A 55,122-nucleotide genomic window follows, 5' to 3' on the forward strand; every position below is an offset into this window, starting at 1 on the left:
TCCGCCGACGTGCGGCACCGGCTGGAGATCTACGGCGGCACCGGTCGCTGGAAGGTCGAGGTGCACGAGGGGGTCGTGCGGATCGTCGACCGCTACGACGACAAGACCGATCGCCACGTCGCGAGCCTGCTTGCCCTGGCTGTGCCAGGCGTCGTCGGTGCCGAGACGGTTTCGTCGAGAGAGGACCCGTGGTCATGACAACGCACAACAGCAACACCGTGGTGATCGGCGTCGACGGTTCGGCAGGCGCGGACGAGGCGGTCCGCTGGGCCGCGCGGCTCGCGTCCGGACGGGGGCTCGAGCTGGAACTGGTGAACTGCTTGCAGGGCGCCGCGCTCTACTACGGTGGCGGCCTGGCCGGAAGTGACGAGCTGTTCGAGCAATTTCGGCGGGAAGGTGATCGCCTCGTCACCGCGGCTCGCGAGCTGGCTCTGTCCGTGGACGCGTCGCTCACCGTGCGAACCGGCGTGGTCTTCGACGCTTCAACCAACGCCCTCCTCGACCTGTCGAGGCGCGTTCGGCTGATCGTGGTCGGCCGGACCGGCACCGGTGGCTTCGCCGGGATGCTGGTCGGCTCCACGGCCGCCACCGTGGCCAGCCACGCCGAGTGCCCCGTCGCGGTGGTCCGTGGGCGACACGGCGATGGCCCGGTTCCGCTCGACGGGCCGGTCGTGGTCGGCGTGGACTGCACTCCGAACAGCGAGGCCGCCATCGCGGCGGCCTTCGAGGAAGCGGGTTTCCGCGGTGTGCCGCTCGTGGCCGTGCACGCGTGGAACGACGTCACGTACGACTCCACGGACAGCACGGCCCGCCTGATGCCCCAGCCGGAATCGCTCGAGCCGACGGAGGAGCGATTGCTGGCTCAGCGGCTGGCGGGCTGGCAGGAGAAGTTCCCCGAAGTGGCGGTCCGCCGGGCTCTGGTCCAGGACCGGCCGCGGCACGCGCTGCTCGCCGAGTCCGACGGGGCACAGCTGGTGGTGGTCGGCAGCCACGGCCGCGGCGGCTTCACAGGCATGCTTCTCGGCTCGACCGCCCAGGCGCTGATCCACCACTCGTCCTGCCCCGTGCTCGTGGTGCGGCCGGAGCCGAAGCGGTGACGGCTCTCGAGGCCACTGCCTCGACTCTTTCGCCGGTCGAGCCGGCCCAGGTCGACGCACAGTGGCGAGCGGCGAACTACCTGGCCGTGGGCCAGATCTACCTCGTGAGCAACACACTGCTGCGTGAGCCGCTCGTGCCCGGGCAGGTCAAGCCGCGCCTACTCGGGCACTGGGGACCTCGCCGGGGCTGAGCTTCGTCCACGCCCACCACGACCGTGCGATCCTCACCCACGACCTGGCCGCGATGTTCGTGACCGGTTCGGCCGCTCTCGACGGAAAGCAGGTCGAAGGCACCTGGCGTGCCCACCAGGTGCCGGTCGCGCATGTGCGCGAGGATCCCGAGCACCTCAGTGTGCTGGAGACATGGTTGCGGTCGTACCGGCCCGAAGAGCTGTTCGACGAACGATGCTGCCCTACGGGTGCTCGTGGTGGCCGACGACGGAGCGGGCTTGCCGGTGGACATCGCGGCGAGCGGGCTGCGTAACCTTCGCGACCGCGCGGAGTCGGCCGGCGGCACGTTCACGCTCGATTCGCACCCTGGCCGCGGCGTGCGGATTCAGTGGACTGCGCCGTTGTCTTGAGTCTGGAACGTCTCAGCGGCCAGGGGGACGCGGCCGGGACCAGGCGGCGCGCGGCCCCGGGTGTGACGACCACGACCGGGCAGCGCGAGTAGCGCACGAAGTCGCACGAAACGCTGCGGAGCAGCAGTTCCCGCGTGCGGCCGGCGCCGTGTGCGCCGACGACGAGGAGATCGGCGTCGGTGGACGCGGCGATCAGCTCCGTGGCCGGATCGCCCCGCGGCGTCGAGATCGTGACGTCCGCGGCGGACGGGAACTCCGCGCGGATGCGCGCGATGTCGTCGTGCGGGGCATACACACCGGCGGGATGCCGACCGCGCCGCTGCAGCGCGAAAGACGTTTCCGACAACAGGCTTTCCGTCGGCCGCACCAGCACGGCGTGCATGGAGTCATCGGGCTGAGCGGCAACGCCGAGTACCCAGCGCAGCGCCGCATCGCTCTGAGGGGAGCCGTAGAAGCCGACGATGATGAAGCGGCCGGAAGCCGGGTTCGCGGAATTCATCGCACACGCCTCTCCTCGGGTTACGGGTCGAGCGTCGTGGAGGAGATCGTGCGGGGGCCAGGGCATGAGGTCGCCGGTGCGGGCGAGGACGTCTGCCGTGGGCGCGGTGACTTTGGGCCGCATCGGCGGGATCGCACGACGGCGAGCATGGGGTTTGCCGGAGTGACCGTCTCCGGGTACGGGAGTGGAATATGCGGACCTCGGCACAGGCGGAGGCGCTCGCTGCTTCCGAGATCGTGGTGCTCGCCCGGGCGATGAGTCGGGCTCCGTCGGTGCACAACACGCAACCCTGGCGCATGCGCGTCCGGAGCAGCGACATCGACCTGATCGAGCTAGCCTCCGTGGCGTTGCCGAACCACGATCCGGAGGGCCGCGACCGCATGGTGTCCTGCGGCGCGGCGCTCGCGCACCTGCAGGTGGCCGCGCGGGTGCTGTGCCGGGCGGCCACCACGTCGTACCCCGCCGATGGTGCGGTCGTGGCCACCATCCACGCCGAGCCGGGCTTGAGCCCCGACCACGCCGAGCTCGCGCGCTACCACGCCATCGGGCGCCGGCGCACCCACCGCCGCTGGTTCTCGGCCGAGCCTGTGTCCGAAGTGGACCAGGCGGCGGTGTCCGCGGCGGGCGGCGAGGCGTGCGTGCGCGCGGTGGTGCCACGTCATCTCGGCGAACTGGGGGCGATGCTCGGTTTCGCCACCCGGGTCTTCCGGGCGGACCCGGCCTACCAGCGTGAGCTGCGCGCGTGGACCGCGAGCACGAGCGGTGCCCACGCGTCGGGCGCCGAGGACGGCGTGCCCGAGGCGGCGCTCGGCCGCGAATCGCTGCCTGCCGCGGGGCTGGTGCGCCGCGAAACGCCGGTGCCGGACGACGCCAGGCTCACCGCGCGGCTAGAAGCAGAGCACCTCCTGGTCTTCTGCACCGAGGGGGACAGCCGGCGCGAGCACCTCGCCGCCGGCGCCGTGTGCGCCCGGACGTGGCTGGAAGCGACCGCGCGCGGTCTCGCCGGGTCGGTCCTCACCCAGCCGCTGCACCTGTGCGGCTTCCGCGAGCTGCTCGCCGAGCGGCTGGAACTGCCCGGACTGCCGCAGGTGATCTTCCGCTACGGGCACCCGGTGGATCCCGTGCCACCTTCGCCTCGCCGCCTCCTCGCCGATCTGCTTCCGGACTGAACCGGGCCGGCTCGACCAGGAGACCGTGATGACCGCAGCGCTTTCCCCGTTCGTCGAGCAGGCCCTGTCGGCCGCGGTCCTGACAGTTGCCGACCCGGACCCCCCGCGAGGCGCGGCTCTCGTGCGGGGCGGCGGTGTGACCGCGCTTGTCCGCCGGGCGGAGGCCGAACAGTCGCCCGACGCCGCGTTTCGCGCTGAAGCTGCCCAGTGGACGGGCCGTGATCCGGATATCCCGGACGGGGTGCCGACGATCGCCTTCGGCCCACCACCGGACATCCCGGACTCACCGAGCGCGGCGTCCGGTGGCGGAGGTGACGACCGTGCGCGCCCCTGACGTGCCTGCTCGCTGACCACCTGGTGCGGACTCGGTGTCCTATGAGGACCGCTCCTCGGCGGGCAGGACGCGCAGGAGGTCCTGATACGTCACGATGCCCACCAGCAATCCGTTGTCGTCGACCACGGGCAGCGCGCGCACACCTGATTCGGTCATGCGGTGCGCGAGCGCGGTGGCGTCGAGCTCTGGGGTCGCGGTCGGGGCCGGGGTGCGCATGACCGCGGACACGGTGCGGTGGCGGCCGAGCAGGACGCCCGTGTCAGGGTCCCCGGTGGCCGAGTCGCCGGGGAATCCGGCCTGGACGAGGTCCCGTTCGCTGATCAGGCCCACGAGCTTGGCCGAACGGGTGACCACGGGCAGGGTAGTGAAGCCCTGTCGCGTCATCAGGTGAGCGGCCTCGGCGAGCGAAGCGTCGAAAGTCACGCTGATCACGGGGGTCGTCATGATGTCACGCGTTCGCATGGCGTTCTCCGTTCCGGCCGGGTGTGGGCGCCTCGTCCGACCTTGATGCCGGCGGCCCGGGCGGGCCAAGGGTCTTTGGTCCCTGGCCGGCCGCCGGGCGGGGCGCGCGCTGGGGACCGGTGACCCGGCGAATCGGGCAGAAGGCCTCTTCGGACCAGCCGGCGCGCGGCCCATGCTTATGAGCGGACCGGTCCGTCGAAACGAAAGGCGCGAGACATGGTTCCGTCGGCGAACCGCTTGCCGCGGTGGTGGCACCTGCTCGTTCCCACTCGCGGCTCCGTCGCGCGGACTTCGGACCGGCTGCAGGCCGGTCTGGTGCTCGTGGTGATCCTCGTGGCCCTCGCCGCGGTCCCGTTCTCGGCGGCCGTCGGCTCGTCGGTCTACGCTTCGCAGAAGGCGGTCTCGGTGCGGGAACTCGCCGAGCGCGCGCCGGTGACGGCGACGCTCCTCGCCGATGGCCCGCCGATTTCCGTGAGTGGCCGCAGCGGCGCCGTCGGCAGCCCGATGCCGACCGACGCGACGTGGGACTCCGCCGGCGGCGTCCGTTACTTCGGGAAAGTGGGTGCGAACGGAGGCTCCCACCGTGGCGATACCGTGCAGATCTGGGTGGATCACACCGGCGTCGTGGTCGAACCGCCGCTGAGCGCCGTCGCCGCCGTCGTGAACGCGGCCGCGGCCGCGGCCGGGCTGTTGTTCGCGGTGTGCCTCGGACTGGCGCTGGTCTACGGGATCGCTGTCTTCGCACTGAATCGCTACCGCAGGGGGAAGTGGCAGCAGGAGTGGTTCGCCTTCGTGAGCAAGAAAGCGCGCTCGTGAGCTCGGGGCGACCGATCGACGACCGCGTGCCGACGAGGGTTCGAGGATCGTGGCCGAACCGTCGGCGGAACAGGAGGTAGTCATGCACACCAGGCAATGGCACGTCGAAGTGTTCCTCAGCGAGAACGAAGGGCGGACGAACGCCACGGCCCGGCTGGACACCGGGTCAGGTGCGACGCTCGACGCGGCAGGCACCGCGAGGCTCAACCCGGTTGACCGCGACGTCCCGGAGATCGGGGACGAGCTCGCCGCCGCCCGGGCCCTGAGCGCGCTCGCGCACCGGCTGCTGGACGTCGCCGCCGAGGACATCGAAGGCATCACCCACGAGCCTGCTCGGCTCGACAGGTGAGGAGGTGGCCGGGATGCACGCGATCGTCGTGTACGAGTCCATGTTCGGCGACACCGAAGAGGTCGCCCGAGCGGTGGCGGACGGGCTGGATTCGGCGGAGGTCGTCCCCGTCGACCTCGCGCCACGCAATCTGATGGGGTGCGACCTGCTCGTGGTCGGCGCACCGACGCACGTCCACGGCCTGAGCCGGCCGTCGACGCGCAAGGCGGCGGTGGAGCAGGCTCCGGACGGGACTCGCACGCACGAGCCGGGGATGCGCGAGTGGCTGGGCGGCTTTCACGTCCTGCCTCCGGGAACGACCACGGCCGCGTTCGACACCAGGCTCCGCAAACCTGTCTGGCTCACCGGCTCCGCCGCGAGGGCGGCCGGCAAGTTCTTGCGCCGCCTCGGCCATCCGCCGGTGGTCCCGGCGACGAGCTTCTTCGTCGAGGTGGTGGACGGCGAAACACGGCTGGTGGACGGAGAACGAGCACGAGCTCGGGAGTGGGGCGAGTCCCTCGCCCGGACGCAGCGGACCGGGTCCGGCCGCGGCTGAGGGTCGGGCGTCCCTGGGTGCCCAGCCACCGGTCCGCAGGCGCACAGATGGGCGCTTCGGCCGGGCTGTGGAAGCACACTACGGCGATCACGCCGGCGAAACCGGCCGGAACCGCAAGGCGCCGCGCCTACGCGTACGCCGCCGAGCGGGAGCGGCGCGTGGGTCATCGCCCGAGTGTGCGGCTGTGCGCTTTGCCCGGAGCAGGGCAACACCGCACCGGAGGGAGGGACCAAAGACTCCAGGCCCGCCGACGTCCGGCCGCAGCGCCGCGATCACGGCCGCCTCTGACCTCGGGGGAAGGTCTCTGGCAGCGGGAAGGAGGAGCATCGTGGACGAGAAGGAACAGGCATTGACCGAGGAAGACGCGCGGCGCGAGGTCGCCGCGCGTGGCCGGCGCACTACTACGATCCGCCGGTACCTGCTGGTGGGTGAACGGCGCGCGATCGAGGAGAACGAGAAGGACGTGGTGCCCGAATCGGCACCCGAGTCCGGATGCTGACGGGCGAGCCTGAGCCGGTTCCCGGAGTCGCGGCGGGACCCGGCTCGAGCGGCCGTTCATTCCGGTCGGCTGTAGGCGGCCAGAGCCCGGTCCCGTGCCTCTTGGGAGATCGTCCGCACCAGCGTGGTGTGGGCCGCCCGGGCGAAGGGGCGGGCGATTCGCCAGTACCGGCGGAACTTCAGCCAGCTCTGCGGGTCCGTCATCTGCACTCGGGAGTCGACGGTCAGCAGGCTGTGATGGAGTCCGTAAGGCCGCACGCCGAACGTGATCACCAGCTTTCCGTATCCGGGTTCGGAAAAAGCCGCGAAGTCGTCCGGGTCGACCCGGCGCCAGGTGATGACCGGGCGCCAGAACTTCCCTGCGACGCCGACGGCGAATTCGGTGCCCGGGTGCTCGCCGAGGAGCGCCCAGTCGGAACCGCTGTCGAGGTCGTCGACGGTCAGGCGGGTGGGCTGCCGCGGCGGCCCATGCCGCCGGTCGCGCCAGCGAGCGGGCAGCTCGCGAAGCCGCTCCGCGATCGTCAGAAGACCACTGTGGATATCCGTCAGGTCGAGGTCGCGTGCCGCCGCGTACGTCTCTTTGACCGGTGCGTCGACGATCTCGTGGCGCACCAATGAGAAATGGGGGTGCGGGGCGAACCGGTCGACGAGCAGATCGGGTGCCTGCGGGTGGGAATCCGTCATGGTGCCTCCTCTTCGGGCGGGTGTGGAGTTTCCAGGCTGGGCGCGCCCGCGTACGTGCGCTAGGAGCGGACGGTATGTGCGTGGCTGATTTCGTCATCGCCGGAAGTGACTTCGTGCCCTGCCGCGGGCTGTGGTGGAACGCGACGGTGAGGAGTGTCGATCGAAAGGCGGCTTGCCATGAGGATTCTCGTCGTGGTGGCGACCAGACACGGGGCCACGAGAGAAATCGCCGAGCAGATCGCCGCGACGGCCGCGGCTTCGCTCGAGGAAACCGGTGTCGCGGCGGAGACCGAGGTGCGCGATGCCGAGCACGTCACGTCGTTCGTGGGGTACGACGCGGTGGTGCTCGGCAGCGCGGTCTACTTCGGGCATTGGCTCGACAGCGCACGTCGTCTCGTGCACGAGCACCAGGGGGAACTGCGCCACGTCCCCGTGTGGCTGTTTTCCAGCGGGCCGGCGGGGGAGCAGGCGCACCCGGGCGAGGATCCGGTAGACGTCTCCGACGTGCTGGCCGCTTCGGGTGCCCGCGAGCACCGGCTTTTCGGTGGCCGGATCGAGCGCGCGAAGCTGCGCTTCCCCGAGCGGGCCGTGGTCGCCGCGTTACGAGTACCGGACGGCGACAACCGTGAGTGGCCGATGATCCGGGCCTGGGCGCGGACCATCGCCGGCGAACTGGCCACGGCGCCCGTGGAGCGACAGGGCCGGCGATGACAGGGCGAGTCCCGAAGAGCCGCGGTCATGCCCGTTCGGGTTCGTGAAGCGACGTCTCGGCCCTGTCGCACCCGATCTTCGCCGCCTGTGTCGCTTGTGGAGGCAGTCCGTTCGCCGGGCGCGCCGCGTGGACGACGTCACGGCATCGGTTACCGGACGACGTTGCCGAACATCGCCCGAGCGGCGGCCGCGCCCGCCATCACGTTTTCGGAGGAGAATCATGACCGCGAACCCGTCCGTGAGGGCGCTGCTGCCCGACGGCGAGGTCGGCCTGATCCGCACGCTCGCTCCGGCCGAAGCCGCGCAGCTGCTCGAAGGCGAGGTGCTGGCCGCGCCGATGACGAACCCGGACTGGGTGCCCGCCATTCGCCGGTCGGCCGCGCTCGTGACCGACGGAGGCGGGATGACTTGCCACGCGGCGGTGGTCGCGCGCGAGCTGCGCGTGTCCTGCGTGGTCGGGACCGGTGACGCCACCCGCGTGCTCGCGGACCGGGCTCTGGTGACGGTCGATGGCACGAGGGGCGAGGTGCGCGCCGGCGCCGTCGTTTCCCGTCGGGAGAGGAGAACACCGTGACCACGGCAGACCAGGACGACATCGTCGTCGGCGTCGACGGCTCGGCGGGCAGCGCCGCGGCACTGCGCTGGGCCATGGCCGAGGCGAGGGCGAGCGGCCGCCGCGTCGTGGCGGTCAGAGCGTGGAGCTTCGACCCGACCGCCGATCTGGAGTCGGCGGCGACGCAGTCGCTGCCGGGCATGGAAATCCGGTATCGGCAGCAGCTGGAGCGGTCCGTCGCCGACGCACTCGCCGGCGCCGACCCGGTGCCGGTCCGCGCGGAACCGGTCGATGGTGCCCCCGGCCCGGTTCTCGTACGAGTCTCGCAGAACGCGGCGATGCTCGTCGTCGGGAGCCACGGCCACGGCCGCTTGCTGCGACTGCTCGTCGGGTCCGTGTCCGCGTACTGCCTCAAGGAGTCCCGCTGCCCTGTTGTCGTCGTGCCGGTGCGCACGGCGGAGGAACGGGGACCGGTTCCGGAGGCGGACACGGTCGCGACCTACCAGCCCGGCCCGCTGTTGTGAGGAGCCGACGATGACCGGACAGCGCAAGGTGAGTGCCGTCATGACGACGGACGTCGTGAGCGTCCCGCTCGGTGCCCCGTTCAAGACGGTGGCCGGGCTGCTGGAGGAGCGCGGCGTCGGCGGTGCGCCGGTCGTGGACGGGCACGGTCGTGTCGCGGGTGTCGTGTCCCGCGGCGATCTGCTCGAACGAGAAGTCGGGCACCGGAGTTTCGGCCCGCGGGCGAGGCGCGTGCGACGCAAGGCCGAAGGGGTGCTCGCCGCCGACCTGATGAGCAGCCCGGCCGTGACGATCGGACCCGACGAGGACGTCGTCCGCGCCGCACGGCTGAGGGAGTCCCACCGCGTGCACCGGCTGCCGGTCGTCGACGCCGAAGGCGCTCTCGCCGGCGTCGTGTCGCGAGCAGACTTGCTGCGCGTGTTCCTGCGCCCGGACGAGGACATCCGCGAGGAGGTCTGCGACGAGGTGCTCGCGAAGGAGATGTACGTGGATCCTCGGTCGCTGTACGTCGCGGTGCAGGACGGGATCGTGTCGCTCAGCGGTACGGTCGAGCGGTACGGCATGATTTCGCTCGTCGAGGCGCTCGTCCGCCGCGTCGACGGGGTCGTCGAAGTGCGCGGGCATCTCAAGGTCGAGCTCGACGATCGCGACATCCACCCGGACGAGCCAGTGGCGGCGGCTGGTTCGGCAGGCGGTCGCCGTACCGCCCCTGACCCCCGCTGCTGACGACCATCGCCGCTGACGGCCATCGTCCTGATCGGACGGTGGCCGTCGTGCTTCGCGTGGTGATGCCATGCGAAAGCGGGGCTCAATTCAAGAACAGCGCCGGCGTGAGAGCTTCGGTTTTCACGGCCGGGGACCTCGTCGCCAGCGCCCTTGTCGCGGTGGGCGGGTCAGCGCAGCCAGGCACGGTCGCCGGTGAAGGTGGCCCAGCGGTGGCCGAACCCCCAGGTGTTGCCGGCGAGCGTCGTGGCGAGTGCGACGAGGACGAGTGCGTAGACGATGTGGTAGTCGAGGAACGGGTGGGTCGAGTGTGTCGCCTGACCGGCGACGGTGAACCGCGCCGGAGGCCATTCGGCGGCCCACATCAGCAGAAGCATGACCGTGCCCGCGACGGCGGTGATCCGCAGCGTAACCCCGGCCAGCAACGCGAGGCCGATGCCGAGCAGGCCGGCCATGAAGAGCCAGTCGGCCCACCACGTGCCGGCCCAGGCGTGGAACGTCGAGGCGAGCGGACCCACGTCGACGGAGCCCAGGAAGCCGCGGGTGGGGGAGCCGCCGCGGATCCAGGCACCCGCGGCGGCGGTGGAGTAGCCGAGGCCGAACAGCTTGTCGGCGAACGCCCACAGGAAGACGACGCCCATGGCGATCCGCAGCAGGGCCAGAGCACGGCCGCCGTCGGCCCGGCGGTGGCGGGGCGGCGCGGGCCGCCGAGGCTCGTGAGGCGCGGGAACCTTTGTGTCGGAAGGCTTTTCATGCTCGGGTTTGATGGACATGATCTCTCCGTTCGTCGGTCACTCCGAGTGTCGTGCGCGACGGTGGATGACTCTGGAGCCGAAGGTCCTCTCCGCGGAGGTCCTTGGCAGCCGGCCCCATCCGAAGTACGCGAGCGGCCCGGCGAAGTTGACGGCGATCACCGCCGCCCACAACGCTTTCGGCCCGCGAACCTGATCTGCCGGCCGGTGCGCGAGGTCCCACCACGCCGTCGCGGCCAGCGTGGCCTGGACCACGGCCGCGCCGGCGACGACCTGGCGTTCGGTGGCGGAGAGATCGGCCCACTTGCGGCCGCGGGCGCGATCAGCGCGGGGTGAGTTCACGGCCCACCAGCTCGGCGAGCTCGACGGTGCGGCACGCGTAGGCCCATTCGTTGTCGTACCAGCCGAACACCTTGGCGGTGCGGATCACGTGGTGCGCTTCCGGACCGTAGGTGCTTTCGTCGACGTCGAGCACGATCGTCGCGTCCACGCCCTTGTCCGGCGCGGAGACGATCACTTTGCGGGCGCCGGCGGCGAGGTGCTCTGCGACGGTCATGGGAACTTCCTTCACGACGGTGACCTGTTCCGCCCCGGGCGTCAGGGCCCGAGCGCCGTGCGGCGGCGCTCGTATTCCTCCTGATCGATTTCCCCACGCGCGAATCGCTCGCGCAGGATGCTCATGGCGCGGTCTTCGACCGATGTGGTCTTCGGAGTGCGCCGGATCAGCAGCGCGGCAACGATCGCGGCGGCGGCCAGCACCACGAGCAGCCCGATGATGACCAGCGCCGGAACGACCCAGCCGGCTGTCGTTCCGTAATGCCAGTACGGCATGTTGTCCACCTCGCTCAGATCAGTGCTCCTGGTGGTCGCCGCCGAAGGGCGCTTCGGCCGTGTCGAGAGGAATCAGTACGTCCTGCAGGTCGCGGCGTGGGGTCGCAGGCAGTGGATCCGCGTTCACGGGCGCCCAGCCGAGGCGCACGACCATCTGCGGGAACGTGCCGGACGAGACCTTGTTCTCTACCGTGCGCCGGACGTCGGGCAGTTCGAGCGGCTCCGTCAGCGGGCAGGTGGCGAGCCCGAGTCGGGTCGCCGTCAGCAGGGCCGCACTGGTCGCTTCCCCCGCGCGCAGGCGGGACATCCGGTCGTCGGACGCCGTGCTCAGCACCAGGAGCACGGTCTCGTCGTCTTCGCCGGTGGCGCCGACCGGTTCGGAGAGCTCGGGGTCGGCGAAGCGCCGGGTAGGCAACGTCCCCGGCGTGACGTCAGGAGCCGGCGTGCTTTTCGACGGGACGCCGTCGGGGGCTGCCCGCCGGCCGCTCCAGGCGGCGAGTTCGACCTGGTATGCGGGATCGGCTTGGTGGCGTCGGTTCGCTTCGCTGATCGCGGCGACCAGGTAGTGGCGCTCGGCGTTCTCGGCGACGCGCAGGACGACGCCCTCGTCGGCCACGGCCTCGGCGATCGACTCGAGGTACCCGCGCGGGACTTCCCACGAGCTGTGGCGGCGGCGGTCGGTACGGCGCCGCGGGATGGCCGCGGCGAGCGCGATCTCCGATGCGCTGGGCTCGCTCCGCCGGAACTCGACGGCGGCGAGGTGGTCGGGTTCGGCAGGATTGGGCAGCCGGTGCACGTCGGCCTGCCAGCCGAGCGCGGCGAAGCCGATTCGCAGGTGGTGCAAGGCGGCACCGCAGCCGATGAGAAGGTCGCGTCCGTCCGGGTCGGTTTGCGCGAGCTGCCGGGACGGATCGGCATACAGGTGCAGCGACCGGGCGCCCACTGCCCACCGCCAAGGCTGGGAGTTGTGCACCGACGGTGCGCGGATGGCCATCGCCACCGCGGCTTTGACGGTGAAGTCGTCGGGAAGTCCACGTTCCATGGCGGGCCCTGCCTAGCCGAGTCGTGAAGTCGTCGGCTTGACCCTGCCACTCGCGTGCCGCCCCGCTGGAGAGTCCGAGTTCCCCGGGTGGAGGGACTTTCGCCGGTCCTCGGCGAGCACGGCGAGCGCCCGCGCTCGGGACCGCTCGGCGGTGCCGCTCGTGTCGATGCCGAGCGCGTCCGGCCACTCGTCGGTTTCTGCGGCCATCCGCAGCGCGACACGCCGGACTGCTGGTCACCGAAGACGGGCAGTGTTGATCACTTCGAGAATCCGCTGCCGATCGTTGGGCCCGAGGTACAGGTAGTGCCCGGCTTCGGGTAGGACGTCGACCTCGGCGTGGGGGAGGAGTCTCCGGAGGTTCGTCGCGGCGGCGGTCGGATCGTGGACGACGCTGCGACCGCCGAACAGCGCCAGGACGGGTACCTGGATCGCTCGCAGGTCTTCCTCCCTCGGGCAGGTCTGGAACGGGACCCGGGCGCGGTAGGTGCGGATCCCGGCGACGATGACTTGTGCGGCGGGCTGGTCGAAGATGTCCTGTCCCGCCGACCAGATCAGGAAGCGTCGCCAGGCGCTGTCGCGGTTCAATACCGCCGAGGTGAGGCCGCGCCACTGGACGGCAGGCGAGAATTTGGCGCCGACGGTGGTGGGGTCGAGGAGGGAGATCGCGGCGAGCCGGGCCGGGGCGTGGATGGCTTGGTTGACCGCGTGCCAGCCACCGGTCGATCCTCCGACGAGGTGGACATTTCGCAGTCCGAGCGCGGTCAGGACGTCGTCGAGGCCCCGGGCGCGATCGCCGATGCTCGTGAACGGCGCGGTCTGCACGCTGCGCCCGGCTTCGCCGAGCGTGTCGAGGGCGTAGACCGGGCCGTGTTGCGCGAGTCCGGGGATCAGCGGTGCGTAGCAGGCGGAGGTGCCCATGAGGCTCGGCAGGAGCACGATCGGGTGCTCGCCGGCGCCGAAGCGGTAGACGCGGGTGGTGCCGTGGCGGCACGGGACGTCGTACACCTCGTCCGGTGGCGGAGTTTGCCCCATCGCGCGCTCGTAGACGTCGAAGTAACGCCGCTGTGCTTCGGGATTCTTGAACCTGCCGATGCCCTTCATGACGGGGACGCTATTTCGCGAGGCCCCGACGGTCTTGGACGAAAGTAAGATGGCGGCATGACGGAGTGGTCGCTCGTCGTGCCACGCGGGGAGGTCACGAGAGCGCAGGGGCGGCACGTCTTCGGGGCTTCGCGTGTCCCGGGAGTCTTGACGTACGCGGCTCACGACGTCCCCGACGCGGACGCGATGCCGTGGCGGGTGACGCCGTTGGGCGCGATCACGGTGGTCCTCGACCTCGAGGCGCCAGTGCGGACGCTGCCGCCGTCGCTGGTCCTCGGGCTGCGCGACCGCCCCCTGCTCGTGTCGCAACGCGGACGGGCGCGAGGGATCACGATCGCTTTGTCACCGCCGGCCGCGCACGCGTTGTTCGGGATGCCGCTGCGCCGCCGGCCAACACGAGCGTCGGCGCGACCGACCCGCTCGGCCGGGACGTGGGCCTGCTGACCGAACGGCTCGCCGCCACCTCCGGCTGGTCCGCGCGGTTCAACCTGCTCGACGACTTCCTCCGGCCCCGGGTGCTGGCCGGCCCGGCCCTGCCCCGGTCGGTGCAGGCGGCGTGGCAGCGGCTGACGTCCGGCCCGGTCCGGGTCGACGCGGTGGCGGCCGAGATCGGCTGGACGCGGCAGCACCTGACGGCCCGGTTCCGCGAAGACATCGGCCTCTCGCCCAAGACTGTCGGGCGGATCGCCCGCCTGCACCGCGCGGTGTCCCTCCTCCCCTCGGCACGTTCATGGGCGGACCTCGCGATCCGCTGCGGTTACGCGGACCAGTCCCACCTCAGCCGCGATTTCCGTAGCCTCACCGGCTGCACTCCCACCGAATACTTGACCGACAACGCGTAGCTCAACGCGATCGTCCATCCGGTGCTGCATTCGGCCCCCGAAAGCAAGATCCACAGCACGTCGGCTGCTACGCGAAGACGTCCGCGCTTGCCGAACACGAGAGCGTTCACCGGGTCGGCATTCCTCCGTGCGGGCTGTTGATCACCAAGGGTAGGGATCCGTCAGCCAGGTAGGGGTGCCCGGGAAAGTAGTCGACGTGAAGATGGCCGCCGTCATCGGCAGTGGCCATGGCATGCACATTTTCGGCCAGGACGGCCCTGGAATCGGCATTGCCGCTGATCACGAGAACCTGCGTCGGGGCATCGACGCGGATGCAGACGGCGGAGTCGGTTGTCGCCTTGACTTCGATCCCCGTCAGGGTGTGGCCGTTGGGTGAAGAAGCGGACGCGGCGCTGATGAACCCGGTCCCTTCGGCGATCGCGCTCGCCAAGCACGCCAGTTCTCTCGCGGTCGCGGTGATATCCACTTCTCCGAAAACGGGATCTGACATGAGTTCCACGGTTGACGCTCCTTCCTTGACACGATATTCCTCTGGGCGAACACGCCGGCCTCGCGGCCCTCCGCCTGTCCTCGGTGCTCAGCGGACGTCGAGTGACGAGGTGGTGAGCCTTGACCGCCTCCGCGCAATCATCATCGGCCTGGTGTCCACCACGCCTACGGGAACTACCTCGCGTATAGCCGGCACGAGAACCGGCTCCCGCCACTCAGCCAGTCCGAGACCAGATCGATCAAGGCCGTTCGAGGCATGCCTATGCTGTGCGCCATGACGACCGACCTGGGGTTCGACTGTTCCTGCTGCGGCCGGCACCACGACGAGCTCCCCTTGGGCTATGGCACATTCGCACCTGCCTACTGGCACGACGGCTTGGCCGGCAAATCTGACAGCATCCTCGGTGACGAGCAATGCATGATCGATGGAGAGCATTTCTTCATCAGGGCTCGCCTGATCCTGCCGACCCTGGATGCCGGCGATGACTTCGAATGGGGCGTGTGGGTGTCGCTCAGCGAGCCCAACTTTGCCCGCGTCACCGAACTGTGGGACAAGCCTGAACGAGTGCAGGAGGCACCCTATTTCGGATGGCTCGCCACCGAACTCCCCACCTACGAGCCGACAACCCTGAACCTGAAAACCAACCTGCACAGCCAGCCGGTCGGCGTCCGGCCAACCGTGGAACTCGAGCCCACCGACCACCCACTGGCGGTTGAACAGCGCACAGGTATCACCCGTGCCCGCGTGCGAACGATCGCCGAACTGCTCCTGCACCCCACCCAGTGATGACTCCGTGACGCGGGATCTCGGCCGCGCACCCGGATGCAGGTCAAGCACCGCGCGCGGATAGCCGCCGACCACAACACGATGCGCCAGCGGAAACGCGACCGCTTCTGACCGCCAGAAGCCAAGTCGCTCACGCACGCCGACAGCAGCGAACGTCACCAGTGCTGCCAACGTGCGGTCTCGACGGTCGGCGCCGGCGTCAGCGCAACGTCCAGCCGGCCGGGTCATCCTCTGTCCACAGCTCATGACGTTCCAGCGCGAACCGATCAGCGAAGCTGATGCGCTCATCCACCGCCAGCACTGTCTCTGCGCCGCCTGCCGCGTTGCGGCCAGGACCGATGCGATAGCCGGTGTCTATTTCCTCGTGCCAGGGCTGCTCGTCCACCACGACCCGGCACTTCGCGTCGTGGTCGATTCGGGCGTATCGCCGACCTGAGATGACCAGTCGCTGCGCCCGGGTCGACCATTGGAACAGCACCTGCTCCGAACTGAGGGCGTTGCTCCACACGGACCAGCCCTGGCCGTTGGCCAGGAAGACCAGATCGGTCGCTTCCATGCTGCCCGGGTAGATGCGGGCGTCGCTCCACTTGCCGACCAAGTCCGCGTCGTTCATCCCGCGATCATCGCACCCCCACCTGCACGCAGTCGGCCACGACAGCACAGCCAGTTCCAGCCGCTGCTCAACCCATTGCGAACTTGCCGCGGGATCGAGGCACCACCCGCGCCGGCGCGGCCGTCACCACTGGCCAGCCGCCAGAGTGCTTGCCAAGTGAGCACCTCCGGTCACGCCGGCAGTGCCCTCCAGTTCGGGAAAGCGGGTCAACCAGCTGTGCTCGGACAGCTGACGTCGCGATCTGGTCGCGGTACTGCCAAACGGATGTGAGTAGCAGAGCGTCTAAGTCGTGGCGTGGCGGGCCGCGAGGTAGCCGAAGATCAGGCCCGCGCTCACTTGGCATCCGGCGCCGGGGTATTCGGAAGCCATGGGAGAGTCCGCGTCGTTGCCGCAGGCGTACAAGCCCGGGATCGGGGTCCCCTGCTCGTCGAGGACTCTCGCGTCGGGATCGGTCCGCAGGCCCAGTGAGGTGGCCAGCGGGGTGGGAACGACGGCGATTGCGTGGAACGGGGCCGTTCGAACAGGGCCGAGGTTGGCGTTGGGTGTGTGGCGGGGGTCGCCACTCCGCTGCCCGAAGGGGCTTCGTCCTTTTCCGAACTCGTCGTCGACGCCGGTCCGCGCGTGCCGGTCGGCGGCCGCGACTGTGCGCTCGAGGCCGTCCGGATCGACGCCGATCATGGTGGCGAGCTCCCGTACCGTCGGTGCGGTGTGGAGGTAGCCGGCCGCGGTGTGCCGCCGGAGCACGGTCTTGGGCGCGTGCGGGCGGATCATGCCGAGCCCGTACCGGGAGAGAGTCCGGGAGTCGAGCACGAGCCACGCGGGGATGGTCGGCATGGACTGGTGCGAGTTGTACATCGCGCGGGTGAAGCGGTGGTAGGAAACGGATTCGTCGACGAACCGGCGTCCGGCGGCGTTGACGGCGATGATGCCGGGCTTGGCGCGGTCCCAGATGTGCGGGAACACCGCGGTCGACCCGTCTCGGCGACGGCCGATCGAGCTGGGAAACCACCATGCGTTGTCGTCGCGAGGTTCGCCGAGCGCGCCGCCGACAGCTTGGGCGAGGGCGATCGTGTCGCCGGTTGCGCCCTCGGCTGCCGGTGTGAACTGTGGCGTCGGCCGGGGCAGGTGCCGAGCTCGCAGCTCCGGGTCGGCGGGGAAGCCACCGCCGGCGAGGACGACTCCGCGACGTGCGGCAATCCGGACCGTCCGGCCGCGATGCTGGGCGGCCGCTCCGACGACGCGGCCTGCGCCGTCGGTGACGAGGTCGGTGGTGTGTGCGGTGAACCAAACCTCGCCCGAACGCAGAAGCAGCTGGTGATACAGGCTCGCGACGAGGGCGTTGCCCATGACCAGCCGGGTGCCGCGTGGGTAACGGAGCCGGTCGATCGCCCAGCGCAGGCCGAGGCGCAGCGCGACGGCCACGCCCCGCACCGAACCATCGAAGATGGTGAGGAGCTGGTCGACCTCGAGGCGGCGGACCATCAGGGTGCCACCGAAGAGCGCGAGTTCCGGGATCGGCGGGCGGATCCGGGCGAAGGCGCGCTTGCCCAGCCGCCGGCCGTCGAAGACGTGCGGCTCGAGTGCTCGGCCCACGCCGGATCCGGCGAGTTCGGGATGGTAGTCGACGACGGTCGCGGAATGCCGGAACCGCACTCCGATGCGGTCCAGGTAGTCGATCGCAGTGGGGCCGTGCGAGAGATATGTTTCCCGGAGTTCACGGGCTGCGCGGGCACCGACCAGCGCGTCGAGATAGGACGCCGCGGCCTCGGTATCGGCGACGGGGTCGTCCTGGAACTGGTGCCCCGGAATCCAGCAGGTCCCGGCGGAGCGGGCGGTGGTCCCGCCCAGCCACTCGGTTTTCTCCAGCACCAGGGCGGACAGCCCCTCGTGCGCGCCGACCGTTGCCGCGCACAGCCCCGCCGCGCCGGAGCCGAGTACCAGCAGGTCGACCTCGTGGTCCCATCGCTCGTCGGGCACGCTGTGGTCCCTTCTGATGAGGCTCCGCCGCGGTCTCCCTGAGTGGCGCCGGGAGGCCGCGGCGGAGCGGTCAGATCACGACGATCTTGCCGGTGTTCTGCGGGTAGATCGGGTCGTTGTAGAAGTACTCGCCCTTCTTCGCGAAGGTGTGCTTGAAGGATTGCCCCGGCATGAGGGTCCCGCTGTCGAACTCGTACTCGAAGAACGAGACCGCGCCGTGTGCGGTGGCGTTGCCGACCGGGTTGACGAAGGTGATCTCGGTGCCGACCGGGACGGTCAGGTTCTGCGGTGACATCGCGTTCTGCGTCACCGTGTTCTCCTGTGCGCCCGGCGTGCCCGCGCCGGCGTCCCAGATCCGGCCGAGCGTGACGGTGTAGCCGGCCGCCGCGGCGGTCACCGCCGCCGTGCGGATCTGGTTGCGCTTCGACGGGGGAGTGGGCGCGGTGGCGGGGGCGACCCGGCCGCCGAGCTTGAACGCCCACAGGTGGTCGCCCTTCGGGATGTCGGGGTAAGGCAGGCCGTTGCCGCCGGCGAACACGGCGAGGTACTGCTGCCCGTCGATCTCGTAGGTGACCGGGCTGGTGTGCACGCCCGCTCCACATTGGAATCGCCACAGTTCTTTGGCGTCGGTGTCGTCCATGCCGAGTAGGACGCCGTCGGGGCCGCCCTGGAACATCACGCCGCCCGCGGTGGTGAGGATGCCGTTGCCGTGCGCCAGCGACCATTCGCTGTCCTTGCTCCACACCAGCTTGTTCGTGCGGGGGTCGATCGCCGCGAGGCCGCCCGCGAAGTACTCGCCGTAGGGGCGGGCGGTGTTGACCCGGCCTCCGGTGGTGTTGGAGTACGCGGAGTTGACGAGGCCGTAGCCGACGTAAACGTAGCCGGTCTCGGGGTTGAACGAGACGTGCGCCCAGTCGGCGCCGCCGCCCGCGCCCGGGAAGATGATGGTGGCGCGGTCCCAGTGCGTGGCGAAGAGCCCGCCGTTGGGGTAAAACGGCACCGGCCGGGTGGAGTTGTCCAGGCGGGGTTCCTGGGGGACGAACGGGTCGCCCTTCGGGAACGGCTGGGTCGGCGAGGTCTTGTGTCGCGGGTCCTGCGGCACGGGGCGCTCTTCGACACCCTGCACGGGCTTTCCGTTGGTGCGGTCGAGGATGTAGTACATGCCGACTTTGGAGCCGTACGCGACGACCTTGCGCAGCTTCCCGTCGATGCGCAGGTCGATCAGCACCGGCGCCATCACGTTGTCGTAGTCCCAGATGTCGTGGTGTACCGACTGGAAGTGCCAGCGCCGCTTGCCCGTCTTGGCGTCGATGGCCACGAGCGAGTTGGCGAAGAGGTTGTCGCCGCCGCGGGTGGATCCGTTGGTGCGCGGGTAGGGGTTGCCGAACGTCCAGTAGACGAGCCCGAGGTCGGGGTCGACCGCGGGGTGGATCCACGGCACGGCCCCACCGGTCTTCCAGCTTTCGCCTTCCCAGGTGTCGTTGCCGAACTCGCCGGGGCCCGGCACGGACCAGAACGTCCAGGCGATCTTCCCGGTTGCCGCATCGAGGGCATACGCACGCCCGCGCGCGCCGGCGGTGCTGCCCTGCATTCCGACGTAGATGAGCCCGTCCCAGTAGACGATGGCGCCCGCGAGCGTCCCGGTCGCGCCGCCGCACTGCCCGTTGGCCGGGTCGCACTCCTCCGGCGTGCCCTGGGTCGGGTCTTCGGTCAGCAGCTGGCGCTTCCACAACACCGCGCCCGTTTTCTGGTTCAGCGCATACACGATGTTCGCGCCCGACGTCGAGAAGACCTTGCCCTGGCCGAGTGCGACGCCGCGCATGTTGGTGGTTTCGGAACCGACGTTCGACTTCCACCGGATGGCGCCGGTCTTCCCGTCGACGGCGAACACGTTCTGCTGGGTGGTCTGGACGTAGAGCACGCCGTCCTGCGCGACGATCGTGCTCTGCTGCGCGCGGGAGGTGTCGCCGCCCTCGAGGTTCACGTGCCAGGCGCCGCCGAGCCGGTCGAGGGTGCGGCGGTTGATCTGCTTGAGCGGTGAGTGGTTCTGGTTGGCGAGGTTTCCGCCGACCTTCGGGAAATCCGCACCGGTGGCACCGAAGGCATCGGGTTGCTTCGGCGTGTCCGGGGCCCCTGCCGACGCCGGCGCCGTGCCGAGCACTGTGCCCACCACCGCCGCGCTCGCCGTGGTGGCCGCACCGGACAGAAATCTGCGTCGATCCATCGATTGCCCTCTCTTCATTGAGGAAAAGCGCTGCGAGGAGTGACTCAACCCGAAGGACGTGGTCCACCTGGTGGTCCATCAAGTCCGTTGGTCGGTTGAGCTTAAAGGCTTCCGGAGTGGTCCACAAGACTGCGCGGCGGCCAAGTCGCCTCTTGTTCGACCTTGGGTCCAGGAGGTACTGTCCGGAGCGCCAGGTGGGCCAATCGGTCCGCTACATGGACCTGTTGGTTTCTCTGTCCCACTGTTGTGAAGAGGAGCGAAGCCATGTCCGCTGTACCGGAAACGCCCAGCACCAAGCTCGTCGAGTCCGTCCTGCCCACGTGGACCGACCCGGTGCTGGAGGGATACGAAACGCGGCCGGAGGTGACGGCCTACGCGCTTGAGAGCGGGCCGTGGAACGCCCGCTGACCAGGGCGGAGTTCACCGACGCCCTGCTCGGTCTGTCCAAACGCTACTGGGCGCACCACCCGTTCCACCTTCGCCTGCACGACGGGGGCTGCGAGCCGGCGGACCTGCGCCGCTGGGTGGCGAACCGCTGGTACTACCAGAAGTGCCTGTCGCGCAAGAACGCGGCGATCGTCGCGAACTGCCCGCTGCCCGAGGTTCGCCGCGCGTGGGTGGGCCGCATCGTGTTCCACGACGGGGAGCACGAGCACGAAGGTGGCATGCACGAGTGGCTGCGGCTGGCGGAAGCGGTGGGGCTGAGCAGGGCGGAGGTGCTCGACGAACGGCACGTGCTGCCCGGGGTGCGGTTCGCGGTCGACGGTTACCTCGACTTCTGCCGCACCCGGCCGTGGAAGGAAAGCGTGGCGGCCGCGCTGACGGAGCTGTTCTCCCCGGACCACATGAGCGACCGCATGGACGCGTGGCGCCGCCACTACGGCTGGATCGAGCCGGACGGGTTCGCGTACTTCGACCGGCGCATTCCGGCCGCTCGCGACGACAGCGCGTTCACCCTCGAGCTGGTGCTGACGCACTGCCGCACCCGTGCGGAACAGGAAGCCGCGATCCGGGCGCTGTCGTTCAAGTGCGACGTCCTCTGGAGCGTGCTCGACGCAGTGGACTATGCGAGGTGCTCATGACGCTGGACACCGGCAGCAGGCCCGGGGTGCGCCCGGGCGTGCGCCTGGAGCTCGACCCGGTGCGGCAGAGCCGGGTTCTCCTGTTCCCCGAAGGGGTTCTGGTGCTCAACGACACCGCGGCCGCCGTGGTCGAGCTCTGCGACACCCGGCGCACCGTGGCGGAGATCGTGGCCTGTCTGGGCGAGCGGTACTCCGGCGTCACGAATAGTTCGGTGCTGCGGGCGCTGGCCGACCTGGAGACCCGCGGGCTGGTGGGCACCGGGCCGGACGTGCGCGCGGCGCGTCCGGTACCCGCCGGAAAGCCGGTGACGGCGGCCGCGCCACGATCACCGGCGCCCCTCGGGCTGCTCGCGGAGCTGACCTACCGGTGCCCGCTGCAGTGCACCTATTGCGCCAACCCGCTGAACCTCGGCGACTACCGCGACGAGCTCGACACTGCCGGCTGGCAGGACGTTTTCGCGCAGGCGAGGGCTCTCGGTGTGCTGCAGCTGCACCTCTCGGGAGGGGAACCCGGTCTCCGGAAGGACCTGGTCGAGCTGGTGGCGACGGGGCACGACCTCGGGTTCTACCTCAACCTGGTCACCAGCGGCGTCTCGCTGAACGCCGCGCGGATCGGACAGCTCGCCGAGGCGGGACTGGACCACTTCCAGCTGTCCTTGCAGGATGCGGAAGCCGCACCGGCGAATGCGATCGCGGGGCGTCGGGCACACGAGCGCAAGCTCGCCGTCGCCGAGGCCGTGCGCGAAGCCGGACTCCCGTTGACGATCAACGTGGTGCTGCACAGGGGGAACGTCGGGCGGATCCCGGCCATCGCCGCGCTCGCGGTGGACCTCGGCGCGGATCGGCTGGAGCTGGCGCACACCCAGTTCTACGGCTGGGCCCTGCGCAATCGCGGCGCCCTGCTGCCGAGCCGGGAGCAGGTGGAGCGTGCTGCCGCCGATGTCGCCGAAGTGCGGGCCCGGTTCGGGGCCGGGCTCGAGGTCGTGCACGTCGCGGCCGACTACTACAGTCCCCGGCCCAAACCCTGCAACTACGGCTGGGGCTCGCGCCAGCTCGTGGTGAATCCCGTCGGCGGGGTGCTGCCGTGCCTGGCGGCGGAGACCTTGCCGGACCTTCAGGTGCCCTCGGTCCGCACCGAAGCGCTGGCCTCGATCTGGTACGACTCGCCGGCGTTCCGCCGGTTCCGCGGCACCGACTGGATGCCGGATCCCTGCCGGAGCTGCGTGCTCAAGGAAGTCGACTTCGGTGGCTGTCGCTGCCAGGCGTACCAGGTCACTGGCGACGCCGCGGCGACCGATCCGGTCTGCGACCTCTCGGAGTACCACCAGGTGGTTCTCGACCAGGTCGAGGACCCCGGTCCTGCGCCGGCCGTGCCCCGGCGGATGCGATGAAGGTCCGCTTCCTCGGCACCGCGGCGGGAGGTGGTGCCCCGCAATGGAACTGCGGCTGCGCAACCTGTGTGCGGGCGCGCCGAGCCGGGGTGTCGCGCACCCAGGATTGCCTGGCCGTCAGCGGTGACGGCGAGTCGTGGTACCTCACCAACGCCTCGCCGGACCTGCGGACGCAACTGCTCGCGACACCGGAGCTGGCACCGGCCGCGGGATCGCGCGAATCACCTGTCCGCGGGGTGGTCTTCACCAGCGCCGAACTCGACCACACCCTCGGGCTGCTCACCCTCCGCGAAGCCGGCAGCCTGGACGTCTACGCCACCGCGACCGTCCACAAGGCATTGCGATCCGGGTTTCCGATCGAGACCACGATCGGCTCGTACACGCAGCTTCGCGAACACCACCTCGCACCCGGAACGCCGGTGGAGCTCGAAGGCGGGCTCCGTGTCACCTTGACCGTGCTGAGCAGCAAGAGGCCCAGGTATGCGGGCACGGCGCCGTCGGGCGAGTGGGTCAGCGCGTGCCGCTTCGATTCCGGCTCCGGCACGCGAGCCTTCGTCTACGCGCCGGGCCTCGCCGCGTGGACCGACGAGTTCGCCACGGTGATCGACGGTGCGGACGTCGTCGCGCTCGACGGTACTTTCCTCACCGAGGAAGAGATGGGGCCAGGACGTCCGGCGTCGGGCATGGGGCACCTGGCCATCACCGAGGCCCTGCCTTTCCTGGCCGGGCATCCCGGACCCCGGTACCTGTTCACCCACCTCAACAACACCAATCCGCTGGTGCTTCCGGACGCCCACGAGGCGTCCGCGCTGGCGGAGGTGAACGCCGCTGTGGCGTTCGACGGGCAACTGCTCGAACTCTGAATCCGATTCCCCTGCCGGCTTCGACGGCAGGTCCACTGTGTCCAGAACAGGATGGAGAACCATGAAGAGACGTTCGGCAACGGTGCTGACAGCTCTGGCGAGCGCGTCCGCCGCCGCACTCGCGACCATGCTGGCCTTCGGAATGCCCGCGTCGGCCCACGACGGCAGTGGCAAGACGGGTGCGCAACAACTGGGCGATCCCCAATACGGGGTGTGCCGCGGCCTCGACTCCAGCTGCTACCACAACTGGGGCAACTTCGACCTCTCCAAGGGGATCAAGGTCCTCGTCTACTCGCGCACGGCGGGGCCGCGCCACGCCAACCTCGGTCCCGCGCTCGGCCCCGGTATGAACCCGCCGCTGGCCGACGCCAACGTCGCGCAGAAGGCGCTGGTGAAGCTCGGGCAGCAGAACGGTTTCGCGGTCGACTGGACCGAGGACGTCACCCAGCTGGCGAGCCCGAACACGTTGTTCAAGTACAACGCCGTGATCTTCCTCAGCACGAGCCGTGACGCGCTCGACGACTCGGCCCAGACGTCACTGCGCCAGTACATCCGCGGCGGCGGTGGTTTCGTGGCCATCCACAACGCCTTCGGCACCGAGTACAACTGGCCCTGGTACGAGGGACTGCTGGGCGGGACCAACTACTACGACCACGGCCCCGCGCAGGCCGGCACCGTGCAGACGGTGGAGCGCAACGACGTCTCGACGAAGAACCTTCCGAACCGCTGGGCCTTCACCGACGAGTGGTACAACCTGGATCCCTTCCCCAGCAACGTCCGCTTCCTCGCGAAGGTGGACGAGTCGAGCCTGGCCGAGGGCGTGAAGGGCTCGATGGGGCACCCCGGCCACGGGACGAACCACCCGGTGGCCTGGTGCCAGTACTACGACGGCGGCAGGTCGTGGGTGACGACGCTCGGCCACGAGGACTGGGCTTACACCAACTCGACCACCTCCGACGGCGCGCGGTACTTCCAGTCGCTGATCGTGGGCGGGATCAAGTCCGCAGCGGGTGCGGCGCCGTTCTGCCGCTGACGACGAGAGAGGGCCCCGGCTTCGACGAAGCCGGGGCCCTCTCTCGTGAGTGCGCTCGTCAGAGGCCGAGGTAGATCTGCCGGACCAGCGGGTCGTGGCTGAGGTCCGCGGAGCTGCCGGTCATCGCAACCTGGCCGTTCTCCATGACCAGGCAGGTTTCGGTGGCTTCGAAGGTGAGCTTCGCGTTCTGCTCGACCAGCAGCAGCCCGAGGCCGGCCTCGGAGAGGCGTTGCAGGCTCGCGAGGACCTCCTCGACGAGCTTGGGGGACAGCCCCATGGACGGCTCGTCCAGCAAGACCAGCTTGGGTTCGGACATGAGGGCCCGCCCGATGGCGAGCATCTGCTGCTGGCCCCCGGACAGGGCGCCGGCGAGGCGGTGTTGCATCTCGCCGAGCACGGGGAACATCTCGTACACCTCGTGCAGGACTTGTCGGGTCCGGCCTCGCCACGGCTTGAGGTACGCGCCGAGAAGGAGGTTCTTCTCCACGGAGAGGCCGCCGAACACGTGCCGGCCCTCGGGGACGTAGCCGATGCCGTGGCGCACGACGTCCTTGGGTTTCACCTTGGTCAGATCCTGGTCGCCGAACCACAAGCCGCCGACGGACCGGGGGACGAGACCCATGAGTGCCTTCAACGTCGAGGTCTTGCCTGCTCCGTTGGCCCCGATGATGCCCATGCAGCACCCCGCTGCGACGGTGAACCCGACGGAGCTGACGGCCTGGACTCCGCCGTAGCGCACCGAGAGGTTCTCGACGCGAAGGTCGCCCGCGAGGCCGTGGCCGGCCTCGCGCTGGTGTCCGCTTTGCTCGGTCTTCACGGCATGACCTCTGTTTCCACTGCGTGGGCGACCTCGGCGACGCTGAACGAGTCTCCGAGGTAGGCCTCGATGACCTCGGGCCGGATCGCGACTTCGGCGGGAGTGCCTTCGGCGATCACGCCGCCTCCGGCGAGGACGGTGACGCGGTCGCACAGCGACATGACCAGGCTCATGTTGTGCTCGATCAGCACGACGGTGACGCCACTGTCGCGAATGGATCGGACGATCTCCTTGAGCTGGCCCACTTCCTGTCCGTTGAGACCCGCGGCCGGCTCGTCGAGAAGCAGCACCTTCGGGTCGGCGGCCATGGCCCGGGCCAGCTCCACCCTGCGCTGGATCCCGTACGGGAGTGACCGGGGGGCCGCGTCGGCGAAGTCCTCGAGGCCGAACCGGCTCAGCAAAGCGCGGGTATCCCGGCGCAGAGCGCGTTCGGCACGCCAGACACCAACTGGCCAGACCACGTAGTGCCAGAGCGAACGCATCGACGAGTGATCCAGCGCGACCAGCAGGTTCTCCTCGACCGTCAGCTGGCCGAAGAGGCGCAGGTTCTGGAACGTCCGCGAGAGGCCGGCGCGGGACAGCTGGTGGGTCCGGCGCCCGGTGAGGGTCAGGTCCCCGATGGCCGCTGTGCCTGTCGACGCGGTGTAAAGCCCGCTGATCACGTTGAACAGCGTTGTCTTCCCCGAACCGTTGGGTCCGACGATGCCGCGGATCTCACCGGCCTCGACGGACAACGACACGCCCTTGAGCGCCTTCAACCCGCGGAATTGCTTGCTGATCCCGGAGATCTCGAGTGGCGCGCCGTGGCGGCTCCCCTCGGTGGGCGGGTAGGGGAGGAATGGCCCGAGTACGGCCCGGTCGGCGGGTTTCCTCCGCCGCAGTACCCGGCGGATCTGTGTGGGCAGTCCGGCCAGCCCCGCCGGTGCGAAGACGACCATGAGCACGACGACCGCGCCGTAGCCGAGTTGCGCGTAGACGGAGAAGTCGGTGAGCGCTTCGCGGACCAGGGACAGGGCGACCGCGCCGACGATGCACCCGGGGATGCTCTGCCGACCGCCGATGATGACCATGGCCAGCAGGAGGAACATGTTGGCGACGCTGAACGTCTCGGGCGCGATGTAGTGGATGAGCCCCGCGTAGAGCACTCCGGCGACGCCGCCGTACACGCTCGAGACGAGGAACGCGGTCATGCGCAGTACCGGGACCGGCGCCCCGACGGCGCCGGCTGCGATGGAGTCGTCGCGCATGGCGCGCAGGCGCCGGCCCAGTGCGGTCCGCACGACGAACACGGCGAACGCCACGGCAAGCGCGAACACGACGAGTTCGAGGTAGTAGTACAGGTACTCGTTGGTCAGGTCGATGCCGAACAGAGGCGGAACCGGGATGCCGCTGATACCTGATGCTCCGCCGGCGATGTGCGCGTTGGTCACCCAGTTGGTGAAGGCCAGCGCGAGCCCCAGCGTGACGATGCCCAGATAGTGCGATTGCACGCGCAGGGCGGGAATTCCGACGACCAGTCCCGCGGCCGCGGTGGCGATCACGGCCAGCACGGCGGAGACCCAGAACCCGAGCCCGGAGGCGGTGGTGAAGATGGCGAGGGCGTAGGAGCCGACGCCGAAGAACGCGATCTGCGCGAGGTTGATCTGCCCGGCCACGCCCATGGCGATGCCCATGCCGACCGCCAGCAGGGCGAACACGATCGCGATGTTGACGACGTGGATGCCGTAGCCGTCAAGTCCGTAGGGCAGGAGCCAGGCGAGGACGGCGAGCAGGATGATTCCGGCGATCCGCGTGCTCAGGCCGCGGTTGCGCACGAGGAGGTTCATGCCCGGCTCACCGTCCGCTCGCCGAACAGGCCGGTCGGTTTGACCATGACGATCACGGTGAACACGAGGAACACCACCAGGTCCGAGTAGCCTTGGAACCAGCCGGCGGCGAAGGAATCCAGGATTCCGATGGCCAGCCCGCCCACGATCGCGCCCGTGATGTTGCCGAAGCCGCCGAGGATAGCGGCGGCGAAACCCTTGATGCCCAGGGCCCCGCCCATGGTCGGGCTCACGTACAGAAGTGGGCCGACGAGGCCGCCGGCGAGCGCCGCCAGCCCGGCGCCGATCGCGAAGGCGATGGCGTTGCTGCGTCCGACGTGGATGCCGACCGCGGTGGCCGCTTCGTGGTCCATGGCGACGGCTTGCATGGCGGCACCTCGTTTGGTCCGCTGCAGGAAGATGAGCAGGAGCACCGTGGCGACCGCGGCGATCCCGAGCACGACGAGGCTGTAGGTGCGGATGCGCACGCCGAAGACGTCGAGCGGCTGGGAGCCCACCGGGGTGGGAACGGCGCGGCCGGTCGCACCCCAGATGATGGTGGCGAGCGACTCCAGCACGACGCCGAAGCCGATCGTGCCGATCAGCATCAGGTCGAAGTCCTTGTTCTCCAACGGACGCAGCACCCGTTCCATCACCAGCGCGATGAGGCCGGTGACGACCATGGCGACGATGATGGCGAGGACGAACGGCAGCCGGGAGGACATGTAGAAGGTCGATGCCGCGTAGGCGCCGACCATTACGACCTGGCCGTGTGCGAAGTTCACCAGGCCCATGGTGCGATAGACGATCGAGAAGCCCATGGCGACGAGGGCGTAGACAGCGCCGAAGCTGAGCCCGCCCACGAGCGTCTGGAGAAAGACTTGCATGAAAAGTCCTTTCACAGACGGGGGCCGCGCGCCGGGCGCGGCCCCCGCAGGATCAGCTGGTGGCGGTGGCGATCAGTTTCCCGCCGGTGATGACGCCGATCGAGGTGGCGTGGATGCCGACGCCGGTCTGGTCGAAGGTGAACGTGCCGAGCAGGCCCGGGTACTTGGTGGCGCGGATCGCATCGGCCAGCTGCTGACCGGTCGCGGCGTTGCTGTTCTTCATCGCGGTCAGGAAAATGTTCGTGCCGTCGAAGGATTTCGCGCCGTGCAGTTCGGCGTCCTCGTTGTAGGCCGTCTTGTAGGCCTGGGCGAAGGAGCGGGAAGCGTCACTGGTGTCATTGCTCAGGTAGGGGCTGCTCACCACGGTCCCCTCGGCGTTGGCGGCGCCCGAGGTCTGGAGGTAGACGGTCGTTCCCATGGGTGCCGCGCCGGCCACGGTGGCGTTCAGCCCGAGCTCGCGCGCCTGTTTGACGATGAGCCCGGCTTCGACCTCCTCGGTGCCGACGAACAGCACCTGCGGGTTCTTCTGCCGGATGGACGTCAGCGCCGCGCTGAAGTCCTTCTGGTCGGTGGTCACCACCTGGTCGTCGACCGGCTTGATCCCCCGATCGGCCAATGCTTTCCCGAAGGCGTCGTGCTCGCCCTTGCCGTAGGAGCCGTTGTTGCTGATGAAGGCGATGCTCTTCAGGTCCTTCTGGTCGACGAGGTACTTGGCCAGGGTCTCGTCGTAGGTCGTGCTCGTCGGGCCGTTGAGGAACTGGAACGGGCTTTTCACCGCGGTGATCGAGGGGGATTGCCCGGAGGTGATGCTGGGAATCTTGGCCTGCTGCAGGACGGGTGCCATGGCGACGGTGACCGCGCTTTCGGCGGTGCCGATCATCGCGACGTAGCCCTCGCTGGCGATCTTGCGAGCGAGGTTGGTGCCGATCGTGGGGTCGCCCGTGTCGTCGAACACATCGAGCTGGATTTTCCTGCCGTTGACCCCGCCTTTCGCGTTCCACTGGTCGACGGCGAGCTTCGCGCCCTTGTATTCCCAGGCGCCCAGCGAGCTGAGCTGGCCGCTCTGGGCGTCGACGACGGCCATCTTGATGGGACCGGTCGTCGAGGCGTTGGTGTTCGACGAGCTCCCAGGCGCGCTGCAGGCGCTGCCGACGCCCACCGCCAGCACCGCCAATGCGGACGCCACCACGCGCCCACGTCGGAATCGGATCATGAATGCCACCTCGTTGTGTCAGGAGTGCGGAGTTATTCGAAGACGCCCTGGTAGATGTCCTTGATGTTCCAGTGCCCCGGAGTCGGCACCGGCTCGTTGACCATCGGAACGTCGAGGACCGCCGGCCGACGGCGCGCGACCGCGTCGCGGAGTGCTTCGCCGAGGCCCTCCGGGGTCTCGACCAGGTATCCGTCGGCGCCGCAGGAACGGCCGAGCGCGGCGAAGTCGGGCGACGCGGGATTGCCGTCGCGGTCGAGGAACTCGCAGCCGAAGCTCTGCCCGAAGTTCCCGGCCTGCAGGTCCGCGATGGTGCCGTGGGCCCGGTTGTTCATCACGACGAAGATCACGGGCAGGCCCTGCTCGACGGCCAGCGGAATGGCGGGCAGCTGCGCGCTCATCCCGCCATCGCCCACCAGGGCGACGACGACCCGCTCGGGCGCGGCGATCTGCACGCCGACCGCGGCCGCCGGCCCGAAGCCCATTGTGGACGCTCCGCCAGGGGTGATGAACCGGCCGTCCTCGGGCAGTTCGTAGCACTGGGCCACACCGTTCTTGTTCCACCCGACGTCGGTGACGAGGACGGCGTCGGACGGCAGGACGGTGCGGAGGTCCTCGAGGATGCGTTCCGGCCGGAGGGGGAAATCGTCGCTGCGGCCGCGCTCCTGGCTCGACTCGAACAGCGTCGTCCGGGCGGTGGTGATGGTTTCCCGCAGGCCGGGCCTGGAGACCCGCTCGGGGGCGAGGGCTCGCACCGCCGCGGTGATCGCCGGAACCGCGTGGTTGACGTCGGCGACGGCTCCGAGGGCGACGGGGTAGTTCCGGCCGATCTCGGCGGCGTCGATGTCGATCTGGATCAGCTGTGCCGGCGGGAACCGCCACGTGTAGTCGGAGTCCCACGAGCTGGCGTCGGTCTCGGCGAAGCGGGTCGCCAGCGCGAGCACGAGGTCGGTGTCGCGGGTGTAGTCGTTCGTGAGCTCCAGGCCCCAGAAGCCGGTCATGCCCATGACCAGTGGGTGCCGGTCGGGAAGCGTGCCCTTGGCCATGAGCGAGTGGGCGACGGGGATGTCGAGGTGCTCCGCGAGGTCGAGCAGCGCCGCCCGCCCGGCCGGCCCGCGCAGACCGCCGCCGAGGTAGATCAACGGACGCTTCGCGTTGACGAGCAGCTCGGCGATCCGCGCGGCGTCCGCGTCGCTCAACGCCGGCGTCGCGACCTGCTCGACCAGCGGGTAGTCCACCACGCGGACCTGGCGGGAGAACAGGTCCATCGGGACGTTGAGCAGAACCGCGCCCTTGCGGCCGGACGTCGCCGTCCAGAAGGCGCGCTCGGTGAACCTGGTCAGGTCCTCGGCGCGGTGGACGTGCCAGGCGCGCTTGACGAACGGGCGGTAGATGGCGGTCTGGTCGGCGTCGGCGTGGAGGTTCACCTCCTGGTGGGGGTGGCGACCGTGGTAGTACGACGGGACATCGCCGGAGATCGTGATGAGCGGGACGGAGTCGAGTGCGGCGGTGGCGACACCGGTCACCGCGTTCATCATGCCGGGACCCGCGTGCACGAGCAGGACTCCGGGTTTGCCCGACACGCGGGCGTACCCGTCGGCGGCGTGGGCGGCCGCTTGCTCGTGCCGGGCCATGACGAATTCGATGCTGCTGCGCCCGAGTGCGTCCAGGAAGGCGATGTTGGTGTGGCCGCACAGGCCGAAGACGTACTCGACGCCGTAGGACTCCAGCTGCCGGACGAGTGCTTCCGCTGCGGTCGTCGTCGGGGCGGGTGCGGTCATCGGTGCGTCGCTCCTCTTGTCACGGGTCTCGGTCACTGCTCGCCCCAGATCGAGGTGCCTCGCAGGATCAGGGTCTTCACGACGGTGTAGTCGTCGATCATGTGCGCGGGTGACTCCCGGCCGAAGCCGGAGTCTTTGACACCGCCGAAGGGAATGTGGTCGAGCCGGTAGTTCGACGAGCCGTTCACGACCAGCCCGCCGACCTGCAGCTCGCGCCACGCGGTGAAGATCGTGCGGATGTCCTGGGTGAAGATCCCGGCCTGCAGGCCGAACCGGCTCGCGTTGCAGGCCCGGATGACGTCGTCCAGGTCGTCGAACGGCAGGACGGCGACGAGGGCGCCGAAGACTTCCTTGACCACGACGTCGGCGTCGCCGGGTGGGTCGGCCACGATGGTCGGGAGCAGCGTGGCGCCGTCGCGGGTCCCGCCGAGCAGGACCCGCGCGCCACCGAGGCTCGCGTCGGCAGCCCACTGCTCCACGCGCGCGGCGGCTTGTTCGTCGACCATCGCCCCGACCTCGGTCGCGGGGTCGAGTGGATCCCCGACCTTGAGCTGGGCGACCTCGTCGCGGAAGGCGGTCAGGAAGTCGTCGAAGCGGCTTCGGTGGACGTAGACCCGCTGTACGGAGATGCAGCTCTGCCCGGAGTTGCTGTACCCGGTCCGGGCGCAGGTCCGGGCGGCGTGCGCGAGGTCGGCGTCGGCGCACACCAAGGTGGCGGCGTTGCCGCCGAGCTCCAGGACGAGGCGTTTCGCGCCGGCTGCCCGCGCGACCGCGGCCCCGGTCTCCGCGCTGCCGGTGAAGCTGATGACGGCGACGGCGTCGCCCGCGCACAACGCGGCTCCGACCTCGCCGCCGCCGTGCAGCAGCTGGACCGCCTCGACGGGCATGCCGGCGTCGAGGAGCAGGGCCACGATCGCGGCTGTCGTCGCGGGAGCCTGGGGCGGCGCCTTCACGATCGTGGTGTTGCCGGCCGCGAACGACGCGCCGAGCTTGTGGGCCAGCAGGTTCGCGGGGGCGTTGAACGGTGTGATCGCCAGAGCGACACCGGCGGGGGCTCGGAAGGTCATGGCGGTGTTGCCGACGCCGCGGTCCCAGCCCGACACCGGGAGCATGTCGCCGCCGATGTGCCGGGTTTCGTTGGCGCACACGGCGAACGTGTCCGCCACGCGGTCCAGCTCGCCCCGCCCGTCCTTGAGCGGTTTGCCGAGCTCCAGTGCGATCAGCCGGGCGATCGCGTCTCGGTGCTCGATCGCCGACTGTGCCGCACGTTCGAGAATCGCGGCCCGGGTCGCCGGTGCGAGGCGTCCGACGACGGGCGCGTTCTCCGCGGCGTAGGCCAGAGCGTCGGCTACCTGGGTTTCCGACGCGGGGTACGACTTCGTCACCACTCTGCGGACGTACGGGCCCATCCGGTCGGTCGGCGGTCCGTCGCGTGTCCACTTGCCGCCGACGAACGCGGCGGCCTCCATGGCGTCATCGGATGTCGAGGATTCGAGAATCTCCTGCAGCACCGCCACACTCCCTTGTGAACCATCAAACGGTACATCTGGACCACTCTGCGGACTCCGTGTAACGTACGGTTGGCGACAGGCGCTGGCAAGACTTCGAGCCGAAGAAGTTACGAACCGGCCCAGGGTGGCCACCCGGTTCGAAATCCGGGTCGAAACCCGAGGATGCTGGGCAAAACGATTACGACAATGGGCAAGGGGAGAGTTGGTCATGAAGCGGGCCGGTGCCGACGAAGCCGTCGACCAGACGGAAAACTCGTCGCAGGAAAGCGGCGAGTCGCAGGGCGTGCGCAGTGTCCAACGGGCACTGGACATTCTGGCGCTGCTGACGGAAACTCAGCCCACGGTGTCGATCTCCGACATCGTGAAGGAAACCGGTCTGGCCAAGACGACGGTGATCCGCTTGGCGCAGACCCTCGAGCAGAATGGCCTCCTGTGGGCGACGCCCAAGGGGTACATGGCGGGGCCGGGTCTCTGGCGCTGGGCACATCTGGCCAAACAGAGCTGGGAGCTTCCCGCGGAAACCAAGCAGCTGATGCGCGAGCTGGGGGATCGTCAGCGGGAGACCGTCAACCTCTACGTCTTGCGTGATGTTTACCGGGTTTGTGTTGCTCAGCAAGAGAGTCCTCAATCGCTGCGGCACGTCGTGCGCGTCGGAGACGAGCTTCCCCTGTGGGCGGGTGCGTCGTCGAAGGTGCTGCTGCGCGACGCGTCTGCCGCCCTGTTGACGCGCATCGCCCGCAGCTCGCCCGACGGAGTGGAGCACTTACCTGCTTTGCAGGCGACGGTGACGGAGGCCGCCGAGCAGGGTTTCGCGTTCAGCCACGGCGAGCGCGAAGCAGGTCTTTCGGCGGTGGCGGTTCCGATTGTCAGTGCGGCGGGAACTGTTGTGGCGGCGTTGTCGCTGAGCGGGCCGACCGTGCGTTTTCCCGACGACCGTATTTCCGAGTTCGTCGACGATCTCAAATCTGTTGCCGCGCGCATGGCGGAGCGGGGGTTCGCCCATCCCTTCGCCGGGTGAAGCCGGCCCGACACGACGTGCCGTTCGCGCTGATGCGGGCGGCGCACAAGGAGAGGGAATGCAGAGGAGACCGCTTCGCGGCATCCGGGTACTGGACCTGACGAATGTTCTCGCCGGTCCGTACTGCAGCTACCAGCTGATGCTCTTCGGTGCCGAGGTGGTGAAGGTCGAGGTCCCCGGATCCGGGGACCTGGCCAGGAGCCTGGGACCGGACGCGGAGCTCAACCGGGCGGGCCTCGGCGCCTCGTTCCTGGCGCAGAACGCCGGCAAGAAGTCGATCGAGCTGAACTTGAAGGACGCGGTGCAGCGCGCGCTGTTCGAGGACCTCGTCCGTGGGGCCGACGTCCTGCTCGAGAACTACCGCGCCGGAGTGCTGGAGCGGCTCGGCTTCGGCTGGGACCGGTTGCGGCAGCTGAACGGCCGGCTCGTCTACTGCGCGATCTCGGGGTTCGGGCAGTCCGGACCATTGAGCCAGGCACCCGCCTACGACCAGATCATCCAGGGCCTGTCGGGAATGATGAGCGTCACCGGCACGGAGGACACCGCCCCCCTGCGGGTCGGCTTCCCGGTCGCGGACACCGTGGGCGGGCTGATGGCGGCGCTGTCGATTTCCTCGGCGCTGGTCGGCCGTGAGCGGTCCGGCGAGGGCTGTTTCCTCGACCTGTCGATGCTCGAGGCGTCCATTTCGGCGATGGGCTGGGTGGTGTCCAACTACGTCATCAGCGGAATCCCTCCGGAGCCGATGGGACGGGAGAACGCGACGGCCGCGCCGTCCGGGACCTTCTTCGCCGCGGACGGCCCCCTCAACATCGCCGCGAACCGGCAGGAGCAGTTCGTGACGCTGTGCGGTCTGGTGGGACGGCCGGATCTGGTGGCGGACCCGCGGTTCGCCGATCGAGAAGACCGCAAACGCCATCGCGCCGAACTCAGCGACGAGCTCAACCGGGCGTTGCGGCTTCGAAACTCGCAGGAGTGGGAGACGGAGCTGTCGGCTGCCGGAGTGCCCGCCGCCCGCATCCTGACGGTGCCGCAGGCACTGAAATCCGAACAGCTCGCGCACCGCGGATTCTTCACCGAGATCGGGTTCCCCAGTGATCCCGAGCGAACCCTGCGCGCCAGCGGCAACGGCGTGCTCGTCGACGGTGAACCACTCCGACCGACCGCTGCGCCACCGTGGCTCGGGCAGCACAACGACGAAGCCGCCGAACTCGTCCGGCGCTGGCGCGCCACCGGCATCCCGTCGCCGGCACGCCCGATCCCCGACCAGGTGTCGCCCGGCCGAACCGAAAGGGACTGACATGGCTGTCACACCTGCACAGACCACTGTGGACGATGTCGCCGACTGGTGGGCCAACAGCATCTGCCGCATGGAACCCGGCGTGGTCGAGCTGCGGGGCGTCCCTGTGCAGGATCTGATCGGCCACCGCGGCCTGGTGTCGACGATCTGGCTGATGGTCCGCGGCAGCAGCCCGACCACCGACGAGGAAGCACTGCTGGAAGCGGCGATGGTCGCGTCCGTCGACCACGGCCCGCAGGCACCTTCCATCGCGATCGCCAGGATGACGGCCACCTGCGGCGTCGGCATGAACAACGCCATCGCGTCCGGCGTCAACGCCCTCGGCGATTCCCACGGCGGCGCCGGACAGCAGTGCGTGGAACTGCTGTCCGACATCGTGGAACGTCAGTCGGCGGGAGTGGACCTCGACGCCGCGACGGCGGAAGTGGTCGCCGAGTACCGTGCGCGCGACCCGTACCTGCCCGGGTTCGGTCACCGGTTCCACCCGGTCGATCCCCGGCGCGACCCGCTGCTCGGCCTGGTCGACAAGGCGGTGTCGGCGGGAGTTGTCGAGGGCAGGCACGCCGCGGCAGCCCGGGCGGTCGAGACGGAGCTCAACCGAGGGCGCCGCAAGCCCGTGCCGATGAACATCGACGGAGCCACCGCCGTGATCTACGCCGAACTCGGGTTCCCGCCCGAGCTCGCGCGGGGCCTGTTCGTTTTGAGCCGCAGCGTCGGCATCCTCGCCCACGCCTGGGAGGAAACGAACTCCGGCCGGCGCAACAAGGGCCCGATGCCGACCTCGATCCTGCCCACCTACCGCTGAGACGGGAAACTGATGCGAATCGCCGTCCTCCACGGTCCGAACCTCAACTTGCTGGGGGCGCGCCGGCCGGAGAAGTACGGGACCACCACACTCGCCGAGATCACCGCCGACGTTGATCAGACCGCGGCGCAGTGGGGCGCCACGGCCGTTCACTACCAGTCGAACCACGAGGGCGCGCTCGTCGACTGGGTGCACGCCCACCGCGACGCGGTCGACGCGATCGTGATCAACCCGGCCGGACTGACCCCGGTTGCCTACTCGCTCCTCGACGCCATCCGGGACACCGACCGGCCGTTCGCCGTCGTGCACATCTCTCAGTGGCACGCCCTCGACGGCAAGGACCGCAACGACATCTTCGCCCCCTTGGCCGCGGTATACCTCGCCGGCGCGGGCTGGCACGGTTACGCCCTGGCCGTCGAGGCACTCGTGTTCAAGGTTCAGAACCGGGTGGCAGCGGAGGCATCGGGGAACGCGGCCGCGGGGTGGTGAATCAGACCTCGGGAGAGGTCCAGGTCGGCCGGCACGGTGGTTCTGGTGAACCGCAAGTACAAGAGGCTGCCCGCTTGTTCAGGATTGACCCTGGCCGCGTGCATGCGGATCCGGACTTCGCCGGGGCTGGCTTGCGGGGTCGGCCGCTCGATTGCGCCGAGCACTTCGGGTCCACCGTGACGAGGATGCCAACTGCCTTCACCGCGTGACTCCGCCTGCCGGGATGAGCTGGCGCACGCCAGTGGAGGCTGCGCGGTTCACGGCGTCGATGAAGCGGTGGCGGTGGAGTGCGTGCCGGAAGTCCGGGACGAGTGAGGTGTTCTCCGCGAGGTCGCGGGCGTGCTGCGCGTATAGCTGCGCGACGTTGTGCGCGGGTCCGGAGAGGTCGCGAGGGACATCGGTGTAGTAGGCGTCGGGCACCGTCAGGGGGTGCACCGTGGTGTCGTCGCCGCGGCCGCCGGAGAGGGTGAGATCGGCGACCTGGAAGTTGCCGTTGGAGGAGGTAAGGACAAGGTCGCCCGCGGTGCCGTTGATTTCCCAGCGCAGGTTGTCGCCGCGGGAGACGCCGCCACGGTAGTAGATCGAAGCCGCGGCGCCGCTGGTGAGCACACCGCTGATCGCGACGTGGTCGGGAGCGGTGACGGTGAGGATGCTGCCGTCGTCGGCGACCGTGACTTGGTCGCGGCGGCGCACGAGGTCCGCGGTGATGCCGGCGAAGTCGCCGACGACGTGATTGACCGCATCGAGCGCGTGCATGGTCGGGACGGTGAACGTGGTGACGCCCTTCGTGTCGTCGTACCAGTAGGAGTTCGCCTTGGTGGCCGTCGGCCCCCACGCGGCACCGGAGCCGACGAGTGTGGTGCCGAGGATGTCGCCGACATACCCGTCTGCGATCAGATCGCGGGCGTAGCGAACCTCGGGCGCGAACCGGCCCTGCAGGCCGGCGATCGTCCTGACGCCCTTCGCGGCGGCGATGCGGGTGAGCTCATCGGCGTTCTCGAGATCGATCGCGAGCGGCCACTCGGTGAAAACCGTCTTGCCCGCGGCCACGACGGCGGTCGTCAGCTCACGATGGTGCGCGACCTTGACCGCGACGACGACGATGTCGACGTCCGGATCGGCGATGAGGTCGGCATGGTTGTCGTAGCCCTTCACGCCGAACGCCTCGGCTGCCGCGTCAGCGGACACGCGCCTGGAGGTGCTCACGGCCCGCAGGGCGAAACCCCGGAGGGCGGCGAGTGCGGGAACGTGACTGATGGCAGCCCAGCCGGTGGTGCCGCCACCGATGATGCCGACGCCGATCTGATTCATCGGTTTGCTTCTCCTCTGACTTGAAGGTGGGGATTGGTGGGATTTCTGGACCGGGTATCGAGTGGTTTCCTCGCCTGCGAACTCGATCTCTGGCATCAACGCCTGGTGGATGCCGGACCCGCGCGAGAGACGGGCACAACCAGCCTTTCTATAATGACTGATCGTTCCTGAATCAAGGCGCGATCACGGTTTAGTTGCCGTTCCGGGACGTGGACTCAGCAGAAGCAGGTCAGGGCGAGGTCCACCGTCGCCATGAGTGTGGCGCGGTCGGGTCGGATGGCGCCGACGACCCGGAGTCCCTGGATGGTGGTGACGAGCAGTCGCGCCGTTGTCGCGGCACTGCGGTCGGCGGGGAGCTCGCCGGCGGCCTGGCCGCGAACGATCAGCTCGAACAGTGCATCCTCGAGTGACTGGATGGTGCCCTGCAGACGATCACGCACGGCGAGATCGCGGTGCGCGAGCTCGGTCGCCGCGCCAACCACGAGGCAGGCCTCACGGTTACCGTCCTCGACGGTCGCGTCGACCACGCCCACCAGAACCTCGCGAATGACCGCCTTGGTGTTCACGCCTTCCTTGAGCAGGCCGACGATCGGCTCCGCGTACCGCTCTCGGTACTGGTCGAGGACTGCCAGGTAGAGGCCTTCTTTGCTGCCGAATGCCGCGTAGAGCGACCCTCGGCCGACGCCGGTGGCGTCCACGAGGTCCTGGATCGACGTCCCCGCGTAGCCTGCCCGCCGGAACGCCGACATGGCGGTCTCGATCGCCGCGTCGGTGTCGAATTCTCTCGTCCGTGCCACGAAGCGACCGTACTTGTTATGGAATGACCGGTCAAGTAATGAGCTGGAGGTGTAGGTCGCGCCGCTGACGGTGTCGATCTGCGTGCTCTGCGCCTGCAGTACCTCCTGGTTGAGCACGGCACCGCGGCGGAGTTGATGCGCACGTCGCGGCCGGACTCCTCGGGTACCTGCGGCACGCGCGCGGCCGTGATGTTCCTGCCCGCCACTCTTCCCGACCCTGCCCACTGCGATCAGCGGCTACCACGCCTGGACCGCGGCTCACGGCTGACGGTGGCCCGGCGGTACCCGACGAACGCCGTCGTCCCCGGATCGCGCGCCATGCCGGCGCTGTAACGAGAACGTGATGAGCGGAAACCTCCTCGTAAATACGAGGTATTGCGTGGAAGTTCGGTCACAGGTACGGTCCTCGCAATCAGAAACCGCAGGGCAGGCCCGACCGTTGTTGTGGAAGTTCGGGCACTAGGCGATTGGGCGGAGAGCGTTCATGAGGTTGATCGGCTACCTGGACCAGCTGTCCGCCCGGCCGGGGGACTCGCTCCCGGTCCGGATCAGCGGTGACGGCGGGCAGGTCACGGTCGATCTCGTCCGGCTCCTGCACGGCGACACGAACCCGCTCGGCCCCGGCTTCCTCAGCACCGACGTGGCTTCCGTCCCCAGCCAGGTCGTGGTCGCGGGGGAGCAGGTCACGCCGGTGGGCTCGTGCCTGCGAGCGGACGACGTCGTCCCGGCCGGCACCACCCGGCTGAGCGCCGGCGTGGTGATCTGGCCGACCACTGTGGACGCGGGCCGGGAACAGGGTGTGCTGAGCGTGGTGGACGCCGGGGGAGAGGCGGTCGTCGCGGTGACACTCGGGGAATCCGGCCGCCTTCGGCTGTGCACCGGTGCCGGTGCGGTGCTGCTCGAAGCCGCCCGGCCGCTGGCGAACCGGCGCTGGTACCGCGTCTCCGCCGAGGTCGGCGCCGGTGGTGTGGCATTGGAAATCGTGCCGCTGGAACCGTTCCCGGGCGACGAAAAGCCGGTCAGCCTGCGTGGTGAGTCCGAAGTGGACCTTTCGGCCGCGAGCGGGGTGGTGGTCGCCGCGCTGCGCTGCCCGTCGGAGGGCCCCCGGTACTTCCCCGCCGGCGTGTTCAACGGCAAGGTCGAGCATCCCGTGCTCTCCTCCGGTGAAGACACGCTCGCCGAGTGGGCCTTCGAACGCGGTTTCGCCACCGACACCGCCGAGGACGTCTCCGGACGGGGCCGGCACGGGCTGCTGGTGAACAAACCGGCGCGCGCGATGACGGGGCACACGTGGACCGGCGAGGTGCACGACAGCGCCGCCGCGCCGGAGCAGTACGCCGCGATCCACTTCCACGACGACGACCTGATCGACGCCGGCTGGCCCGAGACGGCCCGGGTGGACCTGCCGGCCGACCTGCCGAGCGGCATCTACGCGGTCCGGCTCCGCGGGACCACCCGGGACGGCGAGGAAACCGACCACATCCCGGTCGTGGTGGCGCCCGCGACCGGTGCGCCCCGCCCGAAGGTCGCCTACCTGATCCCGACCTTCACCTACCTGGCCTACGCCAACGAACGCCTCCAGCACCGCCTCGACTACGAGGCCGCCGGCATCACCGATCATCCGATCACGCCGGGACTGCACGACGTGACGCTCGCCGAGCACCCGGAGTTCGGAGCCAGCCTCTACGACCTGCACAGCGACGGCTCCGGCATCTGCTACACGAGCGCGTTGCGGCCGATCCTCAACCTGCGCCCGGACTACCGCATGTGGCTGCAGAACGCGCCGCGCAGCTTGGGTGCCGACCTCTACCTCGAGCACTGGCTCGTCCGAAGCGGTGTCGAGCACGACGTGCTCAGCGACCACGACCTGCACGCCGACCCCGAGCACGCGCTGGACGGCTACCAGGTGGTGCTCACCGGCTCGCACCCCGAGTACTACAGCGGGGCGATGCTCGACGCGCTGCAGCGTCACGTCGACACCGGACACTGCCTGATGTACCTGGGCGGCAACGGGTTCTACTGGGTCACCTCGCAGGACCCGGGACAGCCGGGTGTGCTGGAGGTGCGTCGCTCGGGTGGCATCCGGACCTGGGAGATCCAGCCGGGGGAGGGCCACCACTCGACCACCGGCGAGCCGGGTGGGCTGTGGCGCTGGCGCGGCCGGTCGCCCAACAAGCTCGCCGGAGTCGGCATGTGCAGCCAGGGCTGGGACGAGAAGGCCCCGCCCTTCGAGCGCACCCCACTGTCCTACGAGCCCGAATGGGCCTGGGTTTTCGAAGGCATCGACGACCATCTCATCGGTGACTTCGGTCTGATCATGAACGGCGCGAGCGGCGACGAACTCGACCGCTGCGACTTCGCACTGGGCAGCCCGCCGAACACGGCTGTGCTGGCCACCTCACAGCGCCACAGCGACTTCTACCAGCTCGCCGTCGAGGACGTGCTGATGCTCGCCCCCGGGCTGGGCGGCAGCGAGTCCGATCTCGTCCGCTCCGACATGGTGATCGTCGAGCGCCCGGGCGGCGGTGCGGTCTTCTCCGTCGGCTCCATCTGCTTCACCGGCTGCCTGCCGTGGAACGGCTACGAGAACAACGTTTCCCGGCTGCTGAACAACGTGCTCGGCAACTTCGGCGCCCGCGTCTGAAAATCGGTCCCCCCGAATCCCGATTGCAGGGAGAATTTCGATGAAACACCCCGTCCCGTTCCGCCGGCTGGCCGGCGCCACCGCGGTGGCCCTCTTGACTCTGTCCCTGGCCGCTTGCGGTGGCATCACCCAGGACAGCGGCTCGGCCTCCGGCGGCCAGTCGTGCAAGCGCTCCACCGACAAGGTGATCGGCTTCGACTACCCGTTGACGTCGCTGTCGGTCTACGGCGACCTCAAGCGGTTCGCCGAGCAGCGAGCCACCGCGCGCGGGTACCAGTTGAAGTACACCGCCGACGACGAGGATCTGCAGAAGCAGACCCAGAACGTGCAAACGTGGGTCACGCAGAAGATCCCCGCGATCGTGTCCTACCCGCTCGAGCCGGCGTCGATGGAACCGCTCGCACAGCAGGCGCGGGGCAACTGCACGGTGTTCGTCTCCTACGCCTCGCCGCTGAAGAACCAGGACGCCTCGGTGCTGTTCAGCGGCCTCGAGAGCGGTCAGGCGCTTGGCAAGACGGCCACCGAGTGGGCCAAACAGCACCAGGGACCGGTGAAGGTGCTCGTGCTCAACAACCGGGACCTCGCGGTGGGTGCGCAGCGCGACGACGGCCTGAAGGCGTCCTTCGCCGCGGGTGGCAACGTCGAGATCGTCTCCACGCAGAAAGCCGGCACCCGCGCGGACGGCGAGCAGATCGCCCGTACCGTCCTGCAGGCGCACCCCGACCTCAACATGGTGCTCGGGTACGACGACGACGTCGCCCTGGGCGCGCAGCAGGCGTTCCTCAACGCGGGCAAGAACCCGAAGGACCCGGGCATCTTCATCGGCGGCCAGGACGGGTCGAAGGAAGGCCTTCAGGCGGTGTCGCAGGGCGGGATCTACCGGGTCTCGGTCGCGGTGCGCATCCGTGACATCGGCTTCGCGGTCACCGACGTGGCGGCGGACCTGTTGGAGGGCAAGCCGAACAAGGGTGTGAACGTCCCGCCGGTTGCGCTCACCGCGAGCACCCCCTCGCTCAAGGACTACCTGAGCGACTACAGCTGAGGAACCCGATGACGCTCACCATTCGAGGCCTGGTCAAGGGATACGGCGCGGCCACCGTCCTCAAGGGAGTCGATCTCGACATCGCTCCCGGAGAGGTGCACGCGCTGCTCGGCCCCAACGGCGCCGGAAAGTCGACCTTGATCAAGTGCATCGGCGGAGTGGTGACCCCGGACGCGGGTGAGCTGGCGCTCGACGGCGAGTCGCTGGGCCAGCTCACCCCGAACCGGGCCTTCGCCGCCGGGATCGCCACCATCCACCAGCACCTCTCGCTGATCGACGTGCTGTCGGTGAGCGACAACCTGTTCCTCGGCCAGGAGAAGACCGTCGCCGGGGTGCTCGACCGGGCCGGCCAGCGGCGGGTCACCGCCGAGCTGCTCGACCGGTTCGGCCTCGACGTCGCGCCGGGGACGAAGGTCGGCGGACTGCCCATGGGCACCAAGCAGCTCCTCGAGATCGCGAAGGCGTGGCACCGCACCGACGTGCGGGTGCTGATCCTCGACGAGCCCACGGCGTCGCTGTCGGAGAGCGAAACGGAACGGCTCTTCGCCGAGATCGCGAAGATGAAGGACGGCGGGGCGCGCATCGTCTACACCACGCACCGCCTGGGCGAGGTCTTCCGCATCGCCGACCGGGTCACGGTCCTTCGTGACGGTGTGGTCGCGTTGCGGGAGAAGGTCTCCGATGTCGCGCCGGAGCGGATCGTCGAGGTGATCTCCGGCGGTACCGGCGCGCCGACGGCACCGGCCGAGCCCGCCGACCTCGGTCCGGTCCGGCTGCGGCTGCGGGACCTGGCCGGCCCGCGGTTCGGGCCGATCGACCTCGACGTGCGATCCGGCGAGATCCTCGGTCTCTACGGTGTGCTCGGCTCCGGCCGCACGTCGCTTCTGGAGACACTCGCCGGCGGCTACCGCGCCGCCGGCGGCAGCGCGGAGGTCGACGGCGAACGGTCGGCACCGCGCACCCCGGCGGGTGCGGTGCGGCGCGGGATCGCGCTCGTCCCGTCGGACCGGCTCCGGCAGGCGCTGTGGCCGACCCGCAACGCGGCGGACAACCTGCTGCTCCCGTCGTACCGGCGGCTCGCGCGGTTCGGCCTTCGGCGGCACGGTCGCGAGAAGCGGCTGTTCGCCGAGACCGCCCGGCAGGTCGACCTCCAGCCGCCCGACGGCGGACGCAAGGGCGGCCAGTTCTCCGGCGGGAACCAGCAGAAGCTCGTCCTCGGCCGCTGGCTCGCGCGGGCCGGGGAGCTCGGTGTGCTGTTGCTCGACGAGCCGACGCAGGGCGTCGACGTCGGGGCCCGGCGGCAGATCTACCAGGTGTGCCGGGAGCTGGCCGCCCGCGGTCTCGCGGTCGTCTTCGCGTCTTCGGATGCCCAGGAGGTCGCCCTGCTCGCGCACCGCGCCGTCGTGATGGACCGCGGCCGGCTCACCACCGAGCTGACCGGCGAGGACATCACCGAATCCGCCTTGCTCGCCGAAGCCCATCAGTTCACCGGTGTCACCACTGACCTGCCCGACGACGCCGCAGCCACCCTCCCGGAGGTACGCCCATGACGACGGCAACCGTCACCCCCGAGGGGAGTACCACCCGGCGCACGCCGGTGCTGGAGCTCGTCCTGCGGTCGGCACTGCTGATCGGCCTGCTCGTGTTGGTCGGCTTCTTCACCAGCGGGTCGGACCTGTTCCTCACCGTGGGGAACATCAAGAACATCGCGCTGTCGGGCGCCGTGCTGCTCATCGTCGCGGTGCCGCAGGCGGTGCTCGTGATCATGGGCTACGTGGACCTGTCGGTGGGGTCGGTGGTCGGGTTGTCCGGGGTGGTCACCGGGCTGCTCATCGTCGACCATCACCTGAACTGGGGGCTGGCCGTGCTCGCCGGCCTCGTCGTCGGCGCCGTGGGTGGTCTGGTCAACGGCGTACTCGTGTCCTACACCCGGCTCAGCCCGATCATCGTCACGCTCGGTACTTTGCAGCTGTATCGGGGGATCGCGCAGTTCCTGCGCTCGGACCCGCCGGCCGACTTCGGCACGGGGATGTCGCTGCTGGGGCGCGGTATCTACGCCGGCATCCCGGTCCCGGTGTGGATCGCGTTCATCGTGTTCGGGCTCGGCGCGCTGTTCCTCTACGGCACGCCCGCCGGCCGCCAGGTCTACGCGATCGGCGTCAACCGGGAGGCGGCGTTCCTCTCCGGGATCGCGACGAAACGGTTGCCGCTGCTGGTGTTCGTGGTCACCGGTCTCGCCGCCGGCCTCGGCGGGGTGCTCTTCGCGGCGCGGCTCGACTCCGCGCCGCCGAGCACGCTCGGCGCCAACTTCGAGCTGCAGGTGCTCACCGCGGTGCTGCTGGGCGGGGTCGCGTTCAGCGGCGGCCGGGGGACGATGCTCGGTGTCCTGCTGGGGGTGGTTTTCCTCGGCGTGCTCAACAACGGTATGACCTTGATGAACGTGCCGTACTTCGCACAGGCCATCGCGACCGGCGCGGCCCTCGTGGTCGCGGCCGGCCTGGACGAACTCGGGCAGCAGGCCGGCGCTCTGCGCCGGGTGCTCCGGAGAACGTGATGGGCCTGGCTCGCTCGTGCATTTGAGGAAGGTAGGGGAAACGTGCTTCCCGACGAACGCCGCAGGCAGATCCTGGCGCTGCTGAACAGCAGCGAGGTGCTCCGGCCCGCGGACATGGCGGTCCAGCTCGACGTGTCGCCGGAGACCATCCGGCGCGATCTCGTGCTGCTGGAACGCGAAGGCGCCATCCGCCGCGTGTACGGGGGTGCGGCCAAGGCCAAGAACCTGTCCCGCAGCGCCGAGCCCGGCCGGGTGGAGCGCGAGAACATCGAGCGGGAGGCCAAGGCGGAGATCGCCGAGGTGGTCGCCTCGATCGTCGGTGACGACGACACGGTGTTCCTCGACGTGGGCACCACTGTGCTCGCCGCCGCCCGCGCGCTGCCCGAGTCGTTCCGCGGCCGCGTGGTCACCAACAACCTCGGCGCGGTCCTGGCGATGGCCGGCCGGGACGGGGTGAACCTTCACCTCGTGGGCGGCCGGGTCCGGCACGACGAGCTGACCTGCTCCGGGCCCGACGCCGAGGATCAGGTCAGCAACTTCTTCGCGGACAAGGCGTTCCTGGGCTCCGGCGGGGTCCACGCGACCGGCGGGCTCACCGACTACCACCTCGACGAGATCGCCGTCCGGCGCCGGATGATCAGCAACGCGGCCGAGGTCTACGTGCTGGCGGACGGAAGCAAGCTCGGGCACGTCGCGCTGCGGAAGGTCTGCGAGCTCGACCGCATCACGGCGCTGATCACCGACTCCTCAGCGGACCCCGAAATGGTCGCGCAGCTGCGCGACGCGGGGCTGACCGTCGTGCAGCCGGCCGTGGCCGGAGCCGAGGACGCGGCCTCATGACCGGAGCCGTGCTCGCCATCGACCAGGGCACGTCGGCGACCAAGGCGCTCGTCGTCGCCGAGGACGGCTCCGTGCTGGCCGAGGTCGACCGGCCACTGTCCGTGCGGACGCCGAAACCGGGTGCAGTGGAGGTCGATCCGGGCGAGCTGCTGGCGTCGGTTCTCGACGCGGGCCGCGCAGCCGTCGCGGCGGCCGGGGTGGGTGCCGGCGTCGTCGGACTCGCCAACCAGGGCGAGACGGTGCTGGCGTGGGACCCCGCGACGGGAGAAGCCCTTTCGCAGTGCGTGGTGTGGCAGGACCGCCGGGCCGTCGAGGTGTGCGAGTCCCTGCGCGACGTCGCCGACCGGCTCGGCGAGATCAGCGGCCTGCCGCTCGACCCGTACTTCTCCGCCCCGAAAATGCGCTGGCTGCGGGAGCGCGTGGGCGCAGGGGGAGTGGTCACCACCACCGACACGTGGCTGTTGCATCGGCTCACCGGCGAGTTCGTCACGGACGTCGCGACCGCGTCGCGCAGCATGCTGCTCGACCTCGAGTCCGGCACCTGGTCGGACGAGGCGTGGGAGCTGTTCGGGCTGACCGAGCGCCGTCCGCGGCTGGCCGGCAACGACGAAGTGGTCGGCACTACCAGCGCATTCGGCACCGAGGTCCCGGTGGCCGGGGTGATCGTCGACCAGCAGGCTGCGCTGTGGGCGCAGCGCTGCCGGGAACGCGGCGAGGCGAAGTGCACGTACGGCACCGGCGCCTTCCTGCTCGTCAACACCGGTGACCGGCCGCAGCGCAGCGAAGCCGGGCTGACCCCGTCGATCGCGTGGCAGATCGCGGGGCAGCGGCGCTGGTGCCTCGACGGGCAGGTGTACACCGTGGGCAAAGCGGTGTCCTGGCTGCGCGACGTCGGCCTGCTCGGCTCGGCCGGCGAGCTCGACGCGCTGGCGTCCACAGTGGACGACACGGGCGGGGTCTTTTTCGTGCCGTCGCTCGCCGGGCTGGCCGCGCCGCACTGGCAGCCGGGCGCGACCGGTGGCTTCCTGGGACTGAACCTGGCGGCGACCCGGGCGCACTTGGCCCGCGCGGTCTGCCTGGGGATCGCCGCGCAGATCGTCGACCTCGTCGACGCCGCGGCGGCGGACCTCGGCGGCACCGCGCCCAGGCTGCGGCTCGACGGCGGGCTCACCCGGTCGCGAGTCTTGGTGCAGCTGCAGGCCGACTTGCTGCAGGCACCGGTGGAGGTGGCCGCCGCCCCGCACGCGACCGCGCTCGGCGTCGCCGACCTGGCGCAACGCGGTGCCGTCGGCCGCCCGTTGCCCGACCCGCGGCCGGGCACGGTCGTCGAACCGAGCCGGCCGCCCGCCTGGGCCGCCGAGCAGCTGGGCCGCTGGCGGTCCGCGCTGGAGGCGACCCGGCAGTTCAGCGGCGAAGGCCGCGTGTTTCCCGGAAGGGCTGATTCCTGATGCCAGTGCCCGAGTACGACCTGGTCGTGATCGGAGCCGGAGTGGTCGGCTCCGCGCTGGCGCGCGAGTTCACACTGCGCGGCCGGTCCGTGGCGCTGGTGGACGCGCGCTCCGACGTCGGGGACGCGACCAGCAAGGCCAACACCGCGATCCTGCACACCGGCTTCGACGCGACGCCCGGCACCACCGAGTCGCGGCTCGTCGCCCGGGGGTACCGGCTGCTGTCCGACTACGCCGCCAAGGCGGGGATCCCGGTCGAGCCGCTGGGCGCCCTGCTGGTCGCCTGGGACGACGAGCAGCTGGCGGCACTGCCGGGGCTGGCCGAGAAGGCCGCGGCCAACGGCTACCACGAGACCCGGCTGCTTGACCCCGCCGAGTTGGCGCGGCGCGAGCCCCACCTCGGCCCGGGCGCGTTGGGTGCCCTGGAGGTGCCGGGGGAGTCCATCATCTGCCCGTGGACGACCACGCTGGCGTTCGCGACGGAGGCGGTGCGCCACGGTGCCGAACTGCTGCTCGGCCACACCGTGACCGGCGCCGAGCCGGGCGCGGGCCACACGGTGCTGCACACCGACCGGGGACCGGTCCGGGCCCGGTCCGTGGTCAACGCCGCCGGCCTCGGCAGCGATCACGTGCACGCGATGTTCGGGCACGAGTCGTTCACGATCACCCCCCGCCGCGGCCAGCTCATCGTGTTCGACAAGCTCGCGCGGTCGCTGGTGAACCACATCCTGCTGCCGGTACCGACGAAGATGGGCAAGGGCGTGCTGGTGAGCCCGACCGTCTACGGCAACGTGATGCTCGGCCCCACCGCGGAGGACCTGACCGACCGCTCGGCCACCGAGTCCACAGAGGACGGCCTGGCCATGTTGCGGGAAAAGGGAAACCGGATCGTCCCCGCGCTGCTGCGCGAGGAGGTCACCACGATCTACGCCGGCCTGCGGGCGGCGACCGAGTTCGGCGACTACCAGATCTCGTTCCACCCCGATCAGCGGTACGTGTGCGTGGGTGGGATCCGGTCGACGGGGCTGACTTCGTCGCTCGCGATCGCCGAGTACGTCGGGGCTGAGCTGGCGGGCTGGCCGGGCGAGGCTATGCCGGGGCCGCGTGCGGACGTCGTCCCGCCGCAGATGCCGTATCTCGGCCAGGTGGACGTCCGCCCGGCCGAGGACGCGGAGCTGATCGCGAAGGACCGCGCCTACGGCGAGATCGTCTGCTTCTGCGAACGCGTCAGCCGCGGTGAGATCCGCGACGCGCTGCACAGCGAAATCGCACCATCCACTGTGGAGGGGCTGCGCCGCCGTACCCGGGCCGGGATGGGCCGGTGTCAGGGTTTCTACTGTGGGGCGGTGGTTTCGCGCATGGTCGACGAGGGCGCGGACGCGCCCGTGAAAGCGGAGGCCGTGAAGTGAACGAGCGGATCAGGCACGATGTCGACGTCGCCGTGATCGGCGGCGGGCCGGCCGGGCTCGCCGCGGCGGTCGCGCTGCGCCAGGCCGGGGTGGAGCGGGTCGAGGTGCTGGAGCGGGAGCTCGTCGCCGGCGGGATTCCACGGCATTCCGCGCACACCGGTTACGGCCTGCGGGACTTGCGGCGGATCATGACCGGGCCGGCCTACGCCCGGCGGTACGCCGCGCTGGCCGCGGTGGCCGGCGTCACCGTACGCACCACGACCATGGTCACCGGCTGGTCCGGCGACGGCGGGCTCGAGGTGACGGCGCCGGACGGGCTGTCAGTCGTGCACGCCTCGGCGGTGCTGATGGCCACCGGCGCCCGGGAGCGCCCGCGCCCGGCGCGCTGGGTGCCGGGCGACCGTGGCCAGGGCGTGTACACCACCGGGCAGCTGCAGCAGACCGTGTACCTCCACGGCCGGCCGGTCGGACGGCGCGCGATCGTGGTGGGTGCCGAGCACGTCGGCTTCTCGGCGATGATGACGTTGCGGCACGCCGGGGTCGAGGTCGCGGCGCTGACCACCGAGCTGCCGCGGCATCAGAGCTACCTGCCGTTCCACCTCGGCGCGCGGTGGATGCTGCGCGTCCCGGTGCTGACGGGCACCCGGGTCGTCGCGGTGCGGGGCAAGCCGCGGCTTGCGGAGGTCGAGCTGGAGCGCGTCGCCGACGGGCACCGGTGGACCGAGGCCTGCGACACCGTCGTGTTCACCGGCGACTGGGTGCCGGACCACGAGCTGGCCCGGACGGCGGGCGTCGGGATGGACGCGCGCACCCTCGGGCCGGTGATCGACGCGACCGGGGCCACCAGCACGCCGGGGCTCTTCGCCGCCGGAAACCTTTGTCACCCGGTCGAAACCGCGGACGTCGCGGCGCTGTCGGGCCGCCACGCGGGCCGTTCGATCGCCCGCTGGCTGGCCGGCCGCGCGGCCTCGGCGGCCGGCGCCGGGGTCCCGATCGAGGTCGACGGCCCGCTGGCCTGGACCAGTCCGCAACGCATCTCGTCGTCGGCGGACCTCCCGGCGCGCGGCCGGGTGATCCTGCGGCCGAGCGTGTTCGCCCGCCTGCCGCGGGTGCGGGTCAGCCAGGGCGACCGGGTCCTTTGGCAGGGCCGGCTTCCGCAATTCGTCCCGTCCCGCCCGGCGCTGCTGCCGGCCTCCTGGCTCGCCCGCGTGGACCCGTCGGGCGCCGCGGTGCGGATCGAAGCGCTGGTCTGACCGTCCGTCCACGGTGGACGATGCTGGGCACCCATCGCAGGAACAGGCCCTTCGTGCTGTCCATGTCAGCGGGGCATTCGTGGCGGCGGTCGAACTTCCGGATCCGGTTCTGGCGCGCGAGGAACTCGTGCTGCCGGTTTTGGGTCACCGACGTGATCTCGGTGCGGGTACGCGGTCGGCTGTCCATAACTCGGGTCAACCGCGTACCTGCCGGCGATTCGGTGTCGGGTGTACCTCGTCGAGCAGCTCCAGAAATGCCTGCGCGGCAGCACTGGGCCGTCGAGTTGCCGAAGTCGCCACGGTGAGCTGCCACAGGAGTTCGTGATCGGCGACCTCCACGGTGGCCAGCCCGGCGGGGTCGTCGACCAGGAATCGGCCGAGGAAACCGATTCCGAGTCCGGCGCGGATGAAGTGCACGGCTGTCCCGATGTCGGCGACCTCCAGGGTGACCTCCCGTTCGATGCCGGCGCTCGCGAAGGCTTGATCGGCGATGATGCGGTTGCCGAAGCCTGGCGGGGAGTCGATGAAGGGGAATTCGGCGAGCTGCGACAGCGAGACCCGGCCCATGCCCGCCAGCGGGTGCTCCGCAGGGACGTAGAGCACCAGCGGGGTCATCTCCAGCACCCTGACCCGCAACCCGGCCGGCGCCGGGCCGGGAAGGGAGAGGAAGGCGACGTCGAGCTGGCCGTCTCGCAGTTCCTGCGCCAGCCCCGTCGATCCGGCGAGCGCCGCCCGGAGCCGGACGGTGACTCCTGGATGGCGGGCGCGCAGCTTGGCGAGGATGCCCGGCGTGTCGATGAGGTTGACCGAGGTGAGCGTGCCGACGGTGACGGTTCCCTGAAGCGTGCCGCCGAGCTCCTGCACCGCGTCCTTGGCGGCGCGGGCGGAGTCCAGTGTTTCTCGCGCCCGGGGCAGGAAGACGCGCCCGGCCGGGGTGAGCGTCACTTCGTCGCGTCCACGGTCGAACAGTCGGGAGCCCAGCTCGCGTTCCAGCGCTTTGACCGTCGCCGACACCCCCGACTGGACGACGTGCAGACGGCGTGCCGCCGGGGTGAACCCGCCCGTGTCGGCCACAGCGAGGAAGTGCTCGAGATGTCGTAGTTCCACGACCCGATTATCACTCATGGTGCTGGAAGAAATCTGTAGTCATCGTTGGACATGATTCAGGTCCGGAGAGAAGGTGAACTGGTCAAGATCTTCTCTTCCACACACGAAACCGAGGAGGCGCACGTGTCCGGCTCGTCACCGGCGGTGCAGCAGCCGCTACTCCGCCCCTACGACCTTGGCGATCTGTGGTTGCGCAACCGCGTCGTGATGGCCCCGATGACCAGGGCGCGCGCGGAGAACCGCGATCTCGCGCCGATGCCGATGCACGCCGAGTACTACCGGCAGCGGGCCGGCGCCGGATTGATCGTGTCCGAAGGCACGTGGATCAGCCCCGGCGCCATCGGTTCGGTCAATGTTCCCGGCCTCTACAGCGACGAGCAGGTCGCAGGCTGGACGGAGGTGACGGGTGCCGTGCACGCCGAGCGCGGGGTGATCTTCTCGCAGCTCGCTCACACTGGCGCCAGCTCGCATCCGGACTACCACGGCGGGCATCTGCCGGTCGCGCCGTCCGCGGTCAACCCCGGGGGACGGGTGTTCACCCCCGCCGGCGGGTTCACCGACACGGTGACGCCGAGGGCGCTGACCGTGGACGAGATCGCCGAGATCGTGGAGCAGTACCGTTGCGCGGCGGCCAACGCGCGCCGCGCCGGGTTCGACGGTGTCGAGATCCACGCCCAGCGTGGCTACCTGATCGCCCAGTTCCTGAACCCCGCGCTCAACCTGCGCACCGACACCTATGGCGGCAGCGCCGAGAACCGCGCGCGGTTCCTGTTCGAGATCCTGGAGGCGGTGACCGGCGTCTGGGGTCCGCACCGCGTCGGCGTGAAGTTCGCGCCCTACCAGGAGATCGGCTCGACCACCGGGGTGGCACCGGAACTGCTGACCGGCCACGAGCACGTCGCCGAGCGGCTCAACGACCACCCGCTCGCCTACCTGCACCTCATGATGACGAGGCGGCCCAACGAGCTCGTCACGCCGGATCAGCGCCGTGCTTCGCTGGTCCGGTTCCGCCCGCGGTACCGCGGCACGCTGGTCGCCAACGCCGGCATGGACCAGGAGTCCGGCAACCTGGTGATCACGGAAGGCTTGGCCGACCTGGTGTCCTTCGCGCAACTGTTCATCGCGAACCCGGATCTGCCCACTCGATTCGAGCGCGGCCACCCGCTCGCCGTCGCCGATCGCGAAACCTTCTACCAAGGTGGTACCAGCGGCTACGCCGACTACCCGGCCTACGCCGGGGAATCCGAATCCCAGCCTGTGGGGAGTGTCCGATGACGGGCCTCAAGCGCTACCCGGAGCGCACCGCGACGCGGTGGTCTTCGACGGCCGAAGCCGACCGGTTCATCGGGCACGGCCCGGAGTCCGGACAGCCGGGCACGCTCGGCCATACTCGATGCCGGGGTAGAGGAGAGCGTCGCTGTTTTTTCTGGACGCGCTGCGGTGCGCGGGTCGACGTCGCCGGGTACCGGTTCCGCGAGGCCGGCGCCCAGCGCCCGGGTGCGGCCGGTGAGGGGCGCACCCGGGCGCTCGCCCGTCACACGGGAAGCGGCGTCTCCTGGTAGGTGGGGACCGTGTCGATGGTCTCCATGAACTTCGTGAACGGCACGAACTCGTCGTCCATCAGCGCCCGCGGGTTGTAGTCCGGGCTGGCGAGCACGCCGTGGACGCGTCGGCGCTGCATGCCGAAGTTGCCGGCATCGTAGAGCGGCAGCACTGCGGCCTCGCGCAGCAGCTTCTCGAACTCGTGCTGCTTGTCCAGGCTGTTCACGCCCACGACCTGCATGCACTTGTAGACCGCGTCGAACATCAGCTCCGTGCATTGGATCTTGCACATCGCGCCGATCAGCTCGCCGTGGTAGTCGTGCTGGTCCAGGAAGTGCGCGGTCTTCCAGCAGAAGCAGCGGCACATCTCGATCCGCGCCGCGACGTCCCCGAGCACATAACCGACGTTCTGGTGGTTGATGATCGGGCTCGGGCCACCGGCGGTGTAGGTCCGCGCCCACTCGAGGGCGGATTCGTAGGCGGTCCGGGCCACACCGACCGCCGCGATCCCGGCCACCGGCCCCGACCAGGCGAAGTTGCGGTTGATCAGCAGGTCGCCGTTGCCGCGGGTGCCCTCGACGAGGTTGTTCGCGGGAACCCGGGCGTCGGTGAAGACGATCTCGGCGTTGGGGGTGAGCCGATGCCCCATCTTGCTGATGAGGTTGTAGCTGACACCGGGGGTGCCGCGCTCGATCATGATCGCCGAAAGCCCCTCAGTGCCGCCCTTCGACGGGTCGGTGCGCACCACGACGATGCTCGCGTTGGCACCCTGCCCGTCCCAGCCCGCGACGTTGCAAGGCCAGTATTTGCGGCCGTTGAGCACGTAGTGGTCGCCATCGAGCGTGGCCGTGACACCGATTCCGACGGGTGAAGCATCGGGTGCGTCGAAGTTCGCCGTGCCGCCAGGGCTGCCGGCCGGCTCGCTCACCGCGTAGCCGACGATGTACTCGCCGGTCGGGTCCGAGGTGGCCGCGCGCAGGAAGCGGTCCTTCTGCTCGTCACTGCCCCAGTACCAGACGGGCATCAGGCCCAGCCCGTTGACCAGGATGGTGCAGGCGAAACCCGGGTCGACGGCGCACACTTCCTCGGCGGCCAGGATGAGGTCCACATTGGACACCCCGCCGCCGCCGTACTGCGTGGGCAGCATGCAGAATGCGATGCCGGCGCGGTAGGCCTGCACATAGGCGTCCTTGGTCATCTGGAAGGCGCGCAACGGGTCCGTCTCGGCGTCGGCCGCGCGGACCACCGGCGCGAGTATGTCGCGGGCGAAGGCGCGGGTGCTCGCCTGGAGTTCCCGTTGTTCCGGGGTGAGGGTGAAGTCGATGGCCATGACGAAACCTCCCTGCAATCGGGTCGTCGGATCGGCCGGAATCGTCGATCTGCCCGGGTGAGGAGCACGCGGACGCTATCCCGGCCGGCCACGTCGGTCCTAGTCTGTTCAGGGGGCCGCCCGAACGCGAGGAGGTCGGCATGGACGGTCAGTCGGCCGGCGCCGGCGGGCACGAACCCGGAACGAACGGCACCGCCGCGATCCAGCCTGCGATCCAGGCGTCCTGGCAGCGCTGCCGCGAGGTCTACGGTGTTGCCCCCGACACGCCGCCGCCCGACCCGTCTGCCGACTCGGTTGCGGCGCCGAGCACCGTCGTGTCGGCCGCCCGCTCACTGGCGGCCGACATCACTCGAACCGACGGGGTGGTGGCGGTCGCGGCCGGCGACGGGCGGGTCGCCGCGGTGTTCGGGAGCCGTTCGGCCGTCGCGCTCGCGGGCGCACACCAGCTCGCGCCCGGGCACGACTGGTCGGAGAACAGCCGCGGGACCAATGCCCTCGGCACCGCGCTGCTCGACGGACACGCCGAGGTGACCGGTTCCGAGCACTGGCGCGGTGACCTGGCCGACTGGTCCGGCGCGGGTGTCGCGGTGGCCGGCCCCGACTGTCCGCGGCCGTGCGCGGTCCTCGCGTTCCTGGTGCACCGCCGTCCGCTGCCGGCGCTCGCGATCGCGCGGCTGCACTGTTGCGCCCAGGAACTGGGCCTCGGCCTGCGTCGCCGGCACGACGACGTGCTCACCGAGCTGGCCGGATCGCTGCTACCGCAGGCGGCCGACGACGCCGGACCGCTGGCGGTCATCGACCGGCGCGGGCGGCTGGTGACGGCGAACGAGGTCGGGCGCGCGGTGCTCGGCTCAAGCGCGCGTGCCGGCGCGCTGAGGCTGGCCGCCTGCACGGAGGACGGGTGCCCGATCACCGTCCAGCCCATCCAGCACGACGGGCAGCTCATCGGCACGCTCCTCACCACCAGTACGGACTCACCGCCGGCGATCGAGGCCGCCCAAGCGCCGGTGTTCCGGGTCGCCGGCATCCACGGCGGGCACATCCTGCTCATGGCCCCGGCCGAGATCCGGGTCGCGCAGGCCGAGGGCAAGACCGTGTGGCTGCTGACCGACCGGGGCCGGCTGCGGGCACTGAACCACACCCTGAGCCGGCTGGCGACGCGGCTGGCACCACACGGATTCCTGCGGGTGCACCGACACTGCGTGGTGAACCTGCACCGGGTGCGCGAAATCGCCCCGACCTTCCACGGCAGGTTCGCACTCGTCCTGGACGGGCCCGATCGCGAGACCGTCGCGGTGTCGCGGCGGCATCTGGCCGAGGTCCGTCGCGCGCTCGGCCTTTGAGAGGCGACCGTCGGCGTCGCGGGGAAGGTCATGCTCCAGGCGATTTCCGAGCGATCCCGCCAGTCCCGGAGCGGAAGGGCGCCGGAAAGGTCGGGGTGGAGACGGTCGGCGTCTTGTTCGAACGCCGGGCGTTTCACGCTCTGCTCGCCACCCGTGACCAGAAGGAAGGCATGGCCGCGTTCACCGAGAAGTGCCCACCCGGGTTCCACCACGCCTGACTCAGGTCGGACCGTGCATCGGCGGTAACCCGTTTGACGTAGTCCTGGTCGGCTCGGTACTGCCTGGTAGGGGTGGGCGCGCCGAGAATGCTCGGCGGGCCGGG

The 55,122-nt window shown here is 70.0% G+C and carries 57 protein-coding genes and 2 pseudogenes (1 of these 59 running past the window's edge); 36 read left to right on the forward strand and 23 right to left on the reverse strand.

Annotated features, from left to right (window positions below; genetic code table 11):
• From K1T34_RS38975 to K1T34_RS38985, 3 genes and pseudogenes are all read left to right on the forward strand, one after another.
• Positions 1-198, forward strand: the end of a protein-coding gene (locus K1T34_RS38975; protein ID WP_220247624.1) for an HPP family protein. 417 nt of this gene lie to the left of the window's left edge; 198 of the gene's 615 nt are visible here — the last part of the coding sequence; the start codon falls outside the window, past its left edge; it ends in the stop codon at positions 196-198.
• Positions 195-1,097 (forward strand): universal stress protein, encoded by a 903-nt coding sequence (locus K1T34_RS38980; protein ID WP_220239722.1) that lies wholly within the window; start codon positions 195-197, stop codon positions 1,095-1,097. The genes K1T34_RS38975 and K1T34_RS38980 overlap by 4 nt, the downstream gene beginning before the upstream one ends.
• Positions 1,094-1,545 (forward strand): annotated as a pseudogene (locus K1T34_RS38985) (hypothetical protein); the annotation flags it as partial. The gene K1T34_RS38980 and the pseudogene K1T34_RS38985, both read left to right, overlap by 4 nt.
• 71 nt (positions 1,546-1,616) lie before the next feature.
• Here the strand turns inward: K1T34_RS38985 and K1T34_RS38990 are convergent.
• Positions 1,617-2,177 carry a universal stress protein gene (locus tag K1T34_RS38990; protein WP_220239723.1) on the reverse strand — a complete coding sequence of 187 codons (561 nt, stop codon included), beginning with the start codon at positions 2,175-2,177 and terminating at the stop codon, positions 1,617-1,619.
• A 191-nt stretch (positions 2,178-2,368) separates the two neighbouring features.
• Here K1T34_RS38990 and K1T34_RS38995 point away from each other — a divergent pair, with 191 nt between their 5' ends.
• Together K1T34_RS38995 and K1T34_RS39000 are read left to right on the forward strand one after the other, a co-directional pair.
• Complete coding sequence (locus K1T34_RS38995; protein WP_220239724.1) at positions 2,369-3,346, forward strand: nitroreductase; 978 nt, start codon at positions 2,369-2,371, stop codon at positions 3,344-3,346.
• A 28-nt stretch (positions 3,347-3,374) separates the two neighbouring features.
• Positions 3,375-3,680, forward strand: coding sequence for a hypothetical protein (locus K1T34_RS39000; RefSeq protein WP_220247881.1), 306 nt, complete (start codon positions 3,375-3,377; stop codon positions 3,678-3,680).
• Positions 3,681-3,719: 39 nt separating this feature from the next.
• On the opposite strand, the gene K1T34_RS39005 is transcribed toward K1T34_RS39000, so the two are convergent.
• The gene (locus K1T34_RS39005) at positions 3,720-4,142 is read right to left on the reverse strand and encodes an HPP family protein (RefSeq protein ID WP_220239725.1); all 423 of its coding nucleotides are present in this window, start codon (positions 4,140-4,142) and stop codon (positions 3,720-3,722) included.
• Positions 4,143-4,358: 216 nt separating this feature from the next.
• On the opposite strand from K1T34_RS39005, the gene K1T34_RS39010 reads away from it, so the two are divergent.
• The 4 genes from K1T34_RS39010 (at position 4,359) to K1T34_RS39025 (ending at position 6,341) form a co-directional block, all read left to right on the forward strand.
• Positions 4,359-4,958 carry a hypothetical protein gene (locus tag K1T34_RS39010; protein ID WP_220239726.1) on the forward strand — a complete coding sequence of 200 codons (600 nt, stop codon included), beginning with the start codon at positions 4,359-4,361 and terminating at the stop codon, positions 4,956-4,958.
• A gap of 49 nt (positions 4,959-5,007) precedes the next feature.
• Positions 5,008-5,307 carry a dsRBD fold-containing protein gene (locus K1T34_RS39015; protein WP_360590223.1) on the forward strand — a complete coding sequence of 100 codons (300 nt, stop codon included), beginning with the start codon at positions 5,008-5,010 and terminating at the stop codon, positions 5,305-5,307.
• 13 nt (positions 5,308-5,320) lie between these two features.
• Positions 5,321-5,842: a flavodoxin gene (locus K1T34_RS39020; RefSeq protein ID WP_220239727.1), complete on the forward strand. Its 522-nt coding sequence runs from the start codon at positions 5,321-5,323 to the stop codon at positions 5,840-5,842.
• A 328-nt stretch (positions 5,843-6,170) separates the two neighbouring features.
• Positions 6,171-6,341 (forward strand): hypothetical protein, encoded by a 171-nt coding sequence (locus tag K1T34_RS39025; protein WP_220239728.1) that lies wholly within the window; start codon positions 6,171-6,173, stop codon positions 6,339-6,341.
• Between the two features lie 56 nt (positions 6,342-6,397).
• Here K1T34_RS39025 and K1T34_RS39030 read toward each other — a convergent pair whose 3' ends face one another.
• A complete protein-coding gene (locus tag K1T34_RS39030) occupies positions 6,398-7,024 on the reverse strand; it encodes a hypothetical protein (protein ID WP_220239729.1) in 627 nt (208 codons plus the stop codon).
• A gap of 177 nt (positions 7,025-7,201) precedes the next feature.
• Between K1T34_RS39030 and K1T34_RS39035 the strand changes: the two genes are divergently transcribed.
• From K1T34_RS39035 to K1T34_RS39050, 4 genes are all read left to right on the forward strand, one after another.
• A complete protein-coding gene (locus K1T34_RS39035; RefSeq protein ID WP_220239730.1) occupies positions 7,202-7,735 on the forward strand; it encodes a flavodoxin domain-containing protein in 534 nt (177 codons plus the stop codon).
• Between the two features lie 220 nt (positions 7,736-7,955).
• Complete coding sequence (locus K1T34_RS39040; RefSeq protein WP_370643483.1) at positions 7,956-8,309, forward strand: PEP-utilizing enzyme; 354 nt, start codon at positions 7,956-7,958, stop codon at positions 8,307-8,309.
• Complete coding sequence (locus K1T34_RS39045; protein WP_220239731.1) at positions 8,306-8,812, forward strand: universal stress protein; 507 nt, start codon at positions 8,306-8,308, stop codon at positions 8,810-8,812. Before K1T34_RS39040 ends, K1T34_RS39045 begins: the two co-directional genes overlap by 4 nt.
• 10 nt (positions 8,813-8,822) lie before the next feature.
• On the forward strand, positions 8,823-9,536 hold the full coding sequence (locus K1T34_RS39050) for a CBS domain-containing protein (RefSeq protein WP_220239732.1): 714 nt from the start codon (positions 8,823-8,825) through the stop codon (positions 9,534-9,536).
• A 167-nt stretch (positions 9,537-9,703) separates the two neighbouring features.
• Here K1T34_RS39050 and K1T34_RS39055 read toward each other — a convergent pair whose 3' ends face one another.
• From K1T34_RS39055 to K1T34_RS39080, 6 genes are all read right to left on the reverse strand, one after another.
• On the reverse strand, positions 9,704-10,306 hold the full coding sequence (locus K1T34_RS39055) for a DoxX family membrane protein (protein WP_220239733.1): 603 nt from the start codon (positions 10,304-10,306) through the stop codon (positions 9,704-9,706).
• Positions 10,307-10,324: 18 nt separating this feature from the next.
• On the reverse strand, positions 10,325-10,627 hold the full coding sequence (locus K1T34_RS39060; protein ID WP_255637875.1) for a PLD nuclease N-terminal domain-containing protein: 303 nt from the start codon (positions 10,625-10,627) through the stop codon (positions 10,325-10,327).
• Positions 10,608-10,841, reverse strand: a complete 234-nt coding sequence (locus K1T34_RS39065; RefSeq protein WP_220247882.1) for a hypothetical protein — start codon at positions 10,839-10,841, stop codon at positions 10,608-10,610. Before K1T34_RS39065 ends, K1T34_RS39060 begins: the two co-directional genes overlap by 20 nt.
• A gap of 41 nt (positions 10,842-10,882) precedes the next feature.
• A complete protein-coding gene (locus tag K1T34_RS39070) occupies positions 10,883-11,116 on the reverse strand; it encodes an SHOCT domain-containing protein (protein ID WP_220239734.1) in 234 nt (77 codons plus the stop codon).
• Between the two features lie 19 nt (positions 11,117-11,135).
• On the reverse strand, positions 11,136-12,158 hold the full coding sequence (locus K1T34_RS39075; RefSeq protein ID WP_220239735.1) for an NAD(P)H nitroreductase: 1,023 nt from the start codon (positions 12,156-12,158) through the stop codon (positions 11,136-11,138).
• Positions 12,159-12,392: 234 nt separating this feature from the next.
• Positions 12,393-13,259 (reverse strand): alpha/beta fold hydrolase, encoded by an 867-nt coding sequence (locus K1T34_RS39080; RefSeq protein WP_220239736.1) that lies wholly within the window; start codon positions 13,257-13,259, stop codon positions 12,393-12,395.
• Positions 13,260-13,316: 57 nt separating this feature from the next.
• On the opposite strand from K1T34_RS39080, the gene K1T34_RS53765 reads away from it, so the two are divergent.
• Both K1T34_RS53765 and K1T34_RS53770 read left to right on the forward strand, forming a co-directional pair.
• Positions 13,317-13,703, forward strand: coding sequence for a hypothetical protein (locus tag K1T34_RS53765; protein ID WP_255637877.1), 387 nt, complete (start codon positions 13,317-13,319; stop codon positions 13,701-13,703).
• Positions 13,691-14,101, forward strand: coding sequence for a helix-turn-helix transcriptional regulator (locus tag K1T34_RS53770; RefSeq protein ID WP_255637878.1), 411 nt, complete (start codon positions 13,691-13,693; stop codon positions 14,099-14,101). Before K1T34_RS53765 ends, K1T34_RS53770 begins: the two co-directional genes overlap by 13 nt.
• Positions 14,102-14,207: 106 nt before the next feature.
• On the opposite strand, the gene K1T34_RS39090 is transcribed toward K1T34_RS53770, so the two are convergent.
• Positions 14,208-14,600: a hypothetical protein gene (locus K1T34_RS39090; RefSeq protein WP_220239737.1), complete on the reverse strand. Its 393-nt coding sequence runs from the start codon at positions 14,598-14,600 to the stop codon at positions 14,208-14,210.
• 264 nt (positions 14,601-14,864) lie between these two features.
• Between K1T34_RS39090 and K1T34_RS39095 the strand changes: the two genes are divergently transcribed.
• Entirely contained in the window at positions 14,865-15,377 is a 513-nt protein-coding gene (locus K1T34_RS39095; RefSeq protein ID WP_220239738.1) for a DUF2199 domain-containing protein, read from the forward strand.
• 199 nt (positions 15,378-15,576) lie between these two features.
• Here K1T34_RS39095 and K1T34_RS39100 read toward each other — a convergent pair whose 3' ends face one another.
• The 3 genes from K1T34_RS39100 to K1T34_RS39110 form a co-directional block, all read right to left on the reverse strand.
• Complete coding sequence (locus tag K1T34_RS39100; RefSeq protein WP_220239739.1) at positions 15,577-15,990, reverse strand: hypothetical protein; 414 nt, start codon at positions 15,988-15,990, stop codon at positions 15,577-15,579.
• Positions 15,991-16,272: 282 nt separating this feature from the next.
• The gene (locus tag K1T34_RS39105; protein WP_220239740.1) at positions 16,273-17,967 is read right to left on the reverse strand and encodes an FAD-binding protein; all 1,695 of its coding nucleotides are present in this window, start codon (positions 17,965-17,967) and stop codon (positions 16,273-16,275) included.
• A gap of 70 nt (positions 17,968-18,037) precedes the next feature.
• Positions 18,038-20,191 (reverse strand): PQQ-binding-like beta-propeller repeat protein, encoded by a 2,154-nt coding sequence (locus K1T34_RS39110; RefSeq protein ID WP_220239741.1) that lies wholly within the window; start codon positions 20,189-20,191, stop codon positions 18,038-18,040.
• A gap of 264 nt (positions 20,192-20,455) precedes the next feature.
• On the opposite strand from K1T34_RS39110, the gene K1T34_RS39115 reads away from it, so the two are divergent.
• The 5 genes from K1T34_RS39115 (at position 20,456) to K1T34_RS39135 (ending at position 24,560) form a co-directional block, all read left to right on the forward strand.
• The gene (locus K1T34_RS39115) at positions 20,456-20,599 is read left to right on the forward strand and encodes a hypothetical protein (RefSeq protein ID WP_220239742.1); all 144 of its coding nucleotides are present in this window, start codon (positions 20,456-20,458) and stop codon (positions 20,597-20,599) included.
• Positions 20,584-21,273: a pyrroloquinoline-quinone synthase PqqC gene (gene pqqC, locus K1T34_RS39120; protein ID WP_220239743.1), complete on the forward strand. Its 690-nt coding sequence runs from the start codon at positions 20,584-20,586 to the stop codon at positions 21,271-21,273. The genes K1T34_RS39115 and pqqC overlap by 16 nt, the downstream gene beginning before the upstream one ends.
• Positions 21,270-22,664 carry a pyrroloquinoline quinone biosynthesis protein PqqE gene (gene pqqE / locus K1T34_RS39125; RefSeq protein WP_220239744.1) on the forward strand — a complete coding sequence of 465 codons (1,395 nt, stop codon included), beginning with the start codon at positions 21,270-21,272 and terminating at the stop codon, positions 22,662-22,664. Before pqqC ends, pqqE begins: the two co-directional genes overlap by 4 nt.
• A gap of 89 nt (positions 22,665-22,753) precedes the next feature.
• Positions 22,754-23,527, forward strand: coding sequence for an MBL fold metallo-hydrolase (locus K1T34_RS39130; RefSeq protein WP_370643484.1), 774 nt, complete (start codon positions 22,754-22,756; stop codon positions 23,525-23,527).
• 61 nt (positions 23,528-23,588) lie between these two features.
• Positions 23,589-24,560, forward strand: a complete 972-nt coding sequence (locus K1T34_RS39135; protein ID WP_220239746.1) for a ThuA domain-containing protein — start codon at positions 23,589-23,591, stop codon at positions 24,558-24,560.
• Between the two features lie 58 nt (positions 24,561-24,618).
• Here K1T34_RS39135 and K1T34_RS39140 read toward each other — a convergent pair whose 3' ends face one another.
• The 6 genes from K1T34_RS39140 to K1T34_RS39165 are packed head-to-tail and all read right to left on the reverse strand — an operon-like array spanning position 24,619 to position 32,571.
• Positions 24,619-25,377, reverse strand: a complete 759-nt coding sequence (locus tag K1T34_RS39140; RefSeq protein ID WP_220239747.1) for an ABC transporter ATP-binding protein — start codon at positions 25,375-25,377, stop codon at positions 24,619-24,621.
• Complete coding sequence (locus K1T34_RS39145) at positions 25,374-27,203, reverse strand: ATP-binding cassette domain-containing protein (protein ID WP_220239748.1); 1,830 nt, start codon at positions 27,201-27,203, stop codon at positions 25,374-25,376. Before K1T34_RS39145 ends, K1T34_RS39140 begins: the two co-directional genes overlap by 4 nt.
• The gene (locus K1T34_RS39150) at positions 27,200-28,069 is read right to left on the reverse strand and encodes a branched-chain amino acid ABC transporter permease (protein WP_220239749.1); all 870 of its coding nucleotides are present in this window, start codon (positions 28,067-28,069) and stop codon (positions 27,200-27,202) included. Before K1T34_RS39150 ends, K1T34_RS39145 begins: the two co-directional genes overlap by 4 nt.
• Positions 28,070-28,121: 52 nt before the next feature.
• Positions 28,122-29,282, reverse strand: coding sequence for an ABC transporter substrate-binding protein (locus K1T34_RS39155; RefSeq protein ID WP_220239750.1), 1,161 nt, complete (start codon positions 29,280-29,282; stop codon positions 28,122-28,124).
• Positions 29,283-29,314: 32 nt separating this feature from the next.
• Positions 29,315-31,060 (reverse strand): thiamine pyrophosphate-binding protein, encoded by a 1,746-nt coding sequence (locus tag K1T34_RS39160; RefSeq protein WP_220239751.1) that lies wholly within the window; start codon positions 31,058-31,060, stop codon positions 29,315-29,317.
• A 32-nt stretch (positions 31,061-31,092) separates the two neighbouring features.
• Positions 31,093-32,571, reverse strand: coding sequence for an aldehyde dehydrogenase family protein (locus K1T34_RS39165; protein ID WP_220239752.1), 1,479 nt, complete (start codon positions 32,569-32,571; stop codon positions 31,093-31,095).
• Positions 32,572-32,779: 208 nt separating this feature from the next.
• On the opposite strand from K1T34_RS39165, the gene K1T34_RS39170 reads away from it, so the two are divergent.
• From K1T34_RS39170 to K1T34_RS39185, 4 genes are read left to right on the forward strand one after another with little or no spacing between them, the layout of a single operon-like run.
• A complete protein-coding gene (locus K1T34_RS39170; RefSeq protein WP_220239753.1) occupies positions 32,780-33,589 on the forward strand; it encodes an IclR family transcriptional regulator in 810 nt (269 codons plus the stop codon).
• A 58-nt stretch (positions 33,590-33,647) separates the two neighbouring features.
• Positions 33,648-34,886: a CaiB/BaiF CoA-transferase family protein gene (locus K1T34_RS39175; protein ID WP_220239754.1), complete on the forward strand. Its 1,239-nt coding sequence runs from the start codon at positions 33,648-33,650 to the stop codon at positions 34,884-34,886.
• Between the two features lies 1 nt (position 34,887).
• Positions 34,888-35,691, forward strand: coding sequence for a citryl-CoA lyase (locus K1T34_RS39180; protein ID WP_220239755.1), 804 nt, complete (start codon positions 34,888-34,890; stop codon positions 35,689-35,691).
• A 12-nt stretch (positions 35,692-35,703) separates the two neighbouring features.
• Positions 35,704-36,180, forward strand: coding sequence for a type II 3-dehydroquinate dehydratase (locus tag K1T34_RS39185; protein ID WP_220239756.1), 477 nt, complete (start codon positions 35,704-35,706; stop codon positions 36,178-36,180).
• Positions 36,181-36,378: 198 nt separating this feature from the next.
• Here K1T34_RS39185 and K1T34_RS39190 read toward each other — a convergent pair whose 3' ends face one another.
• Together K1T34_RS39190 and K1T34_RS39195 are read right to left on the reverse strand one after the other, a co-directional pair.
• Positions 36,379-37,491, reverse strand: a complete 1,113-nt coding sequence (locus K1T34_RS39190; RefSeq protein WP_220239757.1) for a Gfo/Idh/MocA family protein — start codon at positions 37,489-37,491, stop codon at positions 36,379-36,381.
• 215 nt (positions 37,492-37,706) lie between these two features.
• The gene (locus tag K1T34_RS39195; protein WP_220239758.1) at positions 37,707-38,405 is read right to left on the reverse strand and encodes a TetR/AcrR family transcriptional regulator; all 699 of its coding nucleotides are present in this window, start codon (positions 38,403-38,405) and stop codon (positions 37,707-37,709) included.
• Positions 38,406-38,772: 367 nt separating this feature from the next.
• On the opposite strand from K1T34_RS39195, the gene K1T34_RS39200 reads away from it, so the two are divergent.
• From K1T34_RS39200 to K1T34_RS39235, 8 genes are read left to right on the forward strand one after another with little or no spacing between them, the layout of a single operon-like run.
• A complete protein-coding gene (locus K1T34_RS39200) occupies positions 38,773-40,932 on the forward strand; it encodes a N,N-dimethylformamidase beta subunit family domain-containing protein (RefSeq protein ID WP_220239759.1) in 2,160 nt (719 codons plus the stop codon).
• A gap of 40 nt (positions 40,933-40,972) precedes the next feature.
• Positions 40,973-41,974 carry a sugar ABC transporter substrate-binding protein gene (locus K1T34_RS39205; RefSeq protein WP_220239760.1) on the forward strand — a complete coding sequence of 334 codons (1,002 nt, stop codon included), beginning with the start codon at positions 40,973-40,975 and terminating at the stop codon, positions 41,972-41,974.
• 8 nt (positions 41,975-41,982) lie between these two features.
• Positions 41,983-43,524, forward strand: a complete 1,542-nt coding sequence (locus tag K1T34_RS39210; protein WP_220239761.1) for a sugar ABC transporter ATP-binding protein — start codon at positions 41,983-41,985, stop codon at positions 43,522-43,524.
• Positions 43,521-44,528: an ABC transporter permease gene (locus K1T34_RS39215; RefSeq protein ID WP_220239762.1), complete on the forward strand. Its 1,008-nt coding sequence runs from the start codon at positions 43,521-43,523 to the stop codon at positions 44,526-44,528. The genes K1T34_RS39210 and K1T34_RS39215 overlap by 4 nt, the downstream gene beginning before the upstream one ends.
• Positions 44,529-44,570: 42 nt before the next feature.
• Positions 44,571-45,368, forward strand: a complete 798-nt coding sequence (locus tag K1T34_RS39220) for a DeoR/GlpR family DNA-binding transcription regulator (RefSeq protein ID WP_220239763.1) — start codon at positions 44,571-44,573, stop codon at positions 45,366-45,368.
• Complete coding sequence (locus K1T34_RS39225) at positions 45,365-46,816, forward strand: FGGY family carbohydrate kinase (RefSeq protein ID WP_220239764.1); 1,452 nt, start codon at positions 45,365-45,367, stop codon at positions 46,814-46,816. Before K1T34_RS39220 ends, K1T34_RS39225 begins: the two co-directional genes overlap by 4 nt.
• The gene (locus tag K1T34_RS39230; RefSeq protein WP_220239765.1) at positions 46,816-48,225 is read left to right on the forward strand and encodes an NAD(P)/FAD-dependent oxidoreductase; all 1,410 of its coding nucleotides are present in this window, start codon (positions 46,816-46,818) and stop codon (positions 48,223-48,225) included. Before K1T34_RS39225 ends, K1T34_RS39230 begins: the two co-directional genes overlap by 1 nt.
• Entirely contained in the window at positions 48,222-49,478 is a 1,257-nt protein-coding gene (locus K1T34_RS39235; protein WP_220239766.1) for an FAD-dependent oxidoreductase, read from the forward strand. The genes K1T34_RS39230 and K1T34_RS39235 overlap by 4 nt, the downstream gene beginning before the upstream one ends.
• A gap of 195 nt (positions 49,479-49,673) precedes the next feature.
• Here K1T34_RS39235 and K1T34_RS39240 read toward each other — a convergent pair whose 3' ends face one another.
• Positions 49,674-50,585, reverse strand: coding sequence for a LysR family transcriptional regulator (locus K1T34_RS39240; protein WP_220239767.1), 912 nt, complete (start codon positions 50,583-50,585; stop codon positions 49,674-49,676).
• 123 nt (positions 50,586-50,708) lie between these two features.
• Between K1T34_RS39240 and K1T34_RS39245 the strand changes: the two genes are divergently transcribed.
• Positions 50,709-51,860 (forward strand): alkene reductase, encoded by a 1,152-nt coding sequence (locus K1T34_RS39245; RefSeq protein ID WP_255637879.1) that lies wholly within the window; start codon positions 50,709-50,711, stop codon positions 51,858-51,860.
• A gap of 259 nt (positions 51,861-52,119) precedes the next feature.
• On the opposite strand, the gene K1T34_RS39250 is transcribed toward K1T34_RS39245, so the two are convergent.
• Positions 52,120-53,457, reverse strand: a complete 1,338-nt coding sequence (locus tag K1T34_RS39250; protein WP_220239769.1) for an acyl-CoA dehydrogenase family protein — start codon at positions 53,455-53,457, stop codon at positions 52,120-52,122.
• A gap of 140 nt (positions 53,458-53,597) precedes the next feature.
• Here K1T34_RS39250 and K1T34_RS39255 point away from each other — a divergent pair, with 140 nt between their 5' ends.
• Positions 53,598-54,800: a DNA-binding protein gene (locus tag K1T34_RS39255; protein ID WP_220239770.1), complete on the forward strand. Its 1,203-nt coding sequence runs from the start codon at positions 53,598-53,600 to the stop codon at positions 54,798-54,800.
• 107 nt (positions 54,801-54,907) lie between these two features.
• Positions 54,908-55,018: pseudogene (locus tag K1T34_RS54780) on the forward strand (enoyl-CoA hydratase); the annotation flags it as partial.
• Positions 55,019-55,122: the final 104 nt, after the last annotated feature.

It is taken from the genome of Amycolatopsis sp. DSM 110486 (assembly GCF_019468465.1).
In the GTDB taxonomy this organism is placed as follows: Bacteria; Actinomycetota; Actinomycetes; order Mycobacteriales; family Pseudonocardiaceae; genus Amycolatopsis.

Coding starts and splice junctions, on each gene's coding strand:
- K1T34_RS39070 (WP_220239734.1), bottom strand. CDS start 11,116: ATGCCGTACTGGCATTACGGAACGACAGCCGGCTGGGTCGTTCCGGCG.
- K1T34_RS39175 (WP_220239754.1), top strand. CDS start 33,648: ATGCAGAGGAGACCGCTTCGCGGCATCCGGGTACTGGACCTGACGAAT.
- K1T34_RS39145 (WP_220239748.1), bottom strand. CDS start 27,203: ATGAACCTCCTCGTGCGCAACCGCGGCCTGAGCACGCGGATCGCCGGA.
- K1T34_RS39030 (WP_220239729.1), bottom strand. CDS start 7,024: ATGACGGATTCCCACCCGCAGGCACCCGATCTGCTCGTCGACCGGTTC.
- K1T34_RS39170 (WP_220239753.1), top strand. CDS start 32,780: ATGAAGCGGGCCGGTGCCGACGAAGCCGTCGACCAGACGGAAAACTCG.
- K1T34_RS39150 (WP_220239749.1), bottom strand. CDS start 28,069: ATGCAAGTCTTTCTCCAGACGCTCGTGGGCGGGCTCAGCTTCGGCGCT.
- K1T34_RS39005 (WP_220239725.1), bottom strand. CDS start 4,142: ATGCGAACGCGTGACATCATGACGACCCCCGTGATCAGCGTGACTTTC.
- K1T34_RS39230 (WP_220239765.1), top strand. CDS start 46,816: ATGCCAGTGCCCGAGTACGACCTGGTCGTGATCGGAGCCGGAGTGGTC.
- K1T34_RS39080 (WP_220239736.1), bottom strand. CDS start 13,259: ATGAAGGGCATCGGCAGGTTCAAGAATCCCGAAGCACAGCGGCGTTAC.
- K1T34_RS38980 (WP_220239722.1), top strand. CDS start 195: ATGACAACGCACAACAGCAACACCGTGGTGATCGGCGTCGACGGTTCG.
- K1T34_RS39010 (WP_220239726.1), top strand. CDS start 4,359: ATGGTTCCGTCGGCGAACCGCTTGCCGCGGTGGTGGCACCTGCTCGTT.
- K1T34_RS39215 (WP_220239762.1), top strand. CDS start 43,521: ATGACGACGGCAACCGTCACCCCCGAGGGGAGTACCACCCGGCGCACG.
- K1T34_RS38995 (WP_220239724.1), top strand. CDS start 2,369: ATGCGGACCTCGGCACAGGCGGAGGCGCTCGCTGCTTCCGAGATCGTG.
- K1T34_RS53765 (WP_255637877.1), top strand. CDS start 13,317: ATGACGGAGTGGTCGCTCGTCGTGCCACGCGGGGAGGTCACGAGAGCG.
- K1T34_RS38990 (WP_220239723.1), bottom strand. CDS start 2,177: ATGAATTCCGCGAACCCGGCTTCCGGCCGCTTCATCATCGTCGGCTTC.
- K1T34_RS39185 (WP_220239756.1), top strand. CDS start 35,704: ATGCGAATCGCCGTCCTCCACGGTCCGAACCTCAACTTGCTGGGGGCG.
- K1T34_RS39050 (WP_220239732.1), top strand. CDS start 8,823: ATGACCGGACAGCGCAAGGTGAGTGCCGTCATGACGACGGACGTCGTG.
- K1T34_RS39000 (WP_220247881.1), top strand. CDS start 3,375: ATGACCGCAGCGCTTTCCCCGTTCGTCGAGCAGGCCCTGTCGGCCGCG.
- K1T34_RS39075 (WP_220239735.1), bottom strand. CDS start 12,158: ATGGAACGTGGACTTCCCGACGACTTCACCGTCAAAGCCGCGGTGGCG.
- K1T34_RS39100 (WP_220239739.1), bottom strand. CDS start 15,990: ATGAACGACGCGGACTTGGTCGGCAAGTGGAGCGACGCCCGCATCTAC.
- K1T34_RS39115 (WP_220239742.1), top strand. CDS start 20,456: ATGTCCGCTGTACCGGAAACGCCCAGCACCAAGCTCGTCGAGTCCGTC.
- K1T34_RS39020 (WP_220239727.1), top strand. CDS start 5,321: ATGCACGCGATCGTCGTGTACGAGTCCATGTTCGGCGACACCGAAGAG.
- K1T34_RS39035 (WP_220239730.1), top strand. CDS start 7,202: ATGAGGATTCTCGTCGTGGTGGCGACCAGACACGGGGCCACGAGAGAA.
- K1T34_RS39225 (WP_220239764.1), top strand. CDS start 45,365: ATGACCGGAGCCGTGCTCGCCATCGACCAGGGCACGTCGGCGACCAAG.
- K1T34_RS39210 (WP_220239761.1), top strand. CDS start 41,983: ATGACGCTCACCATTCGAGGCCTGGTCAAGGGATACGGCGCGGCCACC.
- K1T34_RS39255 (WP_220239770.1), top strand. CDS start 53,598: ATGGACGGTCAGTCGGCCGGCGCCGGCGGGCACGAACCCGGAACGAAC.
- K1T34_RS39250 (WP_220239769.1), bottom strand. CDS start 53,457: ATGGCCATCGACTTCACCCTCACCCCGGAACAACGGGAACTCCAGGCG.
- K1T34_RS39155 (WP_220239750.1), bottom strand. CDS start 29,282: ATGATCCGATTCCGACGTGGGCGCGTGGTGGCGTCCGCATTGGCGGTG.
- K1T34_RS39055 (WP_220239733.1), bottom strand. CDS start 10,306: ATGTCCATCAAACCCGAGCATGAAAAGCCTTCCGACACAAAGGTTCCC.
- pqqE (WP_220239744.1), top strand. CDS start 21,270: ATGACGCTGGACACCGGCAGCAGGCCCGGGGTGCGCCCGGGCGTGCGC.
- K1T34_RS39160 (WP_220239751.1), bottom strand. CDS start 31,060: ATGACCGCACCCGCCCCGACGACGACCGCAGCGGAAGCACTCGTCCGG.
- K1T34_RS39040 (WP_370643483.1), top strand. CDS start 7,956: ATGACCGCGAACCCGTCCGTGAGGGCGCTGCTGCCCGACGGCGAGGTC.
- K1T34_RS39065 (WP_220247882.1), bottom strand. CDS start 10,841: ATGACCGTCGCAGAGCACCTCGCCGCCGGCGCCCGCAAAGTGATCGTC.
- K1T34_RS39095 (WP_220239738.1), top strand. CDS start 14,865: ATGACGACCGACCTGGGGTTCGACTGTTCCTGCTGCGGCCGGCACCAC.
- K1T34_RS39135 (WP_220239746.1), top strand. CDS start 23,589: ATGAAGAGACGTTCGGCAACGGTGCTGACAGCTCTGGCGAGCGCGTCC.
- K1T34_RS39200 (WP_220239759.1), top strand. CDS start 38,773: ATGAGGTTGATCGGCTACCTGGACCAGCTGTCCGCCCGGCCGGGGGAC.
- K1T34_RS39205 (WP_220239760.1), top strand. CDS start 40,973: ATGAAACACCCCGTCCCGTTCCGCCGGCTGGCCGGCGCCACCGCGGTG.
- K1T34_RS39110 (WP_220239741.1), bottom strand. CDS start 20,191: ATGGATCGACGCAGATTTCTGTCCGGTGCGGCCACCACGGCGAGCGCG.
- K1T34_RS39190 (WP_220239757.1), bottom strand. CDS start 37,491: ATGAATCAGATCGGCGTCGGCATCATCGGTGGCGGCACCACCGGCTGG.
- K1T34_RS39180 (WP_220239755.1), top strand. CDS start 34,888: ATGGCTGTCACACCTGCACAGACCACTGTGGACGATGTCGCCGACTGG.